General features: G+C 59.9%; 44 protein-coding genes and 1 pseudogene (2 of these 45 cut by a window edge). 30 read left to right on the top strand and 15 right to left on the bottom strand.

Translation table 11 applies throughout. The features are described 5' to 3' along the window. The 3 genes from E4P00_RS11165 to E4P00_RS11155 form a co-directional block, all read left to right on the top strand. Positions 1–3, top strand: the 3' end of a protein-coding gene (locus E4P00_RS11165) for a DUF2946 domain-containing protein (protein ID WP_078821182.1). Its footprint begins 381 nt before the window's first position; only the last 3 of its 384 coding nucleotides appear in the window; its start codon lies beyond the left edge, outside the window; it ends in the stop codon at positions 1–3. A 62-nt stretch (positions 4–65) separates the two neighbouring features. Beyond that, complete coding sequence (locus tag E4P00_RS11160; protein WP_248131460.1) at positions 66–611, top strand: putative natural product biosynthesis protein; 546 nt, start codon at positions 66–68, stop codon at positions 609–611. Between the two features lie 151 nt (positions 612–762). Beyond that, positions 763–1,314 carry a cytochrome b gene (locus tag E4P00_RS11155; protein ID WP_248131458.1) on the top strand — a complete coding sequence of 184 codons (552 nt, stop codon included), beginning with the start codon at positions 763–765 and terminating at the stop codon, positions 1,312–1,314. A 149-nt stretch (positions 1,315–1,463) separates the two neighbouring features. Here E4P00_RS11155 and E4P00_RS11150 read toward each other — a convergent pair whose 3' ends face one another. Further along, a complete protein-coding gene (locus E4P00_RS11150; protein ID WP_078821185.1) occupies positions 1,464–1,940 on the bottom strand; it encodes a hemerythrin domain-containing protein in 477 nt (158 codons plus the stop codon). Positions 1,941–2,227: 287 nt separating this feature from the next. Here E4P00_RS11150 and E4P00_RS11145 point away from each other — a divergent pair, with 287 nt between their 5' ends. After that, positions 2,228–2,434, top strand: coding sequence for a hypothetical protein (locus E4P00_RS11145; protein WP_005788888.1), 207 nt, complete (start codon positions 2,228–2,230; stop codon positions 2,432–2,434). A 60-nt stretch (positions 2,435–2,494) separates the two neighbouring features. Here E4P00_RS11145 and E4P00_RS11140 read toward each other — a convergent pair whose 3' ends face one another. Continuing rightward, on the bottom strand, positions 2,495–3,055 hold the full coding sequence (locus tag E4P00_RS11140; RefSeq protein WP_248131456.1) for a type 1 glutamine amidotransferase domain-containing protein: 561 nt from the start codon (positions 3,053–3,055) through the stop codon (positions 2,495–2,497). Positions 3,056–3,082: 27 nt separating this feature from the next. Next, positions 3,083–3,586, bottom strand: a complete 504-nt coding sequence (locus E4P00_RS11135; protein ID WP_032880785.1) for a DUF4142 domain-containing protein — start codon at positions 3,584–3,586, stop codon at positions 3,083–3,085. A 198-nt stretch (positions 3,587–3,784) separates the two neighbouring features. On the opposite strand from E4P00_RS11135, the gene E4P00_RS11130 reads away from it, so the two are divergent. Both E4P00_RS11130 and E4P00_RS11125 read left to right on the top strand, forming a co-directional pair. Then, on the top strand, positions 3,785–3,994 hold the full coding sequence (locus E4P00_RS11130) for a hypothetical protein (RefSeq protein ID WP_032880786.1): 210 nt from the start codon (positions 3,785–3,787) through the stop codon (positions 3,992–3,994). Positions 3,995–3,996: 2 nt separating this feature from the next. Next, entirely contained in the window at positions 3,997–4,428 is a 432-nt protein-coding gene (locus E4P00_RS11125; RefSeq protein ID WP_216091248.1) for a DNA methylase, read from the top strand. A 99-nt stretch (positions 4,429–4,527) separates the two neighbouring features. Here the strand turns inward: E4P00_RS11125 and E4P00_RS11120 are convergent, their stop codons facing one another. Further along, positions 4,528–5,313: a DeoR/GlpR family DNA-binding transcription regulator gene (locus tag E4P00_RS11120; protein ID WP_248131454.1), complete on the bottom strand. Its 786-nt coding sequence runs from the start codon at positions 5,311–5,313 to the stop codon at positions 4,528–4,530. Positions 5,314–5,433: 120 nt separating this feature from the next. Here E4P00_RS11120 and E4P00_RS11115 point away from each other — a divergent pair, with 120 nt between their 5' ends. Then, positions 5,434–6,594: an alpha-hydroxy acid oxidase gene (locus E4P00_RS11115; RefSeq protein WP_032880790.1), complete on the top strand. Its 1,161-nt coding sequence runs from the start codon at positions 5,434–5,436 to the stop codon at positions 6,592–6,594. Positions 6,595–6,785: 191 nt separating this feature from the next. Here the strand turns inward: E4P00_RS11115 and E4P00_RS11110 are convergent. Further along, positions 6,786–6,975 (bottom strand): annotated as a pseudogene (locus E4P00_RS11110) (alpha/beta hydrolase); the annotation flags it as partial. A 109-nt stretch (positions 6,976–7,084) separates the two neighbouring features. Here E4P00_RS11110 and lexA point away from each other — a divergent pair. The 6 genes from lexA to uvrA all read left to right on the top strand — a co-directional run bounded on the left by lexA (position 7,085) and on the right by uvrA (position 17,163). Next, the gene (gene lexA / locus E4P00_RS11105; protein ID WP_032880791.1) at positions 7,085–7,702 is read left to right on the top strand and encodes a transcriptional repressor LexA; all 618 of its coding nucleotides are present in this window, start codon (positions 7,085–7,087) and stop codon (positions 7,700–7,702) included. Further along, complete coding sequence (gene imuA, locus E4P00_RS11100) at positions 7,702–8,316, top strand: translesion DNA synthesis-associated protein ImuA (RefSeq protein ID WP_005787796.1); 615 nt, start codon at positions 7,702–7,704, stop codon at positions 8,314–8,316. The genes lexA and imuA overlap by 1 nt, the downstream gene beginning before the upstream one ends. Positions 8,317–8,323: 7 nt before the next feature. Further along, a complete protein-coding gene (locus E4P00_RS11095) occupies positions 8,324–9,739 on the top strand; it encodes a DNA polymerase Y family protein (RefSeq protein WP_032880794.1) in 1,416 nt (471 codons plus the stop codon). A 22-nt stretch (positions 9,740–9,761) separates the two neighbouring features. Beyond that, the gene (locus tag E4P00_RS11090) at positions 9,762–12,833 is read left to right on the top strand and encodes an error-prone DNA polymerase (RefSeq protein WP_223018841.1); all 3,072 of its coding nucleotides are present in this window, start codon (positions 9,762–9,764) and stop codon (positions 12,831–12,833) included. A gap of 101 nt (positions 12,834–12,934) precedes the next feature. Then, complete coding sequence (locus tag E4P00_RS11085) at positions 12,935–14,647, top strand: ATP-binding protein (RefSeq protein WP_103734968.1); 1,713 nt, start codon at positions 12,935–12,937, stop codon at positions 14,645–14,647. Then, positions 14,644–17,163, top strand: a complete 2,520-nt coding sequence (uvrA, locus tag E4P00_RS11080) for an excinuclease ABC subunit UvrA (RefSeq protein WP_248131452.1) — start codon at positions 14,644–14,646, stop codon at positions 17,161–17,163. Before E4P00_RS11085 ends, uvrA begins: the two co-directional genes overlap by 4 nt. A 58-nt stretch (positions 17,164–17,221) precedes the next feature. Here the strand turns inward: uvrA and tkt are convergent, their stop codons facing one another. After that, complete coding sequence (gene tkt / locus E4P00_RS11075) at positions 17,222–19,279, bottom strand: transketolase (RefSeq protein ID WP_248131450.1); 2,058 nt, start codon at positions 19,277–19,279, stop codon at positions 17,222–17,224. A gap of 175 nt (positions 19,280–19,454) precedes the next feature. Here tkt and E4P00_RS11070 point away from each other — a divergent pair, with 175 nt between their 5' ends. Then, positions 19,455–19,679, top strand: coding sequence for a DUF465 domain-containing protein (locus E4P00_RS11070; RefSeq protein WP_216091255.1), 225 nt, complete (start codon positions 19,455–19,457; stop codon positions 19,677–19,679). Positions 19,680–19,818: 139 nt separating this feature from the next. On the opposite strand, the gene E4P00_RS11065 is transcribed toward E4P00_RS11070, so the two are convergent. Continuing rightward, positions 19,819–21,195 carry a VOC family protein gene (locus tag E4P00_RS11065; protein WP_248131447.1) on the bottom strand — a complete coding sequence of 459 codons (1,377 nt, stop codon included), beginning with the start codon at positions 21,193–21,195 and terminating at the stop codon, positions 19,819–19,821. Between the two features lie 237 nt (positions 21,196–21,432). On the opposite strand from E4P00_RS11065, the gene E4P00_RS11060 reads away from it, so the two are divergent. Then, entirely contained in the window at positions 21,433–24,069 is a 2,637-nt protein-coding gene (locus tag E4P00_RS11060) for a glucosidase (RefSeq protein ID WP_248131445.1), read from the top strand. 28 nt (positions 24,070–24,097) lie between these two features. Here E4P00_RS11060 and E4P00_RS11055 read toward each other — a convergent pair whose 3' ends face one another. Genes E4P00_RS11055 through E4P00_RS11045 form a run of 3 tightly spaced genes read right to left on the bottom strand, consistent with a single transcriptional unit; the run spans position 24,098 to position 27,381 of the window. Next, on the bottom strand, positions 24,098–24,940 hold the full coding sequence (locus E4P00_RS11055) for a metal-dependent hydrolase (protein WP_005787814.1): 843 nt from the start codon (positions 24,938–24,940) through the stop codon (positions 24,098–24,100). 15 nt (positions 24,941–24,955) lie between these two features. Then, positions 24,956–25,846 carry an SDR family NAD(P)-dependent oxidoreductase gene (locus tag E4P00_RS11050; RefSeq protein ID WP_005787815.1) on the bottom strand — a complete coding sequence of 297 codons (891 nt, stop codon included), beginning with the start codon at positions 25,844–25,846 and terminating at the stop codon, positions 24,956–24,958. Then, positions 25,843–27,381: an NAD(P)/FAD-dependent oxidoreductase gene (locus E4P00_RS11045; RefSeq protein WP_248131443.1), complete on the bottom strand. Its 1,539-nt coding sequence runs from the start codon at positions 27,379–27,381 to the stop codon at positions 25,843–25,845. Before E4P00_RS11045 ends, E4P00_RS11050 begins: the two co-directional genes overlap by 4 nt. Before the next feature lie 290 nt (positions 27,382–27,671). Between E4P00_RS11045 and E4P00_RS11040 the strand changes: the two genes are divergently transcribed. From E4P00_RS11040 to E4P00_RS10995, 10 genes are all read left to right on the top strand, one after another. Continuing rightward, positions 27,672–28,670, top strand: coding sequence for an alpha/beta hydrolase (locus E4P00_RS11040; RefSeq protein WP_078821282.1), 999 nt, complete (start codon positions 27,672–27,674; stop codon positions 28,668–28,670). A 308-nt stretch (positions 28,671–28,978) separates the two neighbouring features. Beyond that, positions 28,979–30,259 (top strand): alkane 1-monooxygenase, encoded by a 1,281-nt coding sequence (locus tag E4P00_RS11035; protein ID WP_248131441.1) that lies wholly within the window; start codon positions 28,979–28,981, stop codon positions 30,257–30,259. A 125-nt stretch (positions 30,260–30,384) separates the two neighbouring features. Further along, positions 30,385–30,879 carry an alkane oxidation protein activator PraA gene (gene praA / locus E4P00_RS11030; protein WP_078821199.1) on the top strand — a complete coding sequence of 165 codons (495 nt, stop codon included), beginning with the start codon at positions 30,385–30,387 and terminating at the stop codon, positions 30,877–30,879. Positions 30,880–31,013: 134 nt separating this feature from the next. After that, positions 31,014–31,517: an alkane oxidation protein activator PraB gene (gene praB, locus E4P00_RS11025; RefSeq protein ID WP_228308462.1), complete on the top strand. Its 504-nt coding sequence runs from the start codon at positions 31,014–31,016 to the stop codon at positions 31,515–31,517. Positions 31,518–31,637: 120 nt separating this feature from the next. Continuing rightward, the gene (locus E4P00_RS11020) at positions 31,638–33,089 is read left to right on the top strand and encodes an outer membrane protein transport protein (protein WP_248131439.1); all 1,452 of its coding nucleotides are present in this window, start codon (positions 31,638–31,640) and stop codon (positions 33,087–33,089) included. A gap of 229 nt (positions 33,090–33,318) precedes the next feature. Further along, the gene (locus tag E4P00_RS11015) at positions 33,319–35,844 is read left to right on the top strand and encodes an acyl-CoA dehydrogenase (protein ID WP_248131437.1); all 2,526 of its coding nucleotides are present in this window, start codon (positions 33,319–33,321) and stop codon (positions 35,842–35,844) included. 79 nt (positions 35,845–35,923) lie between these two features. After that, positions 35,924–37,267 carry a 3-oxoacyl-ACP reductase gene (locus E4P00_RS11010; protein ID WP_248131435.1) on the top strand — a complete coding sequence of 448 codons (1,344 nt, stop codon included), beginning with the start codon at positions 35,924–35,926 and terminating at the stop codon, positions 37,265–37,267. Positions 37,268–37,271: 4 nt separating this feature from the next. Next, positions 37,272–38,159 carry a MaoC/PaaZ C-terminal domain-containing protein gene (locus E4P00_RS11005; RefSeq protein WP_248131432.1) on the top strand — a complete coding sequence of 296 codons (888 nt, stop codon included), beginning with the start codon at positions 37,272–37,274 and terminating at the stop codon, positions 38,157–38,159. Further along, on the top strand, positions 38,159–39,457 hold the full coding sequence (locus tag E4P00_RS11000; protein WP_248131430.1) for an acetyl-CoA C-acetyltransferase: 1,299 nt from the start codon (positions 38,159–38,161) through the stop codon (positions 39,455–39,457). The genes E4P00_RS11005 and E4P00_RS11000 overlap by 1 nt, the downstream gene beginning before the upstream one ends. A gap of 31 nt (positions 39,458–39,488) precedes the next feature. Continuing rightward, positions 39,489–41,192 (top strand): AMP-binding protein, encoded by a 1,704-nt coding sequence (locus E4P00_RS10995; protein WP_248131428.1) that lies wholly within the window; start codon positions 39,489–39,491, stop codon positions 41,190–41,192. Positions 41,193–41,218: 26 nt separating this feature from the next. Here the strand turns inward: E4P00_RS10995 and E4P00_RS10990 are convergent, their stop codons facing one another. Next, entirely contained in the window at positions 41,219–43,219 is a 2,001-nt protein-coding gene (locus E4P00_RS10990) for a M10 family metallopeptidase C-terminal domain-containing protein (protein ID WP_248131425.1), read from the bottom strand. A gap of 379 nt (positions 43,220–43,598) precedes the next feature. Continuing rightward, a complete protein-coding gene (locus E4P00_RS10985) occupies positions 43,599–44,714 on the bottom strand; it encodes a Gfo/Idh/MocA family oxidoreductase (RefSeq protein ID WP_248131423.1) in 1,116 nt (371 codons plus the stop codon). A 297-nt stretch (positions 44,715–45,011) separates the two neighbouring features. Between E4P00_RS10985 and E4P00_RS10980 the strand changes: the two genes are divergently transcribed. Both E4P00_RS10980 and E4P00_RS10975 read left to right on the top strand, forming a co-directional pair. Further along, entirely contained in the window at positions 45,012–46,052 is a 1,041-nt protein-coding gene (locus E4P00_RS10980; RefSeq protein ID WP_248131484.1) for a YCF48-related protein, read from the top strand. Positions 46,053–46,068: 16 nt separating this feature from the next. Then, entirely contained in the window at positions 46,069–48,444 is a 2,376-nt protein-coding gene (locus tag E4P00_RS10975) for an RND family transporter (protein ID WP_248131421.1), read from the top strand. 56 nt (positions 48,445–48,500) lie between these two features. Here E4P00_RS10975 and E4P00_RS10970 read toward each other — a convergent pair whose 3' ends face one another. After that, the gene (locus tag E4P00_RS10970; RefSeq protein ID WP_248131419.1) at positions 48,501–52,988 is read right to left on the bottom strand and encodes a DUF6543 domain-containing protein; all 4,488 of its coding nucleotides are present in this window, start codon (positions 52,986–52,988) and stop codon (positions 48,501–48,503) included. An 893-nt stretch (positions 52,989–53,881) separates the two neighbouring features. On the opposite strand from E4P00_RS10970, the gene E4P00_RS10965 reads away from it, so the two are divergent. The 3 genes from E4P00_RS10965 to E4P00_RS10955 all read left to right on the top strand — a co-directional run bounded on the left by E4P00_RS10965 (position 53,882) and on the right by E4P00_RS10955 (position 55,676). Next, on the top strand, positions 53,882–54,178 hold the full coding sequence (locus E4P00_RS10965; RefSeq protein WP_248131417.1) for a DUF5629 family protein: 297 nt from the start codon (positions 53,882–53,884) through the stop codon (positions 54,176–54,178). After that, on the top strand, positions 54,165–55,340 hold the full coding sequence (locus tag E4P00_RS10960) for a lactonase family protein (RefSeq protein WP_032803498.1): 1,176 nt from the start codon (positions 54,165–54,167) through the stop codon (positions 55,338–55,340). The genes E4P00_RS10965 and E4P00_RS10960 overlap by 14 nt, the downstream gene beginning before the upstream one ends. A 156-nt stretch (positions 55,341–55,496) precedes the next feature. After that, positions 55,497–55,676, top strand: a complete 180-nt coding sequence (locus tag E4P00_RS10955; protein WP_005787847.1) for a hypothetical protein — start codon at positions 55,497–55,499, stop codon at positions 55,674–55,676. 66 nt (positions 55,677–55,742) lie between these two features. Here the strand turns inward: E4P00_RS10955 and E4P00_RS10950 are convergent, their stop codons facing one another. Next, the gene (locus tag E4P00_RS10950; RefSeq protein WP_078821212.1) at positions 55,743–56,336 is read right to left on the bottom strand and encodes a glutathione S-transferase; all 594 of its coding nucleotides are present in this window, start codon (positions 56,334–56,336) and stop codon (positions 55,743–55,745) included. Next, positions 56,333–57,671, bottom strand: partial view of an AAA family ATPase gene (locus E4P00_RS10945; RefSeq protein WP_248131415.1) — the 3' end only. 2,300 nt of this gene lie beyond the right edge of the window; the window shows 1,339 of its 3,639 coding nt (coding positions 2,301–3,639); its start codon lies beyond the right edge, outside the window; its stop codon occupies positions 56,333–56,335. Before E4P00_RS10945 ends, E4P00_RS10950 begins: the two co-directional genes overlap by 4 nt.

Here is a 57,671-nt window from a genome sequence, read left to right as displayed (position 1 = left end):
TGACGTATGCCTTGGGCCTCCTGAGACCAGGGGGCATTCTGCCGTCACGATTATGGGTGCTATCCATGAATCAACTATTGCCTGCAGGCGCCAGCCGCCTGGTCAGCAAGGCGTCCCGTCGCCTGCGCGCGGAGCCCGCGCTGCCCGATTACCCGAGTAATGCCCGTTGCTTTGTGCACCTGGATGCACGCCTGTTGCCCCATTGGCATACCTTGTTCGATATCTGCCCGGCATTGCTCAGGCTTGACCCGCCGGAGGGGCTGAACCTGTTCCGCAGCTTTATGACCTGGGCCTATCGCAATCAGCCGCCGTTGGATTGGACCTACCATCTGAACGTCTGCCGCTGGCTGCTGGGCTCGATGTACCGTGCGCAAATAGATAACGAGCCGATAGAAACCTTTATGGCTGCCGCGGCGGCGTGCTGGGTGACGACCGATCAAAGCCAGGCCCAGGGCGTGGTTCTGGCCTGGCAAGACGCACGGATTGTCGATTGGAAGGGCAGGCCGCTGGCTGATATCGAACGCCAGGTGTTGCCTGCCCCGGCAGGGGATTTTGCCTGGTGCCCGTTGACCCGCCAGGCCGGCTTCAGCGGCTGGCAACCGGTGCCTTGAAGTGCTGGTCGAACTATGACGTGAGGCGACGTAAGAAACGCGAACTTTTTGTAGGATGAAACTGTTTTTTCATACTGCTGATGGGAACGGTATTTTTTTACCCGCAAGAGTGCGATGTTCACGTTCGACGCCAAAAACACAAGAGGCTGCGATGAAGAAGATGTTCGAGACAACCCCTTTGCCCAGTGATCACTACGATGTTGTCAGTCGGGCGCTGCACTGGTTGATGGCCCTGGTTTTCACCTGGATCTATTGCACGGCGGTGGCCCACTACCTGGCTTCCGACTCTACGGTGGACAAACTGCTGTGGCCCTATCACAAGCCCACAGGGTTGTTATTGCTGGTGCTGCTGATACTGCGGGCCAGCTGGAACCTGTTGCACCGGCACCGTCGTCCTCCAAGCGTGAACCGCTGGTCATCGATCGGGCATGGCGCGCTGTATGCGCTGATGTTGCTGATCCCCGTGATCGGGCTGCTGCGCCAGTACGGCTCCGGTCGCGAATTTTCGGCGTTTGGCCTGACGATCATGGAGGGCCTGGAAGGCGAAAAGGTGCAGTGGATGATTGATCTGGGCCGCGACTTCCACAGCGAACTGGGGTGGACGATGCTGGTATTGATGGTCGGGCATATCGGCGCGGTGCTTGTGCATTCGCTGCGAGGCGAGCCTCAGGTATTGCGACGCATGTTCAGTCGTCGGGCTTGAAGCGCTGATGAGAGAGACGCAATGCCTGCACGCTTCACAGGCACCGCCATGTGGCCTTCAAGCGGATGTAGCGCACCACTCGATGCGCTTCACCCAGAGGTAGGCCGGGGCACCCTCGCGCGTATTACGGCTGATCGTACCCGGGCCTATCAGGCCGCAAGAGATTTACTGGTCGAGGATTTTTTGTAGGCCGCTTTCATCGCCTCCATTTCGGCCCCCAGCTCTTCAAGTATTGCCTTGCCCAGCAGTTTTTTCGCCTGGGGAAACATCTCCGTTTCTTCCTCTTCGATGTGGTGCTCAAGCAGTTCCTTGACCACTTTCACACGGCCTGAAAATTCGGTGGAGGAGGGTTCGGTCTGCTTCAGGTCGGGCAGCACCAGCGAGTCGACGGTGCGGTGCTCTTCCTTGGCCTCGTGGTACATGATGTCTTGTTCCTTGCCACCGGCTTTTCTAAAAGCGGGATAAAGGATTTCTTCTTCGAGCTTGGTGTGCAGGGTGATTTCCATCTCGAGCTTGGCTAGCAACTCGGTGCGCTTTTTAACCCCGCGCTCGGTGGACTCGCTTAGTTGGGTCAGCAGGGTCTTGACGCGTTCATGGTCGGCTTTAAGCAGGTCGATGGCATTCATGTGCAACCTCACGGGTAGTTGTCGGGCATGTCGAAACGCACGCCTCGTAGTGAGGGAATTGCATCAGCCGTACCAACTTTAATAGGGGTTAAATAACTATTTAAATCAAATAGATAGGGGTCTATAGGGGCGGGTTCGTCGTGCAGCTTGCATGGTCTGGCCCTTTCGAGATTGCACAACGCACTCCTGCCGGTCACGTGCCGGGCTCGCGTGAGCGTTCCTGAAAATTCTAATGGAACCCTTGAGCGATCTGCTTGACCTAACCTTTAGACCTCAGGAGGTGAATCATGCAAATAGAATATATCTGGATCATATTGGCAGTGATTCTGCTGCTCTTGGAACTGTGGGCGATCAATATCGTCTTGCGCAGTACCGGTGGCTGGGAGACCAAGGGACTGTGGGTGGTGGTACTGGTTTTCGTGCCGCTGTTGGGGTTGATCGCATGGGCGATGTTCGGCCCCAAGCGCGAGATGGCCGAGCATCGCAAGAGCTGAGTCGGTGAGCCATATAAAAACAGGCGCCCATGGGCGCCTGTTGTCATTCGTTAGCCATGATCAGCCGGCCACAGCTCTGGCAATCGCCTCATTGAACGCCGGCAAATCGTCCGGCGTCCGTGAGGTGATCAAGGTCCAGCCATTGGCTTTGCATTCCTTGACCTCAGCATCCACTACGCCCTCAGCGCCAGCGTTTTCCAAGTCGATGCGTACGCTTTTGTACGAGGTCAGGGTTTTGCCCTTGACCAGGCCTGCGTCGATCAGCGCCCACGGGCCGTGGCAGATCGCTGCGATGGTCTTGCCGGCCTGAGCGAACTCGTTGATCAAGCGCAGCGCCGCGGCATCCTGACGCAAAGTGTCGGCATTCACCGTCCCGCCCGGGATGACCAATGCATCGAAGTTGCTGCCGACCACATCAGACAATTGCACATCGGACTCAACTGTCCCGTCCTTTTCGGTATCGCCGACAAAGGTCTGGGTGGTGCCGCCCTTGCTGGAGGCGTGCGTCACCGTCGCGCCATAGCCACGCAGGGTTTCCAGGGGTTTGAGCAGCTCGTCGCGCTCGATCCCGGTGTTGGACGTGATGACGAGGATTTTCTTACCCGTGAGTTGCGAACTCATACTCAGATGCCTCCGGTGTCAGGTTGATTATTTGGCGTATTTGCTTTGCAGTTCCTTGGCCATTTTCAAGTGAGCTTCAAGGGTTGGCAGCGTCTTGGTGGCGAAAGCCTTCAGCTCGGCATTGTCCGAAGAGGCCGCTTCTTTCTTGAACAGTTCTACGGTTTTTTCATGGGCGGCCACCTGGTTGTTGGCGTAGGCCTTGTCGAACGATTCGTCGCGCATTTCCAGAATCGCTTTCTTCGCCTTGTCGGTCAGGGCGGCGTCATCCGGAACCTCGATATCGAGCTTTTTTGCCAAGGCCATCAGCTCGTTATTGGCTTTGGTATGGTCGGTCACCATATGCTGCGCAAAGGTTTTTACGTCTGCCGAGCTGCTTTTTTCCAGCGCCAGCTTGCCGGCTTCCACCTCGGTAATACCGCCCTCGGCGGCGTTGTCGACAAAGTCGTTGGACGTGGCCGCCATAGCGGTCGAAATCGAGCCGGCAACGAGTGCGAACGTCAGGCCCATTTGTTTCATCAGTCGAGTTGTCATGGTGTCTCTCCTCAGGAAATGGCGCGATGCCGTACCCAAGTGTTGAGCGGGAGGGCGAGCAAAAGGTTTATTTTTTTTTTGCGCGTGTTTGCCCAGCGGTAGGGTGTGGCAATTTCCTTGAACCAATTCAAATTCAGTGTGTTCTGCTGCATAAGGCCGCCACTGTTTGGAAGGCCGTTATAGGCAGGAGATTGCACTGTGAACGAACACAAGAGCGCCGATAAAACCCCCGACCCCGTCAGCTCTGAAGACGCGCAGAAGGGTAAGGCTGAAGGTTTGAAAGGGCAGACGCTGGAGCGTGCGAACCCGAAGACCGAAACCATCGACAAAGTGGTGACACCCACCTCGATCAAGGACATTGAACGCCAGACGGATGCGATCAACGAGAAGCTCGACAAAGGGCATTGAGCATGGCCCGCTCCATCAGCGCTGCCCAGTTGGGCATCGAGCTAAAACCCGATGATGACGCCAGTCTGTTCAAGTGGTTCATCGCCAGCTTCCTGATGGGCAAACGCATCCAGGCGCCCATCGCTGCCCAGGCTTACAAGGTGATCGTTGAGGAGGAGGGGCGTGATACGCCGCGCAAATTGCAGCACTGTACATCGCGGGAGTTAGTGGCGATGTTGGGGCGGGCGCATTACGTGCGGTATGACGAAACCACGGCGCAGCGCCTGTTGGACCTGAGTGCCCGGCTCAATGCCGATTACGGCGGCAAGATTACCGGGATTCGGCAGGCCAGCGAAGATCGCCAGGCGTTTGAACAACGCTTGGCGGCGTTCGACGGCGTAGGTCCCAAGACGGTCGAGATTTTTATGCGCGATGCCGCGGATGTGCTGTTCTGAGCCTGCGTGTGATGTCCAGCGGCAGGTTTTTGCTTTTCTGTAGGAGCGAGCTCGCTCGCGAAAAACCGGAGAGCGCCGCATTCATCAGTCGTTGCTGCGTCACTGAACCATCACCCGCTGCACCTCCAAGCCCAATTGCTCATACGCCTCCACCCCCGGCGCATCCCATTCGGTAATGAGCGTATGAATACGGCTGCACGGTGCCACCACAAACGGTTCCACTGCACCGAGTTTGTCTGAGGTTGTCACTGCAACCACTTGGGACGCGCTGTCGATCAAGGCTTGCTTGACTGCCACTTCGGCAAAATGCAGCGAGGTAATGCCCACTTGCGGGTGCAGTGCGCACACGCCGGTAAACAGCAGGTCGGCCTTGATGCTCTGGATCAGGCGCAGCGCTTCATGGCCGCCGGTTGAAAGGGTGGCGGGGTTGAGTTGGCCACCGGCCAGGATCACTGTTACATGCGGATGGTCCGCCAGGGCGATGGCGATCATCGGTGATGGGGTGACCACCGTTAGGTGAATTTCGTGCGGCAATGACTGAGCGATCTGCAGGGTGGTGGAGCCGGAATCGAACAGCACGATCTGGCCGTCTTCAACTCGCTCGGCCGCCAGGCGCGCGAGGTGGCGTTTGACTTCGGTGGTTTCGCCGACACGAGTGAAGAAATCCTTGCCGGTGTCCTTGGGACGAGGCAGGGCACCGCCGTGTACGCGCTGCAATAAACCGGCGGCGGCGAGTTCGCCGAGGTCGCGGCGGATGGTGTCCTGGGACACGGCGAAATGCTCGACCAGCTCGGAAGCCGTGACCTTGCCGTCGCGTTCGAGCAACAACAGGATCTTTTGTTTACGCAGGGAAGGCAGGTCAATGGCTTGATGAACGTTGTGCATGTTTATGCGCTTTTTTGCGGGTTTATGCGAGATTAGTCATCAGCTTCGAGAAACGCAACGGCTGGTTGCGTGGGCGATGGCCGGTTACTCTCTGTGTTCAGTTCAGGGAGAGGTGACCCGATGTCGTTGATCACAACCATCGAAGACTTACGCAAGCTGGCGCAAAAACGTGTACCCCGGATGTTCTACGACTACGCCGATTCCGGCTCCTGGACTGAGAGCACCTACCGCGCCAATGAAAGCGATTTTGCGCGCATCAAGTTCCGCCAGCGCGTGGCACGCAATATTGATGAGCGTTCGATCCGCGCCAGCATGATTGGCCAGGACATGGCCATGCCCGTGGCCCTGGCACCTACCGGCCTGGCAGGCATGCAACATGCCGATGGCGAGATCCTGACCGCACGAGCCGCTGCGGCGTTCGGCCTGCGCTACACCTTGTCGACCATGAGTATTTGCTCGCTGGAAGACATTGCCGAGCATGTCGGCCAGCCATTCTGGTTCCAGCTTTATGTGATGCGCGACCGTGGGTTTATCGAGCAACTGATCGAACGCGCCAAGGCTGCCGGGGTGGATGCGCTGGTGCTGACGCTGGATTTGCAGATCCTGGGGCAACGCCACAAGGACTTGATCAACGGCTTGTCGGCGCCGCCCAAACTGACCCTGCCCAATATCCTCAACATGATGACCAAACCGCGCTGGGTCATGGGTATGCTCGGCACCCAGCGGCGTGGCTTCGGCAATATCGTCGGGCATGTGAAGGGCGTGGCCGACATGAGTTCGCTGTCGTCCTGGACTGCCCAGCAATTTGACCCGCGCCTGAGTTGGGACGATGTGGAGTGGATCAAGCGGTGCTGGGGCGGCAAGTTGATCATCAAGGGCATCCTTGACGTGGAGGATGCGCGCCTGGCGGCCGACTCCGGCGCGGATGCGTTGGTGGTGAGCAACCACGGTGGTCGGCAACTCGATGGCGCGCCGTCGAGTATCAGCCAGTTGCCCGCCATTGTTGAGGCCGTAGGCAACCGTATTGAAGTGTGGCTCGACGGTGGTATTCGTTCCGGCCAGGACGTGCTCAAGGCCATGGCGCTGGGCGCCAGGGGCACCATGATCGGTCGCCCGCACTTGTATGGCCTGGGGGCGATGGGTGAGGCGGGCGTGACCAAGGCGCTCGATATCATCGCCCGTGAGTTGGACGTGTCGATGGCGCTGTGTGGCTATAACGATATACGCGATGTGAACCGCGAAATTTTGCTGCCTGGCACCTTTCCTGAAAGTGCTGCCTGAGCAAAAAAACGTAAAAATATAAAAAGAGTTGTCCACGAAAACCGTGGGTATCTCTGTGGATAACTTTGCGAAGGCCCGGCTGCGTTGGCGATTTGCGTGAAGATCATTATTTGATCAACTTGTGTTTCGGGCCAGTATGGGCAGGGTTTGCGCTTGACAGCCAAACGCGAACCCAGTGTCGAAAAGTGTATTTATGACGCGTTGTCGCGCCCTGTGGAGTGTGTCACTACCCGGGCGGGTATCTGCGTGCGCATCAGGTTTTCCAGCGCCTTGCCATAGTTGCGACCGGCCAGGCTCATGCTGTTGTTATGGCTGGCAACGGGCACCCATAACAATTGCTTGGGGTTGCTGGGCGGCTTCACATAATTGCTGGCTGAAGCGCGTGGTTACGTGCGGTAGCTACAAAGTTGTGTAGATATTTATGCGGTGATGACCAGGCAGTTGATCGCCGACTGACGGTTATTGTCAGAAATTTCCTACAGGAGTACAAATGTACTCCATGACCAACCTGACTCCCCGCCGTACCGCCATCCTGACCTTCATTCGCGAGCGCATCGCGCACCAAGGCCAGCCCCCCAGCCTCGCCGAGATCGCCGAGGCGTTCGGCTTCGCCTCGCGCAGCGTCGCCCGCAAGCATGTGGTGGCCTTGACCGAAGCCGGTTTCATTGAGGTCAACCCCAACCAGGCCCGTGGCATTCGTTTGCTCAATCAACCCGCGCGTCCCGAGTGGCTGGATGTCCCGGTACTTGGCCGCGTGGCGGCTGGCCGGCCCATCGGTGCCGATGCGGACGTGCACAGCCACTTGCAACTGGATCCGGCCACTTTCACCAAGACCCCTGACTACCTGCTGCGAGTACAGGGCGATTCGATGATCGAAGATGGCATTCTCGACGGCGACCTGGTGGGCGTACGTCGCAGTGCCGAAGCCTTGAACGGGCAGATTGTGGTGGCGCGTCTGGATGGTGAGGTCACCATCAAGCGCTTCGAGCGCAACGGCGAGCGGGTGCGTTTATTGCCGCGCAACCCGGCATATCAACCCATTGTGGTCGGCCCCGACCAGGACCTGGCCATCGAAGGGGTGTTCTGTGGCCTGGTGAGGCAAGGCTGATGGGCGCCGTGGTTGCCCTGGACTCGCTGTTCAATGGCGGGCGAGTCTGGAAGGGCCGGCCCGCCGCACCACCGGCCAGCGTGCACCCCACGGGGCTGGCGGCGCTGGATGCGGTGCTGCCCACTGGCGGCTGGCCGGAAGCGGCCTTGAGTGAAATCCTCATGGCCAAGGACGGGGTGGGCGAATTGCAACTGGTGCTGCCAACCCTGGCACGCTTGTCGGCCCTGGGTGAGCGCATTGTGCTGGTGGCGCCGCCCTATACGCCGTATCCCCATGCCTGGCAGAACGCCGGGGTAGATGTGCGTCAGCTTTCCATTATCCAGGCCCAGGAGCGCGATGCGCTGTGGGCGGTGGAACAATGCCTGCGCTCCGGCAGTTGCGGTGCGGTGTTGTGCTGGCCGCGCAAGGCCGATGATCGGGCCTTGCGGCGCTTGCAGGTGGCGGCGGAAACCGGACAGACCCTGGCATTTGCCTGGCGCTCCTTGAATGAGGCGGTCAATGCCTCGCCCGCGGCCTTGCGCCTGGCGGTCGAGGCAAAGCCTGCACAAGTGCGCGTGCTCAAGTGCCGAGGCGGGTTGGCCCATCCGGCACCGATTGCCCTGGCGGGGCATTGAGGTTGCCATGCGTTGGGTCTGTATCGTATTCCCGCAATTGGCGCTGGACGGGGCGCAGCGTGTGCATCCCGAACCTGACCAGCCTCTGGCACTGCTGGCCGGCACGCCGCAGCGGCGTGTGCTGCAAACCGTCAACGCCGCCGCCCGTGCCCTGGGCTTGCGCCCTGGTCAATCGTTGACGGCAGCCCATGCCCTGGCCAAGGGCTTTGCCTGTGTGGAATACGACCCTCTGGAAATCGAGCGCTTGCAGCAGTTGCTTGCCGCCTGGGCCTACCGTTTCAGTTCCCAGGTCAGCCTGTATTACCCGCGCGCCTTGTTGTTCGAGATCGAATCGAGCCTGGGCCTGTTTGGGCCCTGGTCGCAATTCGAGGCGCGCTTGCGCAAGGAGTTGACCGACCTTGGCTTTCGTCACCGCATCGTCGCAGCGCCCAATCCGGCGGCGGCGCGGGTGTTGGCAAACCTTTACGATGGCCTGGCCGTGGCCGATGACAACGCCTTGATGCAGGCCCTGGCGCCACTGCCTGTCGACCGCGCCGGTCTTGACCCGCAGGCCGCCACCGCCTTGTCACGCATGGGCCTGCGCACCCTGGCCCAGGTGCAGGCATTGCCGCGGCATACCCTGGCGCGACGTTTTGACGCCAGCCTGCTCAAGCACCTCGACGCCCTGAGCGGGCAACGCCCCTTGGCCCTGGCGTTCTATCAGCCGCCGGACCAGTTCGAGGCGCGCATCGAGTTGAACTTCGATGTGCAATCCCACCAGGCCTTGCTGTTTCCATTGCGGCGCTTGACCGGCGACTTGTCGGCCTTCCTTTGCGGGCGCGACAGTGGCGTGCAGCGCTTTGACCTGCACCTGGAACATGCCCAGGCGCCCGACAGCGTGATCAAGGTGGGCTTGCTCAGTGCCGAGCGTGAGCCTTTGATGCTGTTCGAACTGGCCCGTGGCCGCCTGGAACAGGTCCAGGTCACCTCGCCGGTGCGCGGTTTGCGCCTGGTGGCCGAGGACTTGCCGGTGTTCGTGCCCCAGCGCCAGGACCTGTTCGACGACCGCCCGCAGCAAACCCTGCCGTGGGAACAATTGCGCGAACGCTTGCGTGCGCGCCTGGGGGATGAGGCGGTGCAGGGCCTGCGCTTTCACGCTGACCATCGTCCCGAATGCGCCTGGCAAGCCGCGACCGACAGCCGTCCATGCCCGAGCTTGAACAAGGTGCGGCGCCCCGGCTGGTTGCTGTCCGAACCGACGCTGCTGGCCGAGCAGGGCGTGCACATTCTGATGGGCCCGGAGCGCATCGAATCCGGCTGGTGGGATGGCGCCGATATCCGCCGCGACTATTACCTGATCCAGACCCGCGCCGGCCAGCAAGGCTGGGCCTACCGCAATGTGGGGTGCAGCGATGGACTGTGGCTGCAAGGCTGGTTTGCATGAGCTCGGTAGGAGCGAGTAGCGCATGAGTTACGCCGAACTGCATTGCCTGTCCAACTTCAGCTTCCAGCGCGGTGCCTCCAGTGCACTGGAGCTGTTCCAGCGGGCCAAACACCAGGGCTACAGCGCCCTGGCAATCACTGATGAATGCACCTTGTCGGGCATCGTACGGGCCTGGCAAGCAGCGAAAGCGGTGGATTTGCCGCTGATTATCGGCAGTGAAGTGCGCATCGAAAACGGCCCCAAACTGGTGCTGCTGGTGCAAGACCTCAACGGCTACCAGCATCTGTGCCGTCTGATCACCCTGGCCCGTCGCCGTGCTGAAAAAGGCCGTTACCGCCTGCTGCAGGAAGACTTCGAGCAACCATTGCCCGGCCTGTTGGCGCTGTGGGTGGCGCAGGACCATGACACCCAGGCCTCGATCCAATGGCTGTGCCGCACTTTCAACGGGCGCCTGTGGCTGGCAGTGCAGTTGCATTGCGGCCAGGACGATGGGCGCCACCTGGAGCAGCGCCTGGACCTGGCCGCCCGGTTGCAGATCCCGGCGGTGGCTTGCGGCGATGTGCACATGCATGCTCGTGGCCGCCGTGCCCTGCAAGACACCATGACCGCCATCCGCCATCACGTCGCGGTGGCCGACGCCGGTACCTTGTTGCATCCCAATGGCGAGCGGCACTTGCGCAGCCTCGATGCCCTGACCGCGCTGTACCCGCAAGCGCTGCTTGACGAAACCCTGGCGATTGCGCGGCGTTGTACCTTCGACCTCAGCCAGTTGCGCTATCACTACCCACGCGAACTGGTGCCGACAGGTCATGACGCCGCCTCCTGGTTGCGTGCGGTGACCGAAGAAGGAATTGCCCGACGCTGGCCCGAGGGCGTCGATGCCAAGACCTTGCAGCAGATCGACAAGGAACTGCTGCTGATCAGCGAGTTGGGCTACGAAAGTTATTTCCTCACGGTGCACGACATCGTGCGCTTCGCCCGCAGCCGCTCGATCCTGTGTCAGGGCCGTGGCTCGGCGGCCAATTCGGCGGTGTGTTTTGCCTTGGGTATTACCGAAATCAACCCGAGCTTGAGCGACTTGCTGTTCGAGCGCTTCCTTTCCAAAGAGCGCAATGAACCGCCGGACATCGACGTAGACTTCGAGCACGAGCGCCGCGAAGAAGTGCTGCAATACGTATTCCAGCGCTACGGCCGCAATCGTGCAGCGTTGACGGCGGTGGTCAGCAGCTACCACGCCGCCGGCGCAGTGCGCGATGTAGCCAAGGCCCTCGGGCTGCCACCAGACCAGATCAACGCGTTGGCCGACTGCTGCGGGCGCTGGAGTGATGACGCGCCACCTCTTGAACGCCTGCGTGAAAGCGGTTTCGATCCGGACAGCCCACTGCTGCGCCGCGTGCTGACGCTCACCCGGCAACTGATCGGCTTCCCCCGGCACCTGTCCCAGCACCCCGGCGGTTTCGTGATTTCCGAATACCCGCTGGACACCCTGGTACCAGTGGAAAATGCGGCCATGGCCGAGCGCACCATCATCCAGTGGGACAAGGATGACCTCGACGCCGTCGGCCTGCTCAAGGTGGATATCCTCGCCCTCGGTATGCTCAGCGCAATCCGCCGCTGTTTCGATTTGTTGCGTCGGCATCGCAACCTGGATTTGAGCCTGGCAGGCATCCCAAAGGAGGATCCGGCGACCTACGCCATGATCAGCAAGGCTGACACCATCGGCGTGTTCCAGATCGAATCGCGGGCGCAGATGTCGATGTTGCCCAGGCTCAAGCCGCAAACGTTCTATGACCTGGTGATCGAAGTCGCCATCGTGCGCCCTGGGCCGATTCAGGGCGGCATGGTGCATCCGTATTTGCGCCGCAGAAACAAAGAGGAAGCAGAAACCTATCCTTCACCCGAATTGGAGGCCGTGCTCAAACGCACCTTGGGTATCCCTTTATTCCAGGAACAAGTGATGCAGATCGCGATGGTCGCCGCCGACTACAGCCCTGGCGAGGCCGACCAGTTGCGCCGCTCCATGGCCGCCTGGAAACGTCACGGTGGCCTGGAGCCGCACCAGAAGCGGCTGCGCGACGGTATGCTGGGCAACGGCTACACCGAAGCCTTTGCCGCGCAGATTTTCGAGCAGATCAAAGGCTTTGGCAGCTATGGTTTCCCCGAGTCCCACGCGGCCAGTTTTGCCCTGTTGACCTACGCCAGTTGCTGGCTCAAATGCCATGAACCGGCGGCCTTTGCCTGCGCCCTGATCAATAGCTGGCCCATGGGTTTCTACAGCCCGGACCAGATTCTGCAGGACGCCCGGCGCCATCGCTTGCAGATTCGCCCGGTGGATGTGCAGGCCAGTGACTGGGATTGCAGCCTGGAGCCCATCGATGGCCAGCAACCGGCGATTCGTATGGGCTTGCGCATGATCTCGGGGTTTCGCGAGGACGACGGGCGGCGTATCGAAGCCGCACGCCACCGGCAACCGTTCAGCGACATCGCCGACCTGGACGCACGCGCCGGCCTGGATGCCCGGGCCCAGGCGCTGCTGGCGGATGCCGGTGCATTGCGCGCCCTGGCCGGCAACCGACACCAGGCGCGCTGGGACGTGGCCGGTGTGCACAAGCAGCTCGGCTTGTTTGCCGGCCAGCCAGGTCAGGATGAAACCGTGGTGGCATTACCCGCGCCCAGCGTAGGCGAGGACCTGCAAGCCGATTACGCCACGCTGGGCACCACCCTTGGGCCGCACCCCTTGGCCTTGTTGCGCGCCGAGCTGCGCAAGCGACGCTGCCGCAGTTCCCAAGAGTTGCTGGCGGTGGAGCATGGGCGCAATGTGAGCATCGCCGGGTTGGTGACCGGTCGCCAGCGCCCTGGTACGGCCAGTGGCGTGACCTTTGTCACCCTCGAAGATGAATTCGGCAACCTCAATGTAGTGGTCTGGCGCGACCTGGCCGAGCGCCAGCGCCGGGCGCTGGTGGGGTCGCGCCTGCTCAAGGTGGATGGGCGCTGGGAGGCGGTGGGCGAGGTGCGGCATTTGATCGCAGGGCGCCTGACCGATTTGACGCCGCTGTTGGATGGCATGGTGGTGCGCAGCCGGGATTTTCATTGAGTTCAGTGGTTTCTGCATTCCAGCGTACACAAGATGAAACCATCCACCGTCGGCGCGCTCCAAAACTTGCGATCGTCTTCTCCTGCGCACAGAGCCCAATGATGCAATTTTTATCCAACCCCCACGGCTGTGAAGGCTGGGCCGGCGAAATGGCTCAGCGGATACGCACCTTTGACTGGTCAACTACCGACCTTGGCCCTTTGGATCAGTGGTCCACAAGCCTGGCTTGCACCGTGCAAATGATGCTGGCCTCACCCGTGCCGATGGTGATGCTGTGGGGGCAGGCGGGGTACATGATCTACAACGACAGCTATTCGGCATTTGCCGGCGGGCGCCATCCTTACCTGTTGGGCACGCCGGTGGAACTGGGCTGGCCGGAAGTGGCCGAGTTCAATCGGCATGTGGTGGATACGTGCCTGGCGGGCGGTACCTTGTCGTTCAATAACAAGGAACTGGTGTTGTCGCGTCACGGCCGACCGGAAAGCGTGTGGCTGGACCTCTACTACAGCCCGGTGGCGGGTGACAACCAGCAGCCGGCCGGCGTGCTGGCGATTGTGGTGGAAACCACCGAGCTGGTGAAGTCCGAGCGGGTGCGCCAGGAGCTTACCCATAATCTGGAGCAACGCGTGGCCGCCGAGGTGCAGGCGCGCTCTGCCGCCGAAGACCAGTTGCGCCAGTCACAAAAGCTGGAAGCGATTGGCGGCCTGACCGGGGGCGTGGCCCATGACTTCAATAACCTGCTGCAAGTGATCGCCGGCAATCTGCATTTGCTTGCCCGGCATGAGCCGGACAATTGCCAGGTGCAACGTCGCGTGACCGCGGCCATCGCGGCAGTCGAGCGTGGGGCCAAGTTGTCATCGCAATTGCTGGCGTTTGCCCGTCGCCAACCGTTATCACCCGCGGTGTACAACCCGCAGCGCATTTATGCCGGCCTGGGCGAGTTGCTGCAACGGGCGCTGGGGGAAACCATCCATATCGACGTGCAATTGCCCCAGGACTCCTGGTGCATCAATGTCGACCGCAACCAGCTGGAAAACGCGTTGCTCAACCTGGCAATCAACGCCCGGGATGCCATGCAGGGCGAAGGGGTGATTCGGATCACCGGGGAAAACGTCATCCTCAACCCTGACGATTGCATCGGCAAAAGCATCAAGCCTGGCGAGTATGTGCGCCTGGCGGTGGCCGACACCGGTGTGGGCATGTCCCAGGCCACCCTCAAGCGCGCCTTCGAACCCTTCTTTACCACCAAACGCGAAGGCCACGGCACCGGTCTGGGGCTGAGCATGGTGTTTGGTTTTGTGCGCCAAAGCGGCGGGCATGTGGATATGTGGAGCGAGGAGGGCAAGGGCTCACTGGTGCAGATGTACTTCCCCCACAGCCTGGAGCCCGAGTGCCTCGACGACTACAGTGACGTGGACCCGCAAGGTGGCGGCCAGGAAACCATCCTGGTGGTCGAGGACAACGAAGGGGTGCGCCTGACGGTGGTCGAGTTGCTGCAGCAGTCGGGTTATACCGTATTGACCGCCGAAGACGGCGACCGCGCGATGCAGGTGTTGCAGCGCGGCGCAGCGCCGGACCTGATCTTCACCGACGTGGTGATGCCAGGCCGGGTCAAGAGCACTGACTTGGCCACTTGGGCGCGTACGCAGAACCCGCCAGTGGCGGTGCTGTTCACCTCCGGCCACACCCGCGACATCCTGTCCTCCAATCATTTGCTCGGCGCCGACATCCACTTGCTGAGCAAACCCTACAGCCCCGAGGCCCTGACTCAACGCGTGCGCAGGGTGCTCAGTGCAAGACAAGGTTGCCCATGACATCACAGCGCAACATCCCTGCGGTTACCGCCCAGCAACCGGGCTTTGTCAGGGTGCGCGGCGCCCGTGAACATAATCTGCGTAACGTCGATGTGGATATTCCACGCAATGCCCTGGTGGTGTTTACCGGGGTATCCGGCTCCGGCAAATCGTCCCTGGCGTTTTCCACCGTGTATGCCGAGGCGCAGCGTCGCTATTTCGAATCGGTGGCGCCCTATGCGCGACGCTTGATCGACCAGGTGGGCGTGCCGGATGTGGACAGCATCGAGGGCTTGCCGCCGGCGGTGGCCCTGCAACAGCAACGCGGCACGCCGAGTGCGCGCTCTTCGGTGGGCAGCGTCACCACGCTGTCGAGCTTGATCCGTATGCTGTATTCACGCGCCGGCAGCTACCCGCCGGGGCAGGCCATGCTGTATGCCGAGGACTTTTCCCCGAACCTGCCCAAGGGCGCGTGCCCGCAATGCCATGGCTTGGGCCGCGTGTATGAAGTGACCGAAGCGCTGATGGTGCCCGATCCGTCCTTGACCATCCGCCAGCGTGCGGTGGCGTCCTGGCCGCTGGCCTGGCAGGGCCAGAACCTGCGCGACATCCTTGTGACCCTGGGCTATGACGTCGACATCCCCTGGCGTGACCTGCCGAAAAAACAGCGCGACTGGATCCTGTTCACCGAAGAAACCCCCACCGTGCCGGTATACGCCGGCTTTACCCCGCAGCAGACCCGCGATGCGTTGAAACGCAAGCTCGAACCCAGCTACCAGGGCACTTTCAGCGGCGCACGGCGCTACATCCTGCACACCTTCGCCCATACCCAAAGCGCACTCATGAAAAAGCGTGTGTCGCAGTTCATGCAAGGCAGTGCCTGCCCGTTATGCCACGGCAAGCGCCTGACCCAGGCGGCACTGTCGGTGAAGTTTGCCGGGGTGGATATCGGAGAGTTGTCGCAACTGTCCCTGGCGCAATTGGCCCAATTGCTGCGGCCGGTGGCGGCGGGGCAGGACAAGATGAAATTGTCGGTGGAAAAGCGCCTGGCAGCCCAACGCATCGCCCAGGACTTGCTCGAGCGGGTGAACACCCTGATCGAGTTGGGCCTGGGCTATCTGTCGCTGGAACGCAGCACGCCGACCTTGTCCTCCGGAGAGTTGCAGCGTTTGCGCCTGGCCACCCAGTTGGGCTCACAGCTGTTCGGCGTCATCTATGTGCTGGACGAGCCCTCGGCGGGCCTGCATCCGGCGGATGGCGAAGCGTTGTTCAGTGCGCTTGAGCGCTTGAAGGCCGCGGGCAATTCATTGTTTGTAGTGGAGCACGACCTGGAAACCATGCGCCGCGCCGACTGGTTGATCGACGTGGGCCCGGCAGCCGGTGAACATGGCGGGCAGGTGCTGTACAGCGGGCCGCCTGCGGGGTTGGAGGCTATCGAGGCGTCGCAGACCCGTGAATACCTGTTTGCTCCACAGCGCCCGGCCAACGTGGAGCGGCGCGCGCCCACTGCCTGGCTGAAGCTCGAAGGCGTGACGCGCAATAACCTCGATGACCTGAAGGTGGACTTCCCGCTGGGCTGCTTTACCGCGGTAACCGGTATTTCCGGCTCGGGCAAATCCAGCCTGGTCAGCCAGGCGTTGCTGGAGCTGGTGGCCACGGGCCTTGGGCGCGTGCTGGAAAATGACGACGAGCCAAGCCTGGAAGACGCCGCACCGCAAGCCAGTGGCGGGCGCATCAGTGCCGGGCTGGAACACATTCGCCGCCTGGTGCAGGTGGACCAGAAACCTATCGGCCGCACGCCGCGCTCTAACCTGGCGACCTACACCGGGCTGTTCGACAACGTGCGCAAGCTGTTCGCCGCTACGCCGGCGGCCAAGAAACGCGCTTACGACGCCGGGCAGTTTTCGTTCAATGTCGCCAAGGGGCGGTGCCCGAACTGCGAGGGTGAAGGCTTTGTCAGCGTTGAGCTGCTGTTTATGCCCAGCGTGTACGCGCCGTGCCCCACTTGCCACGGTGCACGCTACAACCCCGAAACCCTGGCGATCAAATGGCAGGGTTTGAACATCGCCCAGGTGCTGGGGCTGACGGTTGAGCAGGCAGTGGAAGTGTTTGCCGAACAGCCAGGCGTACTGCGCTCGCTGCAGGTGCTGCGCGATATCGGCCTGGGCTATCTGCGCCTTGGCCAGCCGGCCACCGAACTGTCCGGCGGTGAAGCCCAGCGCATCAAGCTCGCCAGCGAACTGCAACGCAACGCCCGCGGCGCTACGTTGTATGTGCTCGACGAGCCGACCACCGGCTTGCACCCCAAGGATGTCGATCGCTTGCTCAGCCAGTTGAATCAACTGGTCGATGCGGGGCATACCGTGGTCGTGGTCGAGCATGAGATGCGCGTGGTGGCCCAGAGTGACTGGGTCATTGATATCGGGCCGGGGGCAGGGGACCTGGGCGGGAAGGTGGTGGCGTGTGGTACGCCGCACAAGGTTGCCAAAAGCAAGCACAGCCGAACCGCGCCTTATCTAACCCAGGCGCTGATCTAGCAGTTGTTGATGACCAAATGTGGGAGGGAGCAAGCCCCCTCCCGCATTAAGCCAAGCGCTAGTCAGTGAGGTTATGCTGGATCTGCTCCTTGGCCAGCTTCACCACATTCTCCACGGTAAACCCGAACTTCTCCTGCAACTTGGCCAATGGCGCCGACGCGCCAAAGCTGTTCATCACCACCTTGGCACCGGTTTGCCCGACATAGCGATCCCAACCCAGGGGCCCCGCCTGTTCCACCACCACCCGCGCTTTTATCGCAGGCGGCAAGACGCCGTCGCGGTAGGCTTGATCCTGGTCTTCAAACAACTCCCAACTCGGCATCGATACCACTTGCGCGGCCACGCCTTCGCCCTTGAGTTGCTCGTAGGCAGCCACCGCCAGGCTGACCTCACTGCCTGTCGCGATCAGAATGACTTCAGGCTTATCCGCAGAGGCCAATACATAGGCACCTTTGGCCGCACCGGAGGCGCACGCATACTGGGTGCGATCCAGGGTTGGCAGCGCCTGGCGCGACAGCACCATGCAGCTTGGCCGATGGGTTTGCGCCAGGGCCACCTTCCACAACTCCAGGGTTTCATTGGCGTCGCCCGGGCGCAGAGTCAGCAGCCCTGGCGTGGCGCGCAGTTGGGTCAGGTGTTCGATCGGTTGGTGCGTCGGCCCGTCTTCACCCACGCCGATGGAGTCATGGGTAAACACGAAAATCACCGGCAATTCCATGATCGCCGCCAGGCGGATCGGTGGCTTCATATAGTCGCTGAACACCAGGAAGGTCGAGGTGTACGGGCGCAGGTAGGACAGCGCCATACCATTGGCAATTGCGCCCATGGCGTGCTCGCGGATGCCGAAGTGCAGGTTTCGCCCGCTGTAGTCATCGGCGCTGAAGCGCCCGGCGCCGTCGAACGTCAGGTTGGTTTTGGTCGACGGCGACAGATCCGCCGAGCCGCCCAGCAACCAGGGGATCTGTTGGGCGAAGGCATTCAATACCTCGCCGCCGGAGGCCCGGCTGGCGACGCCCTTGGCATCGGCGGCGAAGCTGGGCAGGTGCGCCTGCCATTGCTCGGGCATTTCGCCGGCGCGCATCCGGTGCAGTTCATCGGCCCGTTGCGGGTCGAGGGATGCCAGGGTCTGGTTCCATTCGGCGAACAGCGGTTCGGCGCGTTCGTAGAGGGCATCGCGCAGTACCGTGCGGGCTTCGTCGGGCACCAGGAAGCTCGAATCCTGCGGCCAGCCATAGGCAGCCTTGGTCAGGCGAATCTCGTCTTCGCCCAGAGGCTCGCCGTGGGCGGCGGCGGTGTTGTGTTTGTGCGGCGAGCCATAGCCGATCACGCTGTCGACCACGATCAGGGTCGGCGCGCCGGTATTGGCCTTGAAGGTTTCCAGCGCCACGCTCAGCGCCTGCAAGTCATTGGCGTCGGTGACGTGCTGGGTGTGCCAGCCGTAGGCCTGGAAGCGCTTGATCACGTCTTCGCTGAAGGCCAGTTCAGTGTGGCCCTCGATGCTGATGGTGTTGTTGTCGTAGATCCAGCACAGGTTATCCAGCTTCAAGTGGCCGGCCATGGAGGCCGCTTCGCTGCTGATGCCTTCCATCATGTCGCCGTCACCGCACAGGGTGTAGACGTCGTAGTCGAACAGCACCTGGCCGTCGCGGTTGAAGCGTTCGGCCAGCCAACGCTGGGCCATGGCCATGCCCACGCTGTTGGCGCAGCCCTGGCCGAGCGGGCCGGTGGTGGTTTCCACGCCGGTGGTCATGCGGTATTCGGGGTGGCCTGGGGTCTTGGAACCCATCTGCCGGAACTGCTTGATATCGTCGAGGCTGATGGCCGGCTGGCCGGAGCGCTGGCCGTGGGCGTCAATCTCCACCACACCGGCCAGATGCAACAGCGAATACAGCAGCATCGACGCATGCCCCACTGACAACACAAAACGGTCACGGTTAGGCCAATCGGGATGTTCGGGGTGATAACGCAGGAAGCGACTCCACAACGTATAACCCACCGGCGCCAGGCCCATGGGCGTGCCCGGATGCCCCGAATTGGCCTTCTGTACAGCGTCCATGGCCAGGGTGCGAAGCGTGTTGATGCATTGAGTGTCGGCAGCAGTGGCAGCGTGATTCATGAAACCTGTCTCCCTCGGGTGGCGATCTACAGTGGAGGGCAGGGCACGGCAAAGGTTTGATCCCATCGCATGCTGCACGACGAACGGGACTGTATTGACCTCAAACATGACAAGACCCATTGGAATGGGCTAGCTTCAAGGGCGTAGACCATTGATCAATTTGTGGAGGTACGCCATGCCAGTGAAACACGACCTGTATCAGGACTTGGGTGTCAGCAAGGAAGACGTTCACAAGCGCAGGGCGGACGACAAACGGCTGGATTCGCTGCTCACTCAATATGACGATGCCGACGCGAATGTGCTGGAGGCGGAAAAAGCCAGTGCCAGCGATGAGAAAGTGGAAAACCTGAAGAAGAAACGGCTGCTGATCAAGGACGAAATCGCCGGGCGATTAGGCTAGGCGCAAAACGGCAATATTTGTTCAGATTTGTATGCGGGACATCGCAGGACTGTGTCTTTATGATGCGCCCCGTCCACCCGGCTCTGGGGACTGTTGCGGCGCAAGGATTGTGCCGCTGAGCCGGGGAGGACACCCTATTTCAGGCCAGCAGTGTGCCCAGACATTCATCAATGGAGCGCTGCTGCGTCTCGCCGTAAAGCTGCAACTCATCAATCGTCTTGCGCCCCAGCGCCTGTTCGAATTGCGCCTGGTTGGCGTTGGCCGCGTAATGACTCTGCGCCGCATCCCCCAGGTTTGACTGGAAAATCCCCGCCGCACTGACCGGCAGAAAATCCTCATACACCAATGGCTCCACCGCCACGTGATCGGCGTTGACCAGCGCTTGCAACGTTCGCGGCTGCTCGGGCTGGCCGCGTGCCGCCAGGCCCTTTGCGGTAACGAAGTAACGAAAGTACGCCAGGCCCTGCTCGCGCATCTGTGCGGGGGTATCCGGGAACGCCGTAAAGTGCCGTTCCATCAATTGCACATAACGTTCGGCGTTGGCCTCATTGGGGAACGCGCCGAGTTCATCGCGGGCGGCGTTCAGCAGTTGGTCGTACAGGGCGCGGCCTTTAGGCGTGAGCGCTACACCGCGTTGTTCGATTTCGCCAAAGCGTGCGCTGTGGCTGCCGTGGGCGTCGGTGAACGCGATAGGTTCGTCGAGCGCCTTGAAGCTGGTCTGGCGCAGCAGGATCGGGCAATGGCGCCGGGGTGGGCCTTCAATCACGGCTTTGGGCGTAATGCCTTTGCCGGGCATGGCGGCCTGTACCTGGTCGATGTCCAGGGTGCGTGGCGTGAGATGGTTGATATGCGGGCCCCTGAAGGCGACCACATCGGCGATCAGGCGGTGCTGGTTGCTCAGTTGCTCGTATTGCGCGCCTGTCACGGTGGCGGTGTTATGCCAGCGGAACGTCTCCAGCGCCTCGTCGATGAAAGCCTGGGCGTCGCGGGCATTCAAGCCGCCCTGTGTTTCGGCCTGTTCGATCAGCGCCATGGCGCCGGGGGTGAAGATCGAGCGCTTGGCCAGGGCACTTTCGGCGAAGGCGCGCAGCTCCAGGTTTTCGATCAGCTCCAAGCGCAGCAGCGAGGTGAACACCCGGAACGGGCTGGTTTGCAGCGCGTGCTCATGCACGGCGCGAAAGGCCGTGGAATGCACCGGCACACCGGCGGGGGTGAGGTCGTAGTAGCCCACCGGTTGCATGCCCATGACCGCGAACAGGCGGCTGATAGTCGCCAGTTCTGCGGCAGTGCCCAGGCGGATGGCGCCATGGCGCTCCATGTCCAGGCGCTGGATTTCTCCGGTACGCTGCAACTGCTGCACCAGCTCAGGTTGGCTGTCGAGTACGCGTGCATTGGTTTGGGCCACCAGTTCCAGCAGCGCGCCGTACAGAGGTACTTCATCGCGGTACATGTCGGACATGGCCTTGGAAAAGCCCTTGCGGATCTCATCGGGGCTGACATGTGCAGTGGTGTGCATAGAAAAATTCCTGATGGCTGTGGCGAGCAAAATGACCTTTTCCCGATTTTGTTGAGGCGCAGGCCGGCTTGCAAACGAAGATTCTTCTGGACTTCATTCTGCAAATGAATGAGATGCCAGAACAGGAGCAAAACCAGCCCTCCGGACCGTCAACGCCAGGTGCTTTGAGTCTTCATGTGCAACCGGGCCCCATTGGGTTCTACACTGCGCCTCACTGTGTAGGTGATGGAGGACCCAATGACGGCCGTACCCGCAAACCGCCTGCTTGACACGATTGAAGGCCAGCGCCTGGCGACGCAAGATGCCGAGCGTTGGCGTGAGTGGGGCCCGTACTTGAGCGAACGCCAGTGGGGCACCGTGCGCGAAGACTACAGCGCCGATGGCGACGCCTGGGCCTACTTCCCCCATGAACAGGCGCGAAGCCGCGCTTATCGCTGGGGCGAGGACGGCCTGGCCGGTTTCAGCGACAAGGCACAACGCTGGTGCCTGGGCCTGGCGCTGTGGAACGAACGGGATGCGATCCTCAAGGAGCGCCTGTTCGGCCTCAATAACGCCGAAGGCAACCACGGTGAAGACGTCAAGGAACTGTACTTTTTCGTCGATGGCGTACCGAGCCATGCCTACATGCGCATGCTCTACAAATACCCCCATGCCGCCTTTCCCTATGCCGACCTGATCGCTGAAAACGCTCGCCGCGGGCTGGGCGATACCGAGTATGAAATCCTTGATACCGGCGTATTTGAAGACAACCGTTACTGCGACATCAGCGTCGAATACGCCAAGCACCAGCCCGACGATATTTTCATGCGTGTCACCGTGCACAACCGCTCGGAGCAGCCGACACTTCTGCAGGTGCTGCCCCAGTTGTGGGCGCGCAATGACTGGAGCTGGACCTTTGATGCGCCCAAACCCAGGTTGACGCTGGACGGCGACCGCGTGCTCGCCCGTCATCATGAGATGGACGATCGCCAGCTCACCGCCTGGGGCCAGGATGGGTGGCAATGGTTGTTCTGCGAAAACGAGAGCAACTTCGCCAAACTGGGCGGGCAGCCGACGTCCGGGCCGTTCAAGGATGGCATCAACGATTACGTGGTGGAGGGTGATCAAGGGGCCATTCGCGGTGACGCGGGCACCAAGGTGGCGGCGCGATTCAGTCTTGAATTAGCGGGCCTGGAAAGCAAAAGCCTCTATCTGCGCTTTGCCCCTCTGGACGCCCCCGAGGTCAACGCACGCAAGTTGTTCGAACAGCGCCGCCGCGAGGCCGATGACTTCTACGCAGCCCTGCAACAGGGTATCGCCGATGACGATGCGCGCAATGTGCAGCGCCAGGCCCTGGCCGGCTTGCTGTGGTCCAAGCAGTTGTACTATTTCGACGTCAACCAGTGGCTCGACGGTGATCCGGCCCAGCCTGCGCCGCCGCCCGAGCGTTTGCATATCCGTAATACCCATTGGCGCCACCTGTCCAACTTCGACATCCTGTCCATGCCCGATACCTGGGAATACCCGTGGTACGCCTCCTGGGACCAAGGCTTCCAGGCGGTGGCCATGGCGCTGATCGATCCCGGCTACGCCAAGCAACAGCTGCTGTTGCTGGTTAAAGACCGTTTCATGCACCCCAACGGCCAATTGCCCGCCTACGAATGGCGCTTCGACGATGCCAACCCGCCAGTGCATGCCTGGGCCAGCTGGCGCGTGTATCAGCAAGACAAGGCGCTGACCGGCGTGGGCGATATGGACTTTCTGGAGCGGATCTTCCACAAGCTGCTGCTGAATTTTTCCTGGTGGGTCAACCGCAAGGACGCTGAAGGCCGCAACCTGTTCCAGGGTGGTTTTCTGGGCCTGGACAATATCGCCTTGTTCGACCGCTCGGCCACGCTGCCGCCGGGTTACCAGTTGGACCAGGCCGATGGCACTGCCTGGGTCGCGGCCTATGCCCTGGACCTGATGCGCATCGGGCTGGAGCTGGCCAAGCGCAACGCCGTGTACGTGGACATTGCGGTAAAGTTTTTCGAGCACTTCCTATATATCGCCGGCGCCATCAACCGCGTCGATGACAGTGCCGAAGGCTTGTGGGATGAGCAGGACCTGTTCTTCTACGACGTACTGCACCGTCCCGACGGCCAGAGCGAACCGGTGCGTTTGCGGTCTATCGTCGGCCTGATGCCGCTGTTCGCTGTGCTGGTGCTGGAGCAGCGCGAACATGAAGGCTTGGAAGGCCTGCGCGAGCGTCTGCTGGGGTTTATGCATCACCGGCCCGACCTGGCCAAACTGGTCTCGCGCTGGAACGAACCGGGGCAGGGGAATCGCTTGTTGTTGGCGTTGCTGCGTGGCGAGCGTACCAAGGATTTGCTGCGCCGCATGTTGGATGACCAGGAGTTCTTGTCGACCTTCGGTGTGCGCGCCTTGTCCAAGACCTTTGCAGAGCAACCCCTGGTGCTGAAGATGAATGGCGACACCCTGTGCGCCAGTTACCAGCCCGGCGAATCCGACTCTCGCCTGTACGGCGGCAACTCCAATTGGCGCGGGCCGCTGTGGATGCCGGTGAACTACATGCTGATCGAATCGCTGCGCGAATTTCACCGTTACTACGCAGATAACTTCTCAGTGGAATACCCCACAGGCAGCGGCTATCTGGCATCGCTGGAAGACGTGGCCGACAGCCTCAGCCAGCGCCTGACCGGATTATTCCTGCGCGATGAAAATGGCCTGCGGCCATCCATGGCAGGGTATGCGCAGCTGGAGGCGGACCCGGCCAGCCGCGATCTGGTGTTGTTTCATGAATACTTTCATGGCGAGACAGGGCGAGGGTTGGGGGCGTCGCACCAGACGGGGTGGAGCGCCCTGGTCGCCTTGCTGCTGCAGCCAAAGGTCTAGCACCCATGGCGCGCATAGGCATCGGTAGCTACACCCCTTTGGCGCCGCGCCGCGTGCGCTCGATCTCTTCAAGCAAGCCATCTATGCCTGCCAGGCGTGCGCGGTTGTCATGTTCCCAGGGGTGAAACCCCGGTTTGAAATAATGCAGCCACGGCCTGAGCATCCGCGGGAACACGCCCTTGGGGCCGTACAAGTATTTGACCATGCGCCACAGCCCCTTCAGCGTGCCGCCCGAGGTGCGGTCGGCAATCAGCAGCCGCACGTGGAAGTCCAGCACCACTAGCCAGAACATGACGGTGGTGGTCAGCATGGTGCCGGTGCGCAGCAGGTAGCGTGCGGGGCCAGGTTTGATCACCTGGTTCCATACATCGAAGGCTACGGCTTTATGTTCGGTTTCTTCCAAGGCGTGCCAATACCACATCTGCTGGTAACCCTTGAGTGAATCACCAAAGCGCGAGGGGTCGCTCAACAGGATTTCCGCCAGCATCGCAGTGTAGTGCTCAAGGGCGATGGTCACCGCCAGGTTGAACGACGGCGGCAGGTGTTTCTTCTGCAAGTCGAGGAAGAACTTCAGGCGTCGGTCGAGGGTGTGCGCCGGCAAGCCCGCCGCTTGCAGCAGGTCGTTATAGGCCACATGTTCGCGGCTGTGCATGGCCTCCTGGCCTATGAAACCCTGGATTTCCTTTTTCAGTTCGGGATCGTCGATCTGCCCGCGGTAGTGGCGCACGCTGTCCATGAAAAACAGCTCGCCCTGGGGAAACAGCAACGACAGGGCGTTGAAGAAGTGGCTGATCACCGGCCCTTGTTCATGCCAGTCTTTGATGCGCTCGGCAGGCAAGGCAAAACGGATATCGCGACGGATCGGCAACATGCTGCGTCCTCCTGTTCAGAGATGGGACTGGTCGTTGGTTTCAAAGACCTGTGTGCGCGGCTTGGGCGCCATGCGTTTGCTGGCAAACACCACCAGTGCCTGATAGGCCGAAGGCAGGCAACGGGCGAGCAGGTCGAGAAAATAGGCGTCGCGGCCGATCAGCACACGGCGCTTGTTTTTGCGTACACCTAGCAGGATCACTTTGGCGGCCTGGTCGGCGTCGGTAATGAACAGCTTTTCGAAATCGGCGCGGGCCTGTTGTTCGCTGTGGATGAGGAAACCGGTCATGTTCGCGTCGATACGGCTGCTGCGGCAGATATCGGTACGAATACCACCGGGGTGCACACAGGTGGCCGATACGCCGCAGCGTTGCAGGTCGAGTTCCTGGCGCAGAGCCTCGGTGAAGCCGCGCACAGCAAACTTGGTGGCGTTGTAACCGCTCATGCCGGGTTGGGCGAACAGGCCGAACACGCTGGAAGTATTGACTATGTGGCCTTCGCCGCTGGCCTTGAGATACGGCAGGAACGCCTTGGTGCCATGCACCACGCCCCAGAAGTTGATGCCGACGATCCATTCCAGGTCGGCGTAGTCCACGCCTTCGACGGTACTCGACAGCGCCACCCCGGCATTGTTGAACACCAGGTTGACCTGGCCATGTTCCGCGGCACAGCGTGCAGCCCAATCCTGCATGGCTTGGCGGTCAGAGACGTCCAGCACCTGCGTGGTAACGGTCACGGGCGACAAGGTCGATGTGCGGATCAGCTCCAGGGTCTGTTCCAACCCCTGGCTGTTCTTGTCGGCCAAGGCCAGGTGGCAGCCTTCGCGTGCCAAGGCTAAAGCCAATGCGCGGCCCATGCCGGAGGCTGCACCGGTGATCGCCGCAACGCGGCCATTGAATGACTTCATGACAGGCTGCCTTCTGTTGCGGAGTGAGGGGCTGGTACGGGACGTGGCAGAGCGGGCGCCGGCAACGGGCTGGCGACGTAGTCCTTGAGCGCAAAGTGACGGGTGAGCTGTTTGAAACGCCAGGTAGAACCGGGCCACAGCGTGGTGTTCTTGCCGGTGCGTGGGTCCAGGTACCAGCTCTGGCAGCCGCCGGTGTTCCAGATGGTGCGCTTGAGCTTGTCCTGCAACTGGTGGTTGTAGGCGTGTTCTACGGCGGGTTTGACCTCGACCGTGGCAATGCGCTGGAGCCGCATATGTTTCAAGGCATCGAGGATGTAGGTGACCTGAGCTTCGATCATCAGGATCATCGAGTTATGCCCCAGGCCGGTGTTGGGTCCGACGATCAGAAACAGGTTGGGATAGCCCGGCACGGTGGTGCCTTTGAAGGCATGGGCGCCGTCGCTCCAGGCGTCCATCAGGTCGATGCCGTCGCGGCCGATGATGCAGTCTCGCGGCAAGGGGTCGCTGGCCTGGAAGCCGGTGCCGAAGATCAGGCAGTCAGCGGGATGCTTGATCCCGTCGGCGGTGATCACACCATCAGCTTCGATGCGCAGCACCCTGTCGGTGACCACCTCGACATTACTGCGCGACAGCGCCGGGTAGTAGTCATTGGAGATCAGCACGCGCTTGCAGCCGATGGTGTAGTCCGGCGTCAGCGTCTTGCGCAGGGAAGGGCGGGCCACTTGTTTGCGCAGATGCCGCAGGGCGATTTTCTGCACCATCTTCATCAGGCGTGGGTGCAAGGCAAAACCCACCACCCGGCCTTCCAGTGCCCAATAAAACGCGCCGCGCACCAGCTTTTGGGTGAACGGCAAGTGTTTGAACAGCCAGCGTTCAAGCGTTGAAATCGGCCGGTCCGGTTTGGGCATGATCCAGGGCGGCGTGCGCTGGAACAGGTCCAGGTGCGCCACCTGTGGCGCGATCTGCGGCACGAACTGGATGGCACTGGCGCCGGTGCCGATCACGGCCACGCGCTTGCCTTTCAACGAGTAGTCATGGTCCCACTGCTGGGAGTGAAAACGCTTGCCCTTGAAGCTGTCCAGCCCCGGGATATCCGGCAGTGCCGGGCGAGACAGCCCGCCCATGCCCGAGACCAGCACCCGTGCGCTGACTTGGCGGCCATTGCTGAAGCTCAGGTGCCAGCGCTGCTGTTGCTCATCAAACACCGCACGTTGCAGGGCCATGCCAAAACGCAGATAGGGCGCCAGCTCAAAACGTGTGGCGCAGTGTTCCAGATAGACGCGGATCTCAGGTTGTGTCGCGAACTGTCGCGACCAGTTCGGGTTAGGCGCAAAGGAAAATGAATACACATGGGACTGCACGTCACAGGCGCAACCCGGGTAGTGGTTATCGCGCCAGGTACCACCGAGGGTCTCGGCCTGTTCGGCGATGAAGAAGTCGGTGAGCCCGGCCTCCTTGAGCTTGATCGCCATACACAGGCCAGCGAATCCCGAGCCAATGATGGCAATGTCAATTGAATCACTGTGGGCAGTCATGGGCGTGCCTCATAGATAGAAAGCGGGTGGGCATCGGATGTGCTCCTCTTTTTGTTTTGTCTTTTAGATAGAACACCATTGCAAAGGAAAATTGAATTAATTATTTTAAAAAAGATTTTAAATAATCTACCTGAAAATTTCGCCTACGCTAGGACCTTGTTCCGCATGTGCGATTTGTCCGACGGACGAGCGTGGTATGCAGGGCGCCCAGGTCCAAGGGGTGGACGATGGCTGAGGCCCTGACCAATTCCGGTCGGGTCGCCAGCAGCAGGGAAGCAGAGGACCGAGCTATGGCTGTGGAATGGGTTGTCGCTGCGGGTGTGCTGGCCGGCGCCAGCGTGGCGTTATGGGGCTTGAGTGCCTGGATGACGCGGCGCATTGAAGCGCGGGTTCCGATCAACGGGCGTTTCGTCGAGGTGGATGGCGAGCGCTTTCATTATGTCGAAGAGGGCAAGGGCCCGCCGCTGGTGATGATCCACGGGCTGATGGGCAGCAGCCGTAACCTCACGTATGCCTTGTCCGGTCAGTTGCGAGAGCATTTTCGCGTGATCACCCTTGACCGGCCGGGGTCAGGCTATTCCAGCCGACACCGCGGCACGGCCGCAGACTTACCGGGCCAGGCCCGACAAATCGCGGCCTTTATCAACACGCTCGACCTGGGCAAGCCGTTGGTGCTGGGCCATTCCCTGGGTGGCGCGGTTGCTCTGGCGCTGGCCCTCGACCATCCCCATGCGGTATCCGGGTTGGTACTGGTAGCGCCTTTGACTCACCCGCAACGCATGTTGCCGCTGGTGTTCCTGTCATTATCGGTGCGCCCGGCCTGGCTGCGACGCTGGATGGCCCACACCCTGACGATGCCCGTTGGCCTGCTGAGTAAAAATGCAGTGGTCAAAGGCGTCTTCGGCCCCGATGCCGCACCGCCGGACTTCGCCACCCGGGGCGGCGGGCTGCTGGGCATGCGTCCAGACAACTTCTATGCCGCGTCCACCGAAATCAACCGGGTCAACGACCACCTGCCCGACATGGTCAAGCGCTACCCGCAACTGACCTTGCCCATCGGGCTGATCTATGGCACCCGCGACAAGGTGCTCGACTTTCAGAAACACGGCCAGGCCCTGGCGAGCAAGGTGCCAGGGCTGAAAATGCAAGTGGTCGAAGGCTGTGGGCATATGTTGCCGATCACCGCGACAGAGCGAGTGGTGGCGCTGGTGGAGCAGGTCGCCAAGCGCGTCAGGCCCGGGGCAGGCATCCGGCTGTTGCACCCTCCCAAGGCCCTGGCGAGTAGATAAGGGTGCACCCGACTCGCGGTTCAAAGGCGTTGATGCCTGTCCTAGACACCTGACCGGACGGCTGAAAAAGAGACTGCCCGGTCACGGTAAAAAGGGCGGGAGAAACTAGTTGACGACCTAACGATTCCGCGCTATTTATTTAAAAAAATTATTTCAATGTGTAATTTGAAATTATTTTTGAAATGCCTAAGAGCGAATAAAATAATGAAAAAAACGCCTTTTATCGCATGGTTGATTTCTCGGGGCAGTCAGCGCTCCGTAAACCTGTTGGCTGCCCCGATGCACACCGAATGTGTACGGAGGTTGCCATGAATCAGACCCTGGCCGCCCCGCACGTCTGGACCGACGCAAAGCGCCACCTGTGGTGGCTCGGCATCATGCCACTGGCAACCCCCTTGCTCTCCGGCGCCCTGGCGATCGGCACCGGCGTACAGCAATTGTGGTGGGTGGGTGTGCTGGTGATCTTCGGCTTGATCCCCCTGATCGACGGCCTGCTCGGCGAAGATGTCAGCAACCCGCCTGAATCTGCCGTCAGCAACCTTGAATCCCAACGTTACTATCGCTGGATCGTCTACACCGGCGTGCTGTTTGTGATCTCTTCAGTGATTATCACCGGTTGGCTGGCCGCCGGTGGCATCGACTGGATCATCAATGGCGGCCTGTTGAACGCTACGGCCACACTTGAGCCGTCGAGCTGGCTGGCCAAGGCTGCTGCATTCGTCACCGCACGCACTGAACTGCATGGCCACATCAGCGTGTTCACTTACCTGGGTATGGCAATGTCCACCGGCGCTGCCACGGGCATCGCGATCAACACCGCCCATGAACTGGGGCACAAACCCAAGCCCCTGGAAGTGTTCCTGGCCAAGGTCACCCTGGCGCCGACGTTCTACGGGCACTTCTACACCGAACATAACCGCGGCCATCACGTTCGGGTCGCCACCCCGGAAGATGCCGCCAGTTCGCGGCTGGGGGAAAGTTTTTGGGCATTCCTGCCGCGTTCGGTGTGGTTCAGCGCCGTGTCGGCCTGGAACCTGGAGCGCGAACGCCTGCGCAAACTCGGTTTGCCGGCCTTGCACTGGAAGAACGCCGTGCTCAGTGCCTGGATGTACAGCGTGGTGTTGTGGGGCGCGATGATTGCCTGGTTGGGCGCGGCGGTGATTCCGTTCCTGATCATCCAGGGCATCTACGGGTTCTCGTTGCTGGAAGTGGTGAACTACGTCGAGCATTACGGCCTCAAGCGCCAGAAGTTGCCCAATGGCCGTTACGAACGCTGCTCGCCGCGCCATTCATGGAACAGTAACCGGATTGTCACCAATATCTTCCTGTTCCAACTTCAGCGGCATTCCGATCACCATGCCAACCCCACGCGCAGTTATCAGTCGTTGCGCCACTTCGATGAGTCACCGCAACTTCCGTATGGTTACGCGAGCATGATTGTCTGGGCCTATGTGCCTTACCTGTGGCGACGTCGTATGGACCATCGGGTACTCAATCATTATGCCGGGGATATCACCCTGACCAATCTTCAACCGTCACAGCGTTTGAAGTATCTGGAGAAGTACAGCAACAGCGCCAAGCCGTTTTGAGATGAAGTAAGCAGTACGGGCGTACTCGGGATCTGTGTATCGCGCAGGTCCTTGTCGCCCCCAGTATCAGGTGCAAGAACGTGGTTTGACCCTACAAAAATAATTTCAAGGGAAGGACGTACACCATGCAAAGTTCTGCCAAGTTCACCGCCCATATCCTGCTGGCAGCGATGGGCCTGATTGTTTATCACCAGGCCCAGGCTGCCCGTATCGAACCTGCTGGCAGTGCCTTCACGGCTCAAGGGCCCATCAGCTTTTCCAAAGGCAAGCTGATCAGCGCCGACTGCACGATCAAGGTGGCCGGCAAGGTCGCGGCCGATGGCTCATCGGTGAATGTCGATAAAGTCGAGTTTGACGGTGGCCTCAAATGCAGCCGTGTCGAAGCGATCAATTTGCCCTGGGTGCTGGTCGCCAAAGATACAAAGAGTGGCTCGATGTCCAGGATCAGCGTCGATGTGCACGCCTTTGGCCTGGGCGGCAAGTGCGGCCCTTCAACCGCCGACGGTACTTGGGATAACGCCACCGGCAAGTTGGAAGCCGCCAATGTTGCTATTGGCGAAGACTGCAAGATCAACACGGTATCCATCAAGATGCCGCCCAACTTCAAAGTGGTCGAATAAACCGTTCCAACTGTTGCAGCGGTAAATGCATTGAAATTTGGCTGGAAAGGGAAGTTCTGCAGTTTCACCGTGACCTCTCGATCATGGCCATTACCCCTGGCGAAATGAATCGCCATAACATGTGAGGAAAAACAATGAAAAGCTTGAAAACTCTCGTGTCGTTGACTGCCCTGGCTGTTTGCATGGGTGCTGCTTCGATGGCCAATGCGGCTTCAATCAGCCCGGAAGGCCCTTTCACCACGACCGCAGGCTCCATCGTGGTGCAGTCACCGTCGTCGTTCGGGGGATCTGTGACCTGTGGCATTACCTTCAGCGGCAATGTCAGCGGCGGCGTTGCAACTATCAACAATGCCTCGCTGACCGGCGGTGGCCTGTGTGCATTGCCCACCTTGAAAAGCATCCCGTCGCCAGGCTGGAAGCTGACGGCCTTGTCGGGCACTACCGGCCAAGTAGAGAACGTTGGTTACACCATTAAAAAGACCATCGTAATCCCAGGTACCGACTGCGGTCCATCCACTATCAGCGTGGCCTGGAATGCTGCGACTCACACGCTTACGGCTGCCAACCAGGCTCTGAGCGGTGGCTGCAACGTGGTCTCGCTGACCACCACTGCTGCTGGCCTGACCGTCAATCCATAACGGCTGCTTGTTGCTGGATAAAGGGTTGATCACCCGCTGAAAGGCCGGTACCTCGCCAGAGGTGCCGGCTGACGTGGAAAGCCGGCCATGCCGGGAGCGCATAATAATAAGGAGTGCCGCATGATCAGTAAGAAACAACAGGCTCAAACACTGCTGGGGCTGGCAATATTGGGAGGCTTGATGACGACTGCGCCCGCGCAGGCGGGTGGTTTCTCCACGCCGACTTATGGTGCTCCAGGCTGGGGCCGGGCATTCGGCGGCGGCTCTCTGTTCAAGAATGATCCAAGTTCTGCCTACAACAACCCGGCGGCCATGGCGTTCGTCGACCAGTCCGTGGTTCAACAGACCGTTGACTATGCCCGGGTCAAAATCAAATACAGCGGCCAAGCCTATGATTACACCGGTAACCCGGTCAGTAATACGGCAGTAATGCCTGATGGCAGCTTTGACCCCAGCACTGCAACACTCAATAACAACGATGGCGGCCAGGGTGGTTTCACCGCCTGGTTGCCTACCGGCTTCCTCGTTATTCCAATCGGTGACCGCTTTGCATTCGGCCTCAGTCAGGTCGTGCCGCAAGGTATGCGCACCACCTGGAATGAAAACTCCAAGTTTCGCGACTTCGCCGTGGACACCAAAATCGAGACCGTCGGTCTGACGGGCTCCTTATCCTTCAAGGTGCGTGACGACTTCTCCATCGGGGGGGGCCTTATCGTTCAGCGCAGTCAAGGCTTCGTCAGCCAGAATGTTGACCTGTTTTCGGCCGCGTCAGTCTCACCAGGCTTGGGTAACGGGGCATTTCCGGCGGGCGTCGGCACCGCGCTGATGCGGGTGAAGGTCGATAACATCTCCACTGGCTGGTTTACCGGTGTTGTCTGGAAGCCGACTGATCGAGACTCGCTGGGCCTTAACTATCACGCCAAAATCAAAAACAAGCTGACAGGTAAATACAGCGTCCGGGCTGATGCCTTGAACAATGGCCTGATGACTGACGATACGATCTTCGGTAACGGCAAGACGCTGGTCGAAACGGCTTATCCGGGCCTGACGCTGTACCCCGGTGGCGCCCATGCCAGTACTCAGTTGGATATTCCAGCCACCGCGGCGCTCGACTGGGTGCACCAGTTCAACGACCGCTGGACCTTGGGTGTCAGCGCCATGTGGACCCAGTGGTCGTCCTTCAAGGACCTCACGCTCAAGTCTCAGGGTTCGACTATCGTCGCCATTCCCTATAACTACAAAGATGCGTGGATGTACTCGGTGGGGGGAGATTTCAAGGCAACGGACGAGCTGACCTTGCGCGCTGGTGTGGCCTATGACCAAACGCCAACCCGCAATTCGACGCGCGATCCGCGTATTCCTGACGGTGACCGTTATTTTCTCTCTGTGGGTGCGGGCTACGATATCAAAGCCGTTCCTGGCTTGACTCTGGACGCCGCGTACTCGCATCAATTTGTCGAGAAGGTCAACATCAAGACCCAGAACGTAGACCGACTGGGCGGTGGCAGGCTTGACGGCAAGGCCGAGTCCTCAGGCGATATTGTCAGCCTGTCAGCCACGTACAAGTTCTGAGCCCATCCTGACAGCGAGTACCAGAGTATCTGGTGCTCGCTGCTCAACGATTTTGATAACTGTTTTGAGGCCTTCGTTCGGCCTCAAATTATTGCGCTCAATGACTAAATAAAAATTTCAAAACAAAATTTGAATTTGGTCTTTCAAGTTTGTAGTGTGGTTTTACGCCGCCGCGCAGCTCGACCTGCCTGTGCTTTGGCCACATCTCGAATCAAGTAGAGGTATCCCTATGCTTATCTGGTTATTGGTGGGTTTCGCAGCAGCGATTGCCCTGGCGTATCGACAAGCCGCCGCTACCCTGTGGCTGGTCACTGGCCTGGTTTGGCTGGCAGCGGGTTACCTGTTCAACGTCGTGGCCGGCCTGGGCACCGCCGTCGCGGCGGTACTGGTGGTGTTGCCGGCCCTGGTGCTGGCGCTCAAACCCCTGCGCCGCACGCTGTTGACCAGCAAGGCCCTAGGCCAGTTTCGCACGATCATGCCGGCGATGTCCGACACCGAGCGTGCGGCCATCGAGTCCGGCACTGTGTGGTGGGATGCCGAGCTGTTCAGCGGCAAGCCCAACTGGCAGCGCCTGTTGCAAGCCGCGCCGGCCAGCCTGAGTGCGGAGGAGCAAGCCTTTCTCGACAATGAGGTCGAAACCCTGTGCGACATTGCCAACGACTGGGAAACCACCCAAGTCTGGCAGGACATGTCCCCCGAAGGCTGGCGATACACCAAGGACGCCGGGTTCCTCGGCATGATTATTCCCAAGCAGTACGGAGGCAAAGGCTTCTCCCACTACGCCCACTCCCAGGTGGTGATGAAGCTGTCGACTCGCTGCTCGGCGGCGGCGATTTCGGTGATGGTGCCCAACTCCCTGGGCCCGGCCGAATTGCTGCTGCATTACGGCACCGACGCCCAGCGCAATTACTACCTGCCGCGCCTGGCGCGGGGCGAAGACATCCCGTGTTTTGCCTTGACCAGCCCGTATGCCGGCTCTGACGCGGGTGCGATCCCGGACCTGGGCATTGTCTGCAAAGGTCTGCACGAAGGCGAAGAAGTGCTGGGTTTCAAAGTGACCTGGGACAAGCGTTACATCACCCTTGGCCCGATTGCCACGGTACTGGGCCTGGCATTTCGCGCCGAAGACCCGGACGGCCTGCTTGGCGCGGCCGGTTCCCTGGGTATTACCTGTGCGCTGATCCCGACTTCTCATCCAGGGGTGAACAGCGGTCGTCGTCACTGGCCGCTGAATGCGGTGTTCCAGAACGGTCCTACCACCGGCAAGGACGTATTCATTCCACTGGAGTGGGTGATTGGCGGCCGTGAACAAGTCGGTAACGGCTGGCGCATGTTGATGGAGTGCCTGGCCGCGGGCCGGGCTATTTCCCTGCCTTCGGCTAACGTTGGCCTGGGCAAGGTCGCCGTGCGCGGCACTACAGCCTATGCGGCGATGCGCAAGCAGTTCGGCTTGCCCATCGGCAAGTTCGAAGGGGTGCAGGCTCCGTTGGCGCGCATGGCCGGGCACCTGTATGCCTGCGATGCGGTGCGCAAGGTGTCGGTAGCGTCCCTGGATGCCGGTGAGAAACCTTCAGTGATCTCAGCCATTGCCAAATACCACGTCACTGAGCGCGCGCGCATCATCGTCAACGACGGCATGGACATTGTCGCCGGCAAGGGCATCTGCATGGGGCCCAATAACTTCCTCGCCCGTGCCTATCAGCAAAGCCCCATCGCCATTACGGTGGAAGGCGCCAACATCATGACCCGCTGCCTGATCATCTTTGGCCAGGGCCTGATTCGTTGCCACCCCTATGTGTTGCGCGAAATGGAAGCGGCGCGCAACCCGGACCGGCGCAAGGCGCTGGAAGACTTCGACAGCGCGATGTTCGGCCATGTGAGTTTTGTGCTGGCCAACACCGTCCGCGCAGCGGTGCATTCCCTGACCGGCGGGCGCCTGCTCGCCGCGCCAGCCAAGACCGACCCGGCGCTGGCGTCCTACTACCGTCAGGCCAATCGGCTGTCGGTGGTGTTGGCATTGATCTCGGACATTTCCATGGGCGTGCTCGGGGGGGCCCTCAAGCGCAAGGAAAGTATCACCGGGCGTTTGGGGGATATTCTGTCGCAGCTGTACATCCTGTCGTGCGTGCTCAAGCGTTTCGAGGACGACGGCCGGCCCCAGGCAGATCTGCCGCTGGTGCATTGGGCGGCGCAGGACGCGTTGCTGCGCGCCCATGAAGCCTTGGCCGAAGTGCTCGACAACTACCCGTCGAAACCAGCGGCGACGGTGGTGCGCGCGTTGAGTTTTCCGTTTGGCATTCCCCTGCACAAACCGTCGGATCGTCTGTTGGCGCAAGTGGCCGATGTGGTGCAAACCCCTGGGGAAACCCGCGACCGCTTGCTGGCCAATTCCTACATCCCGCGCCCGGAAATCGACAAGCTGGCCTACGGCGAATTGGGCTTTCGTTTACTGCCACAGGTGGAGTCGATCGAGGCTCGGCTTAAACCCGCCATCAAGCAAGGTTTGCTTGGCCCGCTGCCGATTTCGGCCACGGCCTTTACCGAATGGCGCGTCAAGGCGCGGGCGCTGGACTTGATCAGCGACGACGAGGACGCCTTGCTGGGCCGCTATGTGGAATACGCCGATCACGGTATCCAGGTGGATGACTTCCCCCAGGATTTTGGTTTGCTGGAGGCGTTGCAGCAGCGCAAGCAGGCGCTCGAACCGGCCGCCAAACGGCGCAGCAGCCAAAGCGAAAACGCCCCGGTGAATTGACAGTGTGGGAGGGGGCTTGCCCCCTCCCACATTTGATTGGGTTTACAAGGCAAATGTGTGGCGTGAGTGAGTGCTTACCATGAGTGACAACTACCTTTCATTCGTCAACTCCCCCTGGGGCCGTCGCCTGGCCCAGGCTATTGGCTTGCCGCAACCCTTGCCGCTGCAGCGTCATCGCAGCGGCCAGGCCGGGCTGGCCAACCCGGTGATCATCGCCGGGGCAGGGCGCCTGGCGGCGTCGGTGCTGCGTATCTTCAGCGCCACCGACACCGTCGCCGCCACAGCGGCAACCCTCAAGGCGCCATCCACGGTCAAGGTGCAAGGCTCAGTGTTTGATGCCAGTGGCGTGGTCGATCTGCAACAGTTGGACGAGCTCTACCTGTTCTTCCACGCCAATGCCAAACGCCTAGGCCAACATGGCCGAGTGGTGGTGCTCGGCACCGCGCCGGAACACTGCAAGGACTTGCCCCAAGCCATCGCCCAGCGCGCCCTCGAGGGTTTGGTGCGCTCGCTGGCCAAGGAGCTGCGTCGGGCGATCACCGTGCAATTGTTGTATGTGGCGCCGGGTGCCGAGGAGGCGTTGGACAGCAGTTTGCGCTTCTTCCTGTCACGCCGCTCTGCCTATGTCTCGGGGCAGGTGGTGCGCCTGGAAAGACCTGTGGATGGCAACACCACCGTCAATTGGGACAAACCCTTCGCCGGTCGCCGTGCCTTGGTCACCGGTGCTTCCCGAGGCATCGGCCTGGCCATCGCCCAGGTGCTGGCGCGTGACGGCGCCCATGTGGTGTGCGTGGACGTGCCCCAGGCCCAGCAAGCCTTGCAACAGGCCGCCGCCAGCGTCGGCGGGTCGGCCTTGCCCCTGGACATCACCGCCGCCGACACCGCCGCGCTGTTGCAAGCCCATGTCAGCCAATACGGTGGCTTTGATGTGGTGGTGCACAACGCCGGGATCACCCGTGACAAGACCATCGCCAAGATGACCGAAGCCGCCTGGCGCAGCGTGATGGCGGTCAACCTGCAGGCACCGTTGCAGCTCAGTGAAGCCTTGCTCGACAACCAGGGCATCAACGCAGGTGGGCGCATCATCTGCGTGTCGTCGATCTCAGGGATTGCCGGCAACCTGGGGCAAAGCAACTACGCCACCTCCAAGGCGGGCGTGATTGGTCTGGTGCAAGGTCTGGCACCGCGTGCGGCGGCCCGGCAGGTCACAGTGAATGCGGTGGCGCCCGGTTTTATCGAAACCCAGATGACCGCGAAGATCCCGTTGATGATCCGTGAGGCCGGGCGGCGCATGAATTCATTGTCTCAGGGCGGGCAGCCCATTGATGTGGCCGAGACTATCGCCTGGCTCGCTCATCCTGCGTCGGGCGGAGTGAATGGCCAGGTCGTGCGGGTGTGTGGCCAAAGCCTGTTGGGAGCCTGAAGCGATGGACTATGTGACGCAGATTATCGACCCGCCGCCGTCGCGCACGCAGTTGCTGCTCGACGGTATGCGCGCTATGCGCAAGCCCAAGCTCGACGGTGCGCCGCTGTTACCCACGGCGTGTCTGGTGCGCGCTGCGGTGGCGCTTTCCCCCGCAGGTATCGCCGCTTACGCACGGGCCTGTGGCTTTCGTCCCGAACAGGGCGTGCCGCTGTCCTACCCCCATGTATTGGCCTTCCCCTTGCACTTGATGCTGCTGACCCGGCCAAGCTTTCCGTACCCGGCCAGCGGCATGGTGCATCTGGCCAATCGTATTCGTCAGCACCAGCGCCTGCACCAGGGCCAGGCGTTGCGCGTGGAGGTGTACTGCGAGCGCTGGGTCGCCCATCCGAAGGGGCAGGCATTGAGTATCGCCACCCGAGCCTTCAGTGCGGGCGCGCTGGTGTGGGAAAGCGACAGCCTGTACCTGCGCCGTAACGTCAACAACCCCGTGGGTGAGCCATGGAATGACCCATTGCCATTGCAGGAGGAAGGCTTGTTGCGCACCCAGCGCTGGGTGCTTCCCGCCGACCTGGGGCGACGCTTTGCCAAGGTCTCGGGGGATTTCAATCCGATTCACACCTCGGTGATTGGGGCCAGGCTTTTTGGTTTTCGCCGTGCCATCGCCCATGGCATGTGGACGCTGGGCCGTGCATTGGCGGCGCAACAACCGCCCGGTGGCCTGGAGCAGGCGCAAGCGCATTGCGATTTCAAGTTGCCGATTTTCCTGCCTGGCCAGGTCGCCCTGTGGAGCCACCCGGTGACCGGCCCACGCCGTGAGTTCGAAGTGCGCAATTTCGCCGGGGACAAACCCCATATGCGCGGGCTGTTTATTTGGAAAGAGAACCCGTGATGAGTGACTACAGCTTCAACCCGGCGCCAACTCGCCGCGTGGCGATTATCGGCGGCAATCGCATTCCGTTTGCTCGCTCCAACACGGTGTATGCCCATGACAGCAACCAGGATCTGCTGGTCGCCGCTCTCCAGGGCCTGGTCGACCGTTACAACCTGCATGGCCAACGCCTGGGCGAATTTGCCGCCGGGGCAGTGATCAAGCATTCGCGGGATTTCAACCTGGCCCGTGAAGCGCTGTTGTCCACCACACTGTCGCCGCAAACTCCGGCCTATGATGTGCAGCAAGCCTGCGGCACCGGGCTTGAAGCTGCGCTGCTGGTGGCGAATAAAATCGCTCTGGGCCAGATCGAAGTCGGCATTGCCGGTGGCGCCGACACCACCTCCGACGCGCCTATCGGCATCAACGAATCCTTGCGCCATACCTTGCTTGCGGCCAATCGCGCCAAGGGCATGGGCGACAAGCTCAAGCAACTCCTCAACGTGCGCCCGTCGATGTTGTTCAAGCCGCTGCTGCCGCGCAATGGCGAGCCGCGTACGGGGCTGTCCATGGGCGAGCACTGCGAAGAAATGGCCAAGCGCTGGCAGATCAAGCGCCTGGCCCAGGACGAGTTGACCCTTACCAGCCACCAACGATTGGACGCGGCCTACAACCGCGGTTTTTTCGACGACCTGATCAGCCCCCATCGCGGCCTGGCCCGCGACAATAACCTGCGTTCCGATATCAGCCTGGAGAAACTGGCGGGCCTGTCGCCGGTATTCGACCGCCAGAACGGCACCCTCACTGCCGGCAACTCCACGCCCTTGACCGATGGCGCTTCGGTGGTGCTGCTTGCCAGTGAAGAATGGGCCACCGCCAATAGCTGGCCGGTGCTGGCCTACTTGCGCACGGGTGAGACGGCGGCGGTAAATTTTGTCGACGGCACCGAGGGCCTGCTGATGGCACCGGCCTACGCCGTGCCGCGCATGTTGCAACGGGAAGGCTTGAGTTTTGCCGACTTTGATTTATTCGAGATACACGAAGCGTTTGCCGCCCAGGTGCTGTGTACGCTCAAAGCGTGGGAAGACCCTGAATATTGCCGCGAGCGGCTCGGCCTTGAGACGCCCCTGGGCACCATCGAGCGCAGCAAGATGAACGTCAACGGTGGCTCACTGGGCTGCGGCCATCCGTTCGCGGCCACTGGCGGTCGGCAATTGGCGGCGCTGGCCAAGGCGATCCATGAACGCGGTGGTGGCCGCGGCCTGATCTCGATCTGTGCGGCGGGTGGATTGGGCATTACCGCCATCGTCGAAAAGTAACGCTTTTAAAAACAACAATAAGGACACTGCCATGAACGCTATCAGCCTGGAACACACCGAACGTATCTGGTTGAACACTTACCTGCCCGGCGTTCCAGCCGATATCGAGACCGGGATCGAGGAGTATCCGTCGCTGCGTGAAGTGTTCCTGGAGCATCTGGAAAAATTCAGCGAGCGGGTGGCCTACGTCAGCATCGGCACCGAAATGACCTACGCCGACTGGCGGGTTCAGGGCATCGCCTTTGCCGCTTGGTTACAGGGCCAGGGCGTAAAGAAGGGCGACCGCGTGGCGCTGATGATGCCCAACTGCTTGCAGTACCCGATCTGCCTGTTGGGCACGATCCTGGCCGGTGCCGTGGTGGTCAACGTCAACCCGTTGTACACCGCCCATGAACTCAAGCACTTGCTTAAGGACAGCGGCGCCGAAACCGTGGTGATCTTCGAGAACTTCGCCCACACCCTGGAAAAAGCCATGGCCGGCAGCAGCGTCAAGCGCGTGGTGCTAGCGGCTATCGGTGATTTGCTGGGGACCTTCAAGGGCGCGGCGATGAACTTTATCCTGCGCCGCGTGCAGAAGCAGGTGCCGGCTTTCAAGCTGCCCGGCGCGCTGCGCTTCAAGCAGGTGCTTGAACAGGGCAGGGGGTTGCACCACTTGCCGGTTGCATTGGATCGCGATGAACTGGCCTTCCTGCAGTACACCGGCGGCACTACCGGCGATGCCAAGGGCGTGATGCTCAGCCATCGCAATATCATTGCCAACCTGCTGCAAGCCAAGGCCTGGGTCGGCGACCAACTGGACCAGCACAAGCAGGAAACCAATGTGACCCTGCTGCCGCTTTACCACATCTTTTCGCTGACCGTGAATTGCCTGATGTTCATGTGCCTGGGCGGGCGCAATATCCTCATCGCCAACCCGAGGGACGTGAAGCGGGTGCAGATGATCCTGCGCAAAGAGCGCTTCAACGGGATTGCCGGGGTTAACACGCTGTTTAATGGCTTGCTGGAGAACAAGGAATTCTGCTCGCGGGATTTTTCCGACCTGCGCCTGGTGATCGCCGGCGGTATGGCCACCCACACCGCGGTGGCCAAGCGCTGGAAGGAGGTGACCGGGCTGCCGATCATCGAAGGCTACGGGCTGACCGAGTGTTCGCCCGTGGTGAGCATCAGCCCTATCGATATTTCGCGTATGCGCGAGATGGAATTTACCGGCAGCATCGGCGTGCCGTTGCCGTCGACCTGGGTGCGTTTCATGCGCGAAGACGGCGAGCTGGCTGACATCGGCGAGCAAGGCGAGCTGCAAGTACGCGGCCCGCAAGTGATGCAGGGCTACTGGAAGCGGCCCAAGGAAACCGCTGAGGTATTGGATGCCGACGGTTGGCTGTCCACCGGCGATATCGGGGTGATGGACGCGCGCGGCTATATTCGCCTGGTGGACCGCAAGAAGGACATGATCCTGGTCTCGGGTTTCAATGTGTACCCCAATGAAATCGAGGACGTGGTGGCGATGCACCCGGGTGTCGCGGAAGTGGCCGCGATCGGTGTGGAAGATGCCGTGAGTGGGGAGAAGGTCAAGATCATCGTGGTGCGCAAGGATCCGGCCCTGACCCAGGAGCAGATTCTTGCGCATTGCCGGGAATACCTGACGGGGTACAAGGTGCCCCGGTATGTGGAGTTCCGCAGTACCGAGCTGCCCAAGACGACGGTTGGCAAGGTACTGCGGCGCGCATTGCGCTGACTCGGTTTACCGGGGCTGGCCAATCGTCAGAGGTAACCATCGTCGGGGAAATTGAGACCAATGACATCCTGGCTGTGGATCGGTCGGATGCTTTTGATCAAGAAATCAGTCTTGCCATTTCCCGTCAAATCGACACCGAGGAAGTACCTATTGGTTTTTGGGTTGAATGTCAGGATGGTATCGCCCGGTTGTCCGCTGTACTGACTGACGTAGTTGAGTTGGACTTGCGAATTTTCGCTCAGGCTGCTCAAGTCGATTTTGTCTTGGCCTGTGGTGAAGTCCATAAGCAAGTCAGCGTTGTTGCGCGGGGAGTCGCCGGCGGCATGATAAGTAAACGTGTTGGAGCCACCGTTGCCGGTCAGTATGTCGGCTCCGCCACCTCCAGTCAGGACGTTGTCCGCACTGTTTCCGGTAATACGATCGTTGCCTGTGCCGCCTTTCGCGTTTTCGATAAGGGTTTGGGCGCTGATGTGCACGTTGTTAGTCAAACCACCCACGCTGGAGCGTGAATCCGGGGTCAGGTTGATTCGCTGGTTTTGCGCGAAGTCAGAGAAGTCCAGCGTGTCATTGCCTTGTTTGTCGTGCACGCTGAAACCGGGCCTGTCGGTGGGAGACGTAAGGCTGGTTTCAGGCTTGCCCGTGTTGGAGTTGAAGCCGTAGACAGTGTCGGCGGCTGTGGATTGCGCAAGTGGAGGCGTAACCGGGGGTGGCGTCGTGGGTACCGGAGCGGGAACGGAAGGGCGTGTAGGTTTTGATTCAGGTAGCACCACTGGGGTGGCATTCGTCAAAATATCTGTGGGCTTTATGGGCTTTTCACTCAGGATCACCAGCATGGAATAGGGGTCGCCAGTTACATTCATGATCAGCCTGTAGCGCTTGATACTCTCATCGTAGTCCAGCGTCAGTTCGCCTTTCTTCCCCGTGTGCCAGTCAACAAGCTTGGGTTTCTGGATGCCCGCATCTTTCAACATGGTTGACAGGTCAATCTTGTCGATGCCACTTGTGAAGTCTGTGAGTGTATCGGGGTTTTCACCAGGTGAGTCGCTGACACTGTTATATACAAACGTATCTGCGCCACCTCCACCGGTCAGCGTGTCGCCGCCAGCACCTCCCCTCATGCGGTTGTTGGCATCATTGCCGATCAGCACGTCGTGCCCCGAGCCGCCAATGGCATTTTCAATAACAACGCCCTTGGCGATTGATACATTACCCTGACGGCCGCCGACATCTGAGATTTTTCCCGCGTTCAAGTTGATCCTTTGATCTTTTTTGAATCCGGAAAAATCCAGAGTGTCTTCGCCGCCGTTATCCCAGATACAAAAGAACGGCAAGTCGTTGGGGGAGGTCAACGTGTAGTGGTCGCGCTCTGTGTTGGAGTTGAAACCGTAGGTCGTATTGCCTTTACGGGTTTCGTCGTTGGCCTTGTATTGCAGATGAGCGCCGGCAATATCGTGCATCATCGGGGTTTGGGAAGAGTCCGATACGAACGAGTTTTTATTATTTCCATTGGGGCGAAACAAGCTGAATTTATAACTCATAGTGCTATAGACGTCGCTGCTTTGAGGCAGGTCAAGATCCGGATGCTCAAGTCCCAAGGTGTGCCCGATCTCGTGGACCATTGCCGCATGCAGCCCGGCCCCTTCATTTTTTCCGATATTTACGTCCTGAGCGCCGTAAGCATTTGGCAACGTAGCGTCACCGCCCCCACCTGAGACTTCCCGAACTGACAGGTGAGTGTCAGCATTTTTGCCATTTTCGACAAAATTGACTTTTATAACATCTTCCCAAGACCGAAGTGCCTGCCTGAATGCTCTCTTTTTGGTCTCGCTGAATTCGGTAAATGCATAGGACACAGTGAGTTGTCCGTCACCATTGCGATCTTGTATTTTATAGTTGCTGCGAGTGAGACTTTTAGCAACTTCATTGGGAGGATCGGAAGAGAGTGAGTTGCTAGCGGATAAGTTGGAAGTTTCGGTTGTCACAGAGAACGATTTTGCGGGCGGGCAGTAAGCGCGAATCGACGACATGATTGAGACCCTTGAGTAAGTGGGTATTAGTTGCTGGCCATGCTTGCAATTGATGTTGAAGGCGGGGGTAAGTTAGACGCTTTTGGGAGGCTGCTCTAGGGGTACAGTATTTCGATATGTGATTGTGTTGTTAGGTAACTGTGATCATGTTGCTAGTGTGCTAGGTGTTGTCGGAATAATTACTTTGTGGGGGAGGTGCCAAGATAGTTAATCGAAGGGCGAGCGTTATCTTGTCAGATGGAATGAGCGTTGAATGGCTCGTGCTCTCATATTTTCGTTATTTAGAAAACAAGCAATGAGTGCGCGCAAAGAACATGCAACAATGAGTGACGTCGCCCGTAGACAGGGCGACGTGATTGATTATTTGCACCGGGATTGATTAAAGCGCGCTGACCTTGACCCAACGTTCTTCGAGGGCTGCCACGCGAATCGCTGTCGCCAATCGCTCTACCTCCCATGCAGCCTCAAAGTCCGTGCCATCCGCACCTTGCCCCGCCAGCGCCATGATCAATTCCTGCACCTCCAGCGTCTTCAGCTCGTTGTAGCCCAACTGATGCCCCGCCGCCGGGCTGAACGCCGCATAGCCGGGCAGCGCAGGGCCTGCCAACACGCGTTGAAAGCCGTCCTGCCCGACGCGGTGCAGGCGCAGTTCATTCAAGCGCTCCTGATCGAACGCCAAGGTGCCTTTGGTCCCGCTTATTTCAAAGCACAGGTGGTTTTTGTAGCCGTGCTTGAGCCAACTGCTGCTCACCGTGCCGCCTGCACCGTTGGCGAAGCGCAGCAGGGCGTGCACCTGGTCATCCACGGCGATGGATTTCAAATCAGTGCTGCCTTGGGTAGCGGGGCGCTGAGCATGCACGGTCTGGGTATCGGCACACACACTGATCACATCGCCCACAAGGTAACGCGCCATCGACAGCAAATGGCTGCCCAGGTCAGCCAGAGCACCACCGGCGTGTCCCACTTCGCAGCGCCACGACCACGGCGAGACCGGATCGGCCATGAAGTCTTCGCTGAACTCACCCTGGAAGCTGATGATCTGGCCCAGCTCACCCCGGGCTAGCATCTGGCGCGCCAACACGATCATCGGGTTGTGCTGGTAGTTGTAGCCCACTCGCGTCACCACCCCGGCGTTGCTGGCTGCACGGCGCATGGCATCGGCTTGCTCCAGGCTGATGGCCAGGGGTTTCTCGCAGTACACCGCTTTGCCCGCCGCAATCGCGGCCATGGCCATGGGGTAGTGCAGGTGGTTGGGGGTGGTGATGGCCACGACATCGACCTTAGGGTCCTCGATCAGCGCCTGCCAATCACCATGGGCCTGGGCAAACCCCCAGGCCGTGGCGCAGCGTTGGGCTCGCTCGGTGTCGGCATCGGCCAGGGCAGCAAGCTTTAGCTGTACCGGCAACTCGAACACTGTGCGCGCGTTATTGAACGCTAACGCGTGGGCACGGCCCATGAAGCCTGTGCCGATCAAGCCGATTCCGAGTTCACGCATAGCCGTGGTCCTTTGATTATTGTTTTCAGGGATGGCATTAATGGAATAAAAATTCGCAAATATCAATAGTTGGAATAAAAATTCACTCATCACTTCAGTTGATATGAACCTATTCAGCCGTAGCCAAACGCCGCCAGTTAACAAAAGATAACGTAGCGCCGATTGTCAGACGATTCCAAAGCCCGATAGGATGGCCCGTGCTGACTCCAGGCGCTCTAGATTGCAGGTTTCAACGTCCTGGAAGATAAGCCGACCTAACAATAATAAATGGGAGAAAGGTCTATGAGTGAGCCTGTCATGGGTTGGGTTGTTTGCCGCCCACGCGCCGCACGCAGGGTTGCGTTGCTGGCCACAGCGCTCTCGCTGCTTGCCGGTGCGGTGTTGTCTACGCCCGTGCTGGCCGCCAGCGATACCTCCGCCGCCGCGGTATTTGCGATTCAATCCCCCAAGGCCGCCAAAGGCTTGATGATCGATGTGGTTCACGCCGGCAAGCGCCTGGTGGCGGTCGGTGATCGTGGGCATATCCTGTATTCCGATGACCAGGGCAACACCTGGACCCAAGCCAAAGTTCCCACCCGGCAACTGCTCACGGCGGTGTTTTTCGTCGATGACCAACAGGGCTGGGCCGTCGGCCATGATGCGCAAATTCTTGCCAGTTCCGATGGCGGCGTCACTTGGACCCAGCAATATGAAGACCTCAAGCGTGAAGCGCCGTTGCTCGATGTGTGGTTCAACGATGCCAAGCACGGACTGGCCGTCGGCGCCTACGGTGCGTTGATTGAAACCACCGACGGCGGCACCACCTGGGCCGACGTCAGTGACCGCCTCGATAACGAAGACCAGTTTCACCTCAACGCCATCGCCCGGATCAAGGACGCCGGCCTGTTTATCGTCGGCGAACAGGGCAGCATGTTCCGCTCCAGCGACGATGGCCAAACCTGGGAGAAACTCGAAGGCCCCTACGAGGGCTCGTTGTTTGGCGTGATCAGTACGGCGCAGCCGCAGACCCTGCTGGCTTATGGCTTGCGCGGCAATCTCTACCGCTCCACGGATTTCGGCAGCACCTGGGAACAGGTCGAACTCAATGCCACACGCGGTGCGCTTGAGTTCGGCCTGTCTGGCGCCACCTTGCTTGATGATGGCGCCATCGTCGTCGTCGGCAACGGTGGCAGCGTGGTGGTCAGCCATGACGACGGCCAGACGTTCAGCGTGTTCAATCGCCCGGACCGGATTTCACTCTCGGCAGTCACAGCCGCAGGCAATGGCAACTTGATTCTGGCGGGGCAGGGTGGCGTTCGTGTCGCCACGCCCGCCGGCGCCGAACTCGTAAAACAATAAGAAGGGCGGGGAACGCATGAGCAGTCATCACAACGATAAAGCGACCTTTCTTGAGCGCCTGATTTTTAACAATCGCCCGGCGGTGATCGTCATCTGCCTGCTGGTGAGTATTTTCCTGTTCTGGCAGGCGACGTTGATTCGCCCGTCTACCAGCTTTGAAAAGATGATCCCCCTCAAGCACCCCTTCATCGAAAAGATGATGGAGCACCGCAACGACCTGGCCAACCTGGGCAACACCGTGCGCATTTCGGTGGAGGCCAAGGATGGGGATATCTTCACCAAGGACTATATGGAGACCCTGCGTCAGATCAATGACGAGGTGTTCTACATCTCTGGCGTCGATCGTTCGGGCCTCAAGTCGCTGTGGAGCCCCAGCGTGCGCTGGACCGAAGTGACCGAAGAAGGCTTTGCCGGCGGTGAAGTGATCCCGCAGAGCTACAACGGCTCGCCGCAAAGCCTCGACCAACTGCGCAACAACGTGCTCAAGTCCGGCCAGGTCGGGCGTTTGGTGGCTAACGATTTCAAGTCGAGCATTGTCGATATCCCGTTGCTGGAGTCCTACCCGGACCCGCAGGACCAGGGCAAGCTACTGGCCCTGGACTACCAGAAGTTTTCCCACGAGCTTGAGGACAAGATCCGCAACAAGTTCGAGGCGCAAAACCCTAATGTAAAAATCCACATTGTCGGCTTTGCCAAGAAAGTCGGAGACCTGATCGACGGCCTGATCATGGTGGTGCTGTTCTTTGGCGTGGCCTTTGGCATCACCCTGATCCTGTTGCTGTGGTTCACCAACTGCCTGCGCAGCACCATCGCGGTGTTGAGCACCACATTGGTGGCGGTGGTATGGCAGTTGGGCCTGATGCATGCCGCCGGTTTCGGGCTGGATCCCTACTCGATGCTGGTACCGTTCCTGATCTTCGCCATCGGTATTTCCCACGGCGTACAGAAGATCAATGGCATCGCCCTGCAATCCGGTGAGGCCGACAACGCCCTGACGGCTGCGCGCCGCACGTTCCGGCAACTGTTCCTGCCGGGGATGATCGCGATTCTCGCGGATGCGGTTGGCTTTATTACCCTGCTGATCATTGATATCGGCGTGATCCGTGAACTGGCCATCGGCGCATCGATCGGCGTGGCGGTGATCGTGTTCACCAACCTGATCCTGCTGCCGGTGGCGATTTCCTACGTTGGCATCAGCAAACGCGCCATCGCCAAAAGCAAGAAAGATGCGAACCGTGAACATGCGTTCTGGCGCCTGCTGTCCGGATTCGCCAGCCCGAAAGTCGCGCCGGTCTCGATTTTCCTGGCCTTGGTCGCCTTTGGCGGCGGCCTGTGGTACAGCCAGAACCTGAAGATCGGCGACCTCGACCAAGGCGCACCGGAACTGCGCCCGGACTCGCGCTACAACAAAGATAACAACTTCATCATCAGCAACTACTCCACCAGCTCCGACGTGCTGGTAGTGATGGTCAAGACCCGTGCCGAAGGCTGCTCGCGCTATGAAGCCATGGCGCCCATCGACCAGTTGATGTGGAAGATGCAGAACACCGAGGGGGTGCAGTCGGCGATCTCGTTGGTGACCGTATCCAAACAAATGATCAAAGGCATGAACGAGGGCAACCTGAAATGGGAAACCCTGTCGCGCAACCCCGATGTGCTGAACAACTCCATCGCCCGTGCCGATGGCCTGTACAACAACAACTGTTCCCTGGCGCCGGTGCTGGTGTTCCTCAACGATCACAAGGCCGAAACCCTCGACCGTGCGGTGCACGCTGTGCAGGACTTCGCCAAGGAAAACAACAAGGACGGCCTGGAGTTCATCCTCGCTGCCGGTAACGCAGGGATCGAAGCGGCCACCAACGAGGTGATCAAGGAGTCGGAACTGATCATCCTGATCCTGGTGTACCTGTGTGTGGCGACCATGTGCATGATCACCTTCCGGTCCTGGGCGGCGACTTTGTGCATTGTGCTGCCGCTGGTGCTGACCTCGGTGCTGGGTAACGCGCTGATGGCGTTCATGGGTATTGGCGTCAAGGTCGCGACCTTGCCGGTGGTGGCCCTGGGCGTGGGGATTGGCGTGGACTACGGTATCTACATCTACAGCCGTCTGGAAAGTTTCCTGCGTGCAGGTTTGCCGCTGCAAGAGGCGTACTACCAGACATTGAAGTCCACCGGTAAAGCTGTGCTGTTCACCGGTCTGTGCCTGGCCATTGGTGTGTGTACCTGGATCTTTTCGGCCATCAAGTTCCAGGCCGACATGGGCTTGATGCTGACCTTCATGCTGCTGTGGAACATGTTTGGTGCGCTGTGGCTGTTGCCGGCACTGGCAAGGTTTCTGATCAAGCCCGAGAAGCTTGCGGGGCAGAAGGGCAATTCATTGTTTGCCCACTGAGCCCTGAAAAAAACCGCACGTAGTGCGGTTTTTTTTCGTGCATCAGTCGATCGGACTCACAATTGTAGAAACAGTTTTTCATCCAAAGGCGGCGTAATTCTGGATTTGATGATTTGCTCCACGATACCGTTGCTTCCCGCCTCGGCGATCAAGTCCTTTTGGGTCTTGGTGCGCTGGGACGGAATTTTCAGGTGCGCCGCTGTGTGATCGGCCCTTGGAGTGCCCATTTTTGGATAGTGGAAGTGGGCATACCACAATACGTCGACCTTGCCTTTTTTACGTACGGCGTACTCAGTGAATACATCGCCACTTTTTGTAGGGATGTCTCGTCGGACCAGGTTGATGTCGACAAAACCATGGCGCCATAAATAGTCGACGTTTTCTGCGGTAGGCGTTTGTACCAGATAGCCATCGGCGGTGTGTCGGCGTGCCTTTTGAAGCATTTCATCGGCAGCTGCACGCCAGCGTGCAACCCATTCGGCGGTTTCCGGCTTGGCGCCCTGGCTGGCTTCTGCTTGTTGCGCGATCTTCTTGAGCTGGTCGGCCTGGGTTTCCAGCATATCGTTCCAATCACGGGGGCTGACGGTGTTTCGCCTGGAGGGATCTTCAAGCTTCTTTTTCTGGAAAAGAATCGTCTGTTCTATGGCTGGTAAGCCGTCAATCAACCGCTGAGCCTCGCTGCGGTAGCTTGCCAGGGATTGGGGCGGGGATGCGTGAGGCGGTTGTACGGGCTGCCCCCGCACTATCTTCACCCAGCCGCGCTCACCGGGATGTTCGCTGTAGCTGGCGATCGGTTGGCCGCTAGTGGGGTCGACCACATCAATGATGTTGACGGTTTGACCTGCCTGCGGTGCCCGTAGGGTGCCGATCAGCGTCTCCTGATGTTCGGTTTTGAACACGCGTTGATTCTGCGGTTTGGTCCGTCGGGCGCTGCGCTCGGGCGCTGCTGGAATAAGAACCTGCTGTTCTTTGACAACGTCGGTCAACTCGGCTTCCGTTTGCGCGATGAGCTCTTTGAGCACCTCGATGAAACGTTGCTGATACTCGGCACGAAAAAACTCTGGGTGTTCCTCTTGCATCAGGAGACTATCGTTCATTACCTGCTTGAACTTGGTAATCACGCTACTCAAGGTGGCACTTTGTTCGTTCAGTGTATAGCCACTGTAGTTACGTAATTCCGTGAAAGCGACAATTTCGGTTTTCAGGTTTTCATGCAACAGCCTGCTCATCTGTAAATGCTTAGAGCCCTCTGACAGCCCAGCCCATGTCGTGGTCAGTCGCTTGAGATAGGCCAGGCGGTTCAACTTATTTATTAGCATATGTTGGGCAAGTGGCCTGCCGGTCATGTGATTGAGGAATTCTTCTGCTTTGTTTTTGCCAAAGGGCGAATCGCTTTTCCAACGTTCCAATACGGAATTGAATACCTGCGTCGACTCCAGTAGTTGTTCATTTTCGAGATAAATCTTTTTTACCGCTTCAGTCAGTTCGCCGTAAGCCTCCAGGGAACCGGTCATCGCCGTCTGGTCCAGATCACCTATCGAGGCACCACTTACTCCGTGGATGCGCGTGTCACTCATCAGGCTCTCGTACAGGTTAATGACTTTAGATATGGCTTGCAGGGTGTACTGGTACTCCAGGGAGCGCGCTTTCTGGAATTCGGTGATGTCGTCAATGCCACCAATTTTCTTGGGAGCGATGGCGTCAACGGCACTTTTGCTGGTGTCCACGAGTGTTTGTGTCAACGTCTTCAGTGCCCGAAGTTGTTGATTCAGGTTGCCCATCAATACTGCGGTCTGCTGCAACTGTTGTCGATAAGGCTCATTGAATCGCTCGGGTTGTGTGACGGCCAGGCTGCGAAGCGTCTTGAGTTTCAATCGAGCTTTTTTGTACTGCTCGATGTCAACTTCGATTTTGGTCACTAGCGCTGTATGGCTTTCTGCAATTTTTCCAACTTTCGCATAGAGGCGCTGAAAAGCAGCATTTGCTTGCTGTTTCGCTTGAAACGCTTTATTGAAACTGGTCGTCGCCCTGTCAGCGTTCTCCATGCCGCCCTTGAGTTTGGGCGCCACATCAAAGCGCCACTTGCCTTGCGCATCGTTCTTTATTGAGGGGGCTACACGTGACTTGTTTTGTTCATCGATGATGAAGGTACCGTCCAAATCAGTCGCTGTGCGAAACCATTGGTTATCTATGTTGGCGTATACCTTGTCACCGACTTGATACAGACCTTTTTTGCTGCCTTCAGCGATGGGGGAACCAGGGTGCTGAGGCGCAGGAACTTTGAATGACTCTATGTGTGCGAGCAGGCTTGGGGTTAGTCCGCGTGGGCTGGATAGGCGGATATCGATGGCCGCACCGTCGCCACCGAAACTGGTGGTGACAGGGGGGAGCGGGTCCTGGCGGATGACAGCTTGGTGAACAACGGGCTCTTGAGTGTCACGGCGCCCAGGCCCGGGACGGTCGGGATTAGAGTCTGGCTCAAAGCGTTCAAACGTGTGCGCCGGTTTGCCGGGTTCCGCGCTGGAGGCGTGGCCCAGTGTCATGCCCAGGTTGATCAGCAGGTCGACCACTGCCGACGTCGGGTCCGGGTCGTTTGATGTGGAGAGCCGCTTGATGTCTTCTTCGCTGTTGGCCAATTGCAGTAACCAGCCCGCCATAGCCCCCGGCCCGCGCAATACCGGCAGCAACGTGTTGAACAGCAGCCAACCGAGTTCCTTGTGCGAGGCCCAGCGGCTTTCAGCGTCGGAGGTGGATTGGCCTTCCGCCAGGGTGACGAGGCTGTTGGCGTTGGATCGGAACCAATGCGTGAACAGACCACCGTTGAGCTGGTCCTGGCGTAGCGTGGTGGCCTCAGCATAGCCGTCGACGGCGAGGGTGGTGGGCTTGGGCGTGGTGGGTGGGTCGAACTCATTGAATACGGTGAAGCGTGCAATATTGGGGGTGCGAAAACCGCCATTGCCATACACCGCTCTGACCTTGTCATCCTTCAACCAGGCCAGCACGCTGTCTTGCAACGCACCCGGCTGGCGGATGGCTTCCAGCAGCGCGTCGCGGCTTGCAAACTCCAGCAACGCGGGCTTCAGTTGCGCACGATAGAGAATATGTGGGCCGCTGGTGCCGGCCACTGGTTCGATGATGAACATGTTGTCGACAACGTCTGGCGTTGCCCCTGGTTTGCGCACAAATGCCAGGGGGCGCACGGTAATCTCCTGTCCGTCCACCTGTTTGCTGCCCGCACCGGGCTGGGTGAGTGCTTCAATAAAGCGGTAACCCTGGGCGCTCATGCCGGCTTCGCCCTTGAGCTTGAACTCCAGCGCCTGCATGGCGAGCTGGATCGGTACCTGCTCGACAAAACGCGCTGCCCGGTCCCGGGATTGCTGGGTCTCGCTGAGCAGTTCGCGATTGAGCAGTTGTGGGTAGTGGCGACCGATATCCACGCTGCTGATCAGGTTCTTGAGCATCTGCGGCATTTGCGGGTCGCTGCTCGGTTGCCCACGCAGATGGACTTCCATCTCGCCCTTGGGCAAGCCGGCGAGATTGTTCAGAGCCATATCCACCAGGCTCATCTTCACCCGCTCGATGTAGCCGCTGCCCAGATTACCCACGGCGACCTTGAACACCACCTCCACATCCTTTGCCGTGTAGCCCTTACCGGACAATTGCTCGTCCAGTTGCTGCTGGGCGTAGGTGCGGATATCGGGAATGCCGTCGAGAAACGTCCGGCCGTTGTTACGTTGTACGTTGCTGGCCAGTGCCAACGAGTGACGCCGGTAAGTGTCACGATCTGCTTCGCTGGCGTTTTTGAGCCAGCCTGGCAAATTATCGCGCAGCCGCCCAAGCTCGGCCGCATTTGCAGCATAGGCTCCGGTGAACCAGGGGCTCGGGTCGCTTGCACGGAAGAAGGCCTGCTCCAGTTGATCAGGCGTGCCCGACGTTGGGAGCTCAATGGATGCGACGTTTTCCACCATGGCATTGAGGATGAGCGCCGCTTGTGTATCAAAAATGTTTGTATCGATTTCCTGGCGCTTCCAATTCAGGCTGTCGAAAACAAACACTTTCTCCAGGTTTCTCCCCCAGGCTTCGCCGAATGCTTGCAATGATTCATACGGTGTGACGACTCCAGCGGGGGTTGTATGCAGCACTTGCGTACGGCCGTCGACTTCTCGTGTGATCAACAGATCCGGGCTCAGTTGAGCTGAATTGCTGGCGCCATGGCTTACGGTGGTGTCGAGGATAAATACCTTGGCCGCTGCGTTGCCTTTTGCGGCTTGGCGGTGCACTTGATCCGGGTAGGTGGCGAGCTGATCGAGAGTCTCGCGTTGCGTGTCGGTGAGCCCGGGTTGTTTCAATGCGGCGGTTCGCAAGGTGTCCCTGAGTGTGTCGCTCAGCCATAGCCAACGGTTTGTCTCAAGGTTGGGGATGTCCTGGGTGTTATAGGCGTTGCCGTTGAAGTGGCGAACCAGCGCTTGTTCGAAACCGCTTTTGAGAGTGGTTCGCAGGCTGCGGATGATCAATTCGATGGCTTGCATATCGATGCCCGGCACCAGCGCTCCCGCCAAGGGCCCCGGTTTGAGCATATGGCCCGTGGCTTGATCAATCAGCGTGCAGGCCAGTGAGTGTTTATCGGTAAAGTCCAGCTCGCCGTCGCGGGTCAGGTGCTTGAGTGCTACGTCCAGCAAAGGGGTCAAGCAGTACTGGGGGGGATTGTTGGAAATGGGTTCGGCCAACGCTGTGTATCGAGGGTCAAACGCCAGGGTGGGATACAGGTTTTTGATGGCGTCGCTGAGCAGGTTCGACACCACTGAGCGCAACGTGGGCCGGCCAGCGAACTGGTGTGCAACCGTATTGGCTGTGATGTCGGCAGCGGGCTGCGGCGTTGAGACCGTAGCGGCCGGCGTTGGGCTTAGCGGCACAAAGCTCAAGCCGGATCTGAGCGATGACGACCCCGGCGATGTTTCGTAATGGACGCTGGTATCGCGCCGGGATCTGCGCAGTGATTGATCGTGGTCCGTTTGGAGCGACGCCTCGGAGTGGCTGCCAGGGGGTATTTCGAGCACTTTCCCCGACTTGTGGGTAACGGGGGGGAGCGGTACGGGGCTCAAGGTGTAGTCGGAAAGTCGTGAAGGGTGGTTTCCATGGATCATCGTGTAGCTTCCTTGTCGTTGAGATCTTGCTCGGCGTAGCGATTTGACCCTGAACGCCTAAAGCGAACAGGCGAGCGAAAATTAACGACCGGTGCTTAACCGTCAAATGAACAATGAGTAATCAGCTGTTTCCGGTAACGCTGTATCAGCGGCAAAAGCTGATAATGCGCAGGCCGACGTAGGGAGGGAGTAATTATGGCGACATGTGAACGCCCACGCGGGTTGAAGGCAGCATTTAGGCCGATGCAACAATTTGGCTTATCATGAGGTCTTTCCTCTGAACGACTGATGTGATGACTGCCGAATCTGCCACCCTGCCGGACACCATTGAAACCAGCGACATGCTTGAAATCGATGGCTTGCACGCCTTTGACTTCAAACTCGATAACGAGAAGTTGCTGATCACCGCCATGGACGGCCGTGCAGAAAAACGCTGGGCATTCAGCCTGGCCCAGGTGCAGGCGGCCACGTTCGACGACACCCTGCAAAGCTGGACCCTTACCGGTGAATCGGGCGAGCACCGCTTGATCTGCATGAGCGCCTTCACCGGCAACAATAACGATGAGGATGTAGCCGATGATGATGCGTAAATTCTGGCCCTTGCTGATGGCGGGCAGTGTCGGTGCCATGTCGGTGCAGGCTGCACCGGCTGACACCTATGAGCTGCTGGTGGGCAGCTATACCGCCGGCACCAGCGAAGGTATCTACCGCCTGCAATTCGACAGCCGCACCGGGCAGTTCAGCGGCAAGCCGGTGCTGGCTGCCAAGACGGCCAACCCGTCGTGGTTGACGGTTTCCAAGGACCAGAAGTACCTGTTTGTGGTCAACGAGAACGGTCCAGGCCAGAAAGACCCGGTGGGTCGTGTCAGCAGTTACAGCATCGACCCGCAAAATCATCAGCTCACCCTGATCAACCAGGTGCAGAGCCTGGGCAACGAGCCGACCCATTCCAGCGTCGCCGCCGATGGGCGTCACCTGTTTGTTGCCAACTATTCGGTACTCGAAGACCCGGGCGGCAGCCTTGCGGTGCTGCCGGTAGGCGCCGAGGGCAAGCTGTCGGCCCCGGTGCAGTTGAGCGGGCATCCGGCCAGCCGGGTAAATCCTGAGCGCCAGGCGTCCAATCACGTGCATTCCGTGGTGTCGTCACCGGATGGCAAGTACGTATATGTGCAGGACCTGGGCGCGGACAAAGTGTTTGTCTACCAGTACGATCCCAAGGCCAATCACGAATTGCCGCTGACGCCGGCCAACCCGGCCTCGGTGCAACTGCCACCCGGCAGCGGCCCGCGTCATTTGCTGTTCAGCGCCGACGGCAAACACGCCTGGCTGACCACCGAAATGAGCGCTCAGGTCGCGGTGTTCGATTACAGCGACGGCAAGCTGACGCAAACCCAACTGCTGGACTATGCCGCTGGCCAACCGGTGTCCGACAAAGCCGGCGCGGCGCTGCATGCGTCAAGCGATGGCAAGTTCCTCTACGTGAGCAACCGCGGTACGGCCAATCAGTTGCTGGTGTTCAGCATCGACCCGGCCACCGCGCACCTCAAGGAGATCCAGCGTCGCTCTGTCGAAGGTGATCACCCTCGTGAGTTCAGCCTCGACCCGAGCGGCAAGTTCCTGCTGATCGCCAACCAGAAAAGCAATGAAATCGTGGTGGTTGAACGCGACCCCAAGACCGGTCTGTTGGGTAAAACCGTGCAGCAATTGCCGATCGATGCCCCCAGCGACCTCAAGTTCCTGGTGCGTCAATAAGCCACAGGCCCCGCAGTGCGGGGCCTGAGCCCTTGTATTAATTCGGTTGATAGCGGCTACTGTTTCAAAGCATTTCTAAGGTCCAACCCTCGGGCGTAAGTTTGGTTCCAAGGCCTCCACCGGCCACTCAACCAAACGAACACAAGGGTTACCGCCATGAACTTGAATCTCTTCTCCATCATCGCCGCTTCCGCTGTTTCCGCCACCGTGGCATTGCCTGCCAGCGCCAGCGTGGAAGTCACTGACAAGAAATCCAGTGTCACGGCCTACACCCAGAAATACCTGCAACAGAGTGCCAATTTCTATGCAGCGCTGGATCACAAGACTCAGCACTGAGCTTCAGACAATAGAGGCCTGATGTGGGAGGGGCTTGCTCCCTCCCACATTGTATTGAGTCTGGACTTAAGATTTTGCCATCACCGCAATAAACAGCGGTGACTCCAGAAATTTCTGAAGCCACGCCTGCAACCGGTAGTACGGCGTCCCCGCAAACCACTCGCGATCCACATGGGCAAACTGCCTTACAAAGGGCACCAGCGCCGCATCTGCCAGGCTCAGGTGATCGGCAAGCAAATACTCCCGCTCTGTCAGCAAACCCTCCAGCTTGCGCAAAAATACCTCGCCCTCGGCCCGATAATGTTCCATCGGTTGCTCCGGGTAGCGTTCGGCGTACTTGTATCGATTCAAGTGATGTTTGAACACCTGATCGTTCTCGCTGATCAGCGCCAATACCGCAGGCTCACCCTGCAATAACCAATCCTCGGGATCGTGCTGTGCCAGCGCCCACTGCATGATCTCCAGGCTTTCTTCGATCACTCGGCCTTCGACGCTCAACACCGGCACCGTGCCCTTGGGCGACAGCGCCAGCATCTCGGTCGGTTTGGCTTTCAGGCTCACTTCGATAATGTCCACCGGCACGCCTGAATAGCGCAGCGCCAATCGCGCCCGCATTGCATAAGGGCAGCGCCGGAACGAATACAGCAGCGCCTGGCTCACTTGACCTCCAGGGTGCTCAGGCCATTGCCCTGGCGCTTGACCTGGATTTGCACCGGGATACGCTCGTGCATTTCCTGAACGTGAGAGATCACCGCCACCTTGCGGCCCTGAGCCTGCAAACCATCCAAAGCGTCCATGGCCAATTGCAGGGACTCGGGGTCAAGGCTGCCGAAACCCTCATCGATAAACAGCGACTCGATCTTCAAGGTGCTTGAGGCCATGGACGCCAGGCCCAAGGCCAGCGCCAATGACACCAGGAAGGTTTCGCCACCGGACAGTGAGTGTACCGAGCGCAATTCGTCACCCATCTCCGTGTCCATCACCAACAGCCCGAGCATACTGCCGCCGCGTTTAAGCCGGTAGCGGCGCACCAGTTGGCGCAACTGCACGTTGGCATGGTGCACCAGCAAATCGAGGTTGTAGGCCTGGGCGATCTTGCGGAAGGTGTCGCCGGTGGCCGAACCGATCAACGCATTCAGGCGCGCCCAGCGCTGCCATTCTTCATAGGCCTTGGTGATCTGTTCGGCCAGGGCCTGGTTGGCGTCCTGGCGGCGTTGATCTTCGGCTTGGCGGGCGCGCAGTTCGGCGCAATGCTTCTCGCCTTCGGCCAGCCGCTGATTGAGCGCCGCCAGGGTGTGGTCCAGTTGATCGGCGTCGAGATTGCCGTTGTGCAAGGCCTGGTGTTCGGCCAAGCGCTGTTCGCGCTCTTGCAGCAGCACCTTGGCTTGCTCGACAGTTTTTTCGCTGCTGTTCAGGTCCTGGCGTAGCTGCGCGATCTGAGCCTCATCGAAGGCTAATAAACGTGACAGGCCCTGGTTATCCAGATCGGGGTGCAGCGTGCGCCATTCATTGATGCGTGTTTCAAGCGCTTGTTGTTCCGCTTGCAGCGCGTGCTGGCGGTCCTGCTGGGCCTTAAGGTCAGCAGCCAGTTGGACCAGGGCCGTGTGCACGGTGTGCAGCTCGTGGTTGGCGTCGGTCTCGCTTTGGCGTGACTGCGCGACGGCCTGCTCCAGTTGCTGCTGCCAGTGTTCGGCGCTGGCGTGGTCGCCCAGCAAGGCGCTGAGTTTTTCTTGAACAGCTTGTTGCTGTGAGGCCACTTCGGTGACTTGCAGCGTGAGCGCGTCGAGCTGCTGCTGGCGATGTTGCTGGTGGGTCTGCTGTTTCTCGATGGCCTGCTGGCGCTCCTGCTGCTCGGCCAGTTCATCGCGCTGATGGCCCAACTGCTCAAGGCGTTGACTGACCTGCTGGTCGAGCTGCATGAAGGTCGCCGCAGGCGCACTGCGCAAACCCTCCAGGGTTTGGGTGGGCAACAGGGTGGCGAAGGTGGCGAGTTCT

This window comes from Pseudomonas sp. B329 (assembly GCF_023127835.1).
Taxonomy (GTDB): domain Bacteria; phylum Pseudomonadota; class Gammaproteobacteria; order Pseudomonadales; family Pseudomonadaceae; genus Aquipseudomonas; species Aquipseudomonas synxantha_A.
This window is presented reverse-complemented; position numbering and strand designations above follow the sequence as displayed.

What these genes read in the sequence shown, in the direction of transcription:
- E4P00_RS11020 (WP_248131439.1), top strand. Translation starts at nt 31,638, where the DNA reads ATGATCAGTAAGAAACAACAGGCTCAAACACTGCTGGGGCTGGCAATA.
- lexA (WP_032880791.1), top strand. Translation starts at nt 7,085, where the DNA reads ATGTACTCCATGACCAACCTGACTCCCCGCCGTACCGCCATCCTGACC.
- E4P00_RS10990 (WP_248131425.1), bottom strand. Translation starts at nt 43,219, where the DNA reads ATGTCGTCGATTCGCGCTTACTGCCCGCCCGCAAAATCGTTCTCTGTG.
- E4P00_RS11005 (WP_248131432.1), top strand. Translation starts at nt 37,272, where the DNA reads ATGGACTATGTGACGCAGATTATCGACCCGCCGCCGTCGCGCACGCAG.
- E4P00_RS11035 (WP_248131441.1), top strand. Translation starts at nt 28,979, where the DNA reads ATGAATCAGACCCTGGCCGCCCCGCACGTCTGGACCGACGCAAAGCGC.
- E4P00_RS11050 (WP_005787815.1), bottom strand. Translation starts at nt 25,846, where the DNA reads ATGAAGTCATTCAATGGCCGCGTTGCGGCGATCACCGGTGCAGCCTCC.
- E4P00_RS11140 (WP_248131456.1), bottom strand. Translation starts at nt 3,055, where the DNA reads ATGAGTTCGCAACTCACGGGTAAGAAAATCCTCGTCATCACGTCCAAC.
- E4P00_RS10975 (WP_248131421.1), top strand. Translation starts at nt 46,069, where the DNA reads ATGAGCAGTCATCACAACGATAAAGCGACCTTTCTTGAGCGCCTGATT.
- E4P00_RS11055 (WP_005787814.1), bottom strand. Translation starts at nt 24,940, where the DNA reads ATGTTGCCGATCCGTCGCGATATCCGTTTTGCCTTGCCTGCCGAGCGC.
- E4P00_RS10955 (WP_005787847.1), top strand. Translation starts at nt 55,497, where the DNA reads ATGAACTTGAATCTCTTCTCCATCATCGCCGCTTCCGCTGTTTCCGCC.
- E4P00_RS11015 (WP_248131437.1), top strand. Translation starts at nt 33,319, where the DNA reads ATGCTTATCTGGTTATTGGTGGGTTTCGCAGCAGCGATTGCCCTGGCG.
- E4P00_RS11085 (WP_103734968.1), top strand. Translation starts at nt 12,935, where the DNA reads ATGCAATTTTTATCCAACCCCCACGGCTGTGAAGGCTGGGCCGGCGAA.
- E4P00_RS11070 (WP_216091255.1), top strand. Translation starts at nt 19,455, where the DNA reads ATGCCAGTGAAACACGACCTGTATCAGGACTTGGGTGTCAGCAAGGAA.
- E4P00_RS11045 (WP_248131443.1), bottom strand. Translation starts at nt 27,381, where the DNA reads ATGACTGCCCACAGTGATTCAATTGACATTGCCATCATTGGCTCGGGA.
- E4P00_RS11010 (WP_248131435.1), top strand. Translation starts at nt 35,924, where the DNA reads ATGAGTGACAACTACCTTTCATTCGTCAACTCCCCCTGGGGCCGTCGC.
- imuA (WP_005787796.1), top strand. Translation starts at nt 7,702, where the DNA reads ATGGGCGCCGTGGTTGCCCTGGACTCGCTGTTCAATGGCGGGCGAGTC.
- E4P00_RS11135 (WP_032880785.1), bottom strand. Translation starts at nt 3,586, where the DNA reads ATGACAACTCGACTGATGAAACAAATGGGCCTGACGTTCGCACTCGTT.
- E4P00_RS11150 (WP_078821185.1), bottom strand. Translation starts at nt 1,940, where the DNA reads ATGAATGCCATCGACCTGCTTAAAGCCGACCATGAACGCGTCAAGACC.
- praA (WP_078821199.1), top strand. Translation starts at nt 30,385, where the DNA reads ATGCAAAGTTCTGCCAAGTTCACCGCCCATATCCTGCTGGCAGCGATG.
- tkt (WP_248131450.1), bottom strand. Translation starts at nt 19,279, where the DNA reads ATGAATCACGCTGCCACTGCTGCCGACACTCAATGCATCAACACGCTT.
- E4P00_RS10995 (WP_248131428.1), top strand. Translation starts at nt 39,489, where the DNA reads ATGAACGCTATCAGCCTGGAACACACCGAACGTATCTGGTTGAACACT.
- E4P00_RS11155 (WP_248131458.1), top strand. Translation starts at nt 763, where the DNA reads ATGAAGAAGATGTTCGAGACAACCCCTTTGCCCAGTGATCACTACGAT.
- E4P00_RS11115 (WP_032880790.1), top strand. Translation starts at nt 5,434, where the DNA reads ATGTCGTTGATCACAACCATCGAAGACTTACGCAAGCTGGCGCAAAAA.
- E4P00_RS11065 (WP_248131447.1), bottom strand. Translation starts at nt 21,195, where the DNA reads ATGCACACCACTGCACATGTCAGCCCCGATGAGATCCGCAAGGGCTTT.
- E4P00_RS11120 (WP_248131454.1), bottom strand. Translation starts at nt 5,313, where the DNA reads ATGCACAACGTTCATCAAGCCATTGACCTGCCTTCCCTGCGTAAACAA.
- E4P00_RS10960 (WP_032803498.1), top strand. Translation starts at nt 54,165, where the DNA reads ATGATGATGCGTAAATTCTGGCCCTTGCTGATGGCGGGCAGTGTCGGT.
- E4P00_RS11160 (WP_248131460.1), top strand. Translation starts at nt 66, where the DNA reads ATGAATCAACTATTGCCTGCAGGCGCCAGCCGCCTGGTCAGCAAGGCG.
- E4P00_RS11145 (WP_005788888.1), top strand. Translation starts at nt 2,228, where the DNA reads ATGCAAATAGAATATATCTGGATCATATTGGCAGTGATTCTGCTGCTC.
- E4P00_RS11060 (WP_248131445.1), top strand. Translation starts at nt 21,433, where the DNA reads ATGACGGCCGTACCCGCAAACCGCCTGCTTGACACGATTGAAGGCCAG.
- E4P00_RS11090 (WP_223018841.1), top strand. Translation starts at nt 9,762, where the DNA reads ATGAGTTACGCCGAACTGCATTGCCTGTCCAACTTCAGCTTCCAGCGC.
- E4P00_RS10985 (WP_248131423.1), bottom strand. Translation starts at nt 44,714, where the DNA reads ATGCGTGAACTCGGAATCGGCTTGATCGGCACAGGCTTCATGGGCCGT.
- praB (WP_228308462.1), top strand. Translation starts at nt 31,014, where the DNA reads ATGAAAAGCTTGAAAACTCTCGTGTCGTTGACTGCCCTGGCTGTTTGC.
- E4P00_RS10965 (WP_248131417.1), top strand. Translation starts at nt 53,882, where the DNA reads ATGACTGCCGAATCTGCCACCCTGCCGGACACCATTGAAACCAGCGAC.
- uvrA (WP_248131452.1), top strand. Translation starts at nt 14,644, where the DNA reads ATGACATCACAGCGCAACATCCCTGCGGTTACCGCCCAGCAACCGGGC.
- E4P00_RS10980 (WP_248131484.1), top strand. Translation starts at nt 45,012, where the DNA reads ATGGGTTGGGTTGTTTGCCGCCCACGCGCCGCACGCAGGGTTGCGTTG.
- E4P00_RS11095 (WP_032880794.1), top strand. Translation starts at nt 8,324, where the DNA reads ATGCGTTGGGTCTGTATCGTATTCCCGCAATTGGCGCTGGACGGGGCG.
- E4P00_RS11000 (WP_248131430.1), top strand. Translation starts at nt 38,159, where the DNA reads ATGAGTGACTACAGCTTCAACCCGGCGCCAACTCGCCGCGTGGCGATT.
- E4P00_RS11125 (WP_216091248.1), top strand. Translation starts at nt 3,997, where the DNA reads ATGGCCCGCTCCATCAGCGCTGCCCAGTTGGGCATCGAGCTAAAACCC.
- E4P00_RS11040 (WP_078821282.1), top strand. Translation starts at nt 27,672, where the DNA reads ATGGCTGTGGAATGGGTTGTCGCTGCGGGTGTGCTGGCCGGCGCCAGC.